The organism is Citrobacter sp. RHBSTW-00029 (assembly GCF_014104295.1).
Lineage (GTDB): Bacteria > Pseudomonadota > Gammaproteobacteria > Enterobacterales > Enterobacteriaceae > Citrobacter > Citrobacter youngae.
This window is the reverse complement of sequence record NZ_JABXRT010000001.1, coordinates 1,775,498-1,830,528: the sequence shown is the minus strand read 5'-3', so window position 1 is coordinate 1,830,528 and position 55,031 is coordinate 1,775,498. Positions and strand designations below refer to the sequence as shown.

The following is a 55,031-nucleotide window of genomic DNA, read 5'->3' as shown; positions in this document are numbered from 1 at the left end:
TGAATCAAGTTCGCCCGTCAGGAGTTTCCATTCCAGTGTTTGCGCTCCGACGCCGTTATTTGCACCATCAGACGGCTGACGGGCAAACATCGCATATCCCAGCCTGTGCACGGAAAGATTGCGTGTGTTGGTTACGGTTACAGGGATGACGGCCTTTGTTTTTTGCATCAGCGCCAGCGCGGTATTTACCGGGGAGTTACGCTGGGTGGTGAATGTTACTGAGCCTTCCTCGCTAGGATTCTCAATAAATGACCAGTCACCGCCGATACCGGACGAAATAGTAATCTGGTCGTCCGGCACTTCAACAATGATGTTGCTGTCTTTCGCCAGGCCAATTACCGGAACAACGCCTACGGTAATCAGCCAGTCTTTTGAGGACATATTGCCTAAATACATAATTAAATCCCGTAGGTCAGTGCTGAACCAACACCATCTACATGCTTGATGGCGTGGCGAAGATAGAATCTGAATTTAACGGTCAGGTCGCCTTTGATGCGCTGGGTCGCGCTGACTTCTGCCATTGTTGGACGTATAACTTCATATCCACGGACATAATCACCGTTTTCATCGGTAAAGTTTTCCAGAATACCGCCAGCAGTCTGACCTGCTTTAAGCGAGCTTTCCATTTTGTTACAAACGACTTCATACCCCGGCATGTCGTGACCAACTTTGTTACGGTTCACAAAGAGCGTTGCGAGGTCTTTTTGCATGCGGTCAGCCTGCCAGTAAGCAAAGCGCACAACCTCAATAGACTCACCGTCACCACATGTACCCGGATAAGTTACCGTGATGCCGGAACCGTAATCCTCAAACGTGTTACCGTTGAATGCCTTGATTTTCTGGTAATCAGTTTCGGTAAAGTCATCGGCTTGTACGGCATTAAGCGTCTTAAGCGCCCATGTTTCTGAGCCCGGTTGCATAACCAGACAGCGACCAGCCAGAGCTGCATCAAGGAAATTCTTTTCCCGTTTGGTGGATACAGCAAACGAACCTGCAATATTTTTTTCAAAGATATATTTAGTGATGTTGTCTGTCGCCCATGTTGGCGATGAATAGTCATCAATAAATACTGCCATTTTATCAATCTGCGATTCAGTCCAGTCAGCAATCACTTTCTGGATTGAAAGGTCGCGGGATGGGGTCATGAGCATGAAGAACTTATTGTACTGGTTCTTTATGGCTGCAATTGCCTGGCCAACTGCCGCCGACAGTACGACAGATGATTTGTGAACGACTTCCGCACCTTCCAGATAAACAATGCGCCCATCGACAAGGAACTGACCTGCTGCGCCAGAATCAGCAACGATATCATTCGCTACTCCTGTGCTTCCTGACCATACTGCGCCGTTAAATTTCGCATAACGGTATTCATCGCCCTTTACATATCCAATGGTCGCTTTTGTTCCCGATGGCGCACCAACAACCGGAACATCAGTCAATTTAATCATGGTCTTGCTGTAGGCTGCGGAAAAATCGCCTACAACGAGTGTGTCTGGTGATGGGGTCTGCGAAAAATAAGCCTGAACCGCCAGCAGGTTATCACCATTCATGCCGTCAGAAATTGCATCATCAGCACTGGTATAAACCCGGTACAGGTCTTTGAAATTTTCAACTTTTGCGCTTTCATAGGTCGAGTACTTCAATCCAAAAAACGCCGCGCCCGGTGCAAGGATAATCCCCACACCGAAAACGCCATATTGGGCGGCTGTTGTTTGCCGTCCAATTTTCACACTAAAAAGCCTGCTTAAATTCGCCATTTATGCACCCTTGATATGTAACGTAACCTCGTTCGCTTTCACTGTTGCGCTATCAATCCAGCGCTCTTTTTTGTAGTGCTGGAAAACAAATTGCAGGGTTAATGTCACCTGTGCCATTTGCTGATAAACGAGGTTATCAATTAGAGGTGAGCTATTCTCGAAATCGCCTGAGCGGTCAATAACGCAGTTGTTATCAAACTGCCAGAATTCCCCCTCAGTTGAATCAACCTCATAAAGAAAGTTTTCGAGATATGCCTGAGCGTCGTCAGATGAGCGAATCGCAATGATTTGAGCGGCACAGTTATAGTGATACACCCTGTATTCACCGTCCCAAGTTTTGGCGAACGGTTGCGGCTCACGCGCTGACGAAAGCAAATGAATGGCGGTAAACGGGTCTTTGGGTTCTGGTAGTTTTTGCTGGGCGTATAGTGGTTTATCGCCTGTTAGCTCAAGAAATGCCTGGCGAAGCCGAACCATAGCAAGATAAGGTGCGCCACTTAGTATTAATGGTGTTGCCTGAGCGTCAGTCTCTTTTAACGTCCCTTTGGGAAACTTAACGACATTCCCCACATCAAGACGGAAATTTGCCGGAAAGGTAATGCTGTTTCCGTCACCACCATCCAGAATAACCGAAGTTATGAACGATGGATCCCGCCCGTTATATGGTGTGAATAAAATATCTTTGCTGTTTCCGTTGTCGGTAAAAGTCGCCTTCTCAACATGGTAATCTGAATAATCGACTTCCCCCGAAACGGTCATTAATTTAACCGTATAGATACTCATTATTCCACCAGCGCTAGTGCGTCTTTTTCTTTCATACTAAATAATAAATACTCATAGTGGCTAATAACGCCGTTCTGCCATTCCTGACGTTGTACCACCTCATAATATTTGCCAGCACAATGCACGATAGCGCCGTTATGTTCGCCTTCCTCGGTTACTGCTAAATCTGCTTCCCCTATAGCCTCCATATGGTCTTGAGGCTTACGAGACGCAAGATATGTCTTAAATGAGCTACCGCCGTCTACTGGCTGCATACTGAGGAATGCTGTTTTCTGTTCTGAATATTCCTGGCGAACCATACCGCCCACAATTTCAATGGGGAGTGGTTGCCAGTATTGGATTAATCTTCTCATGAGTATTTAACCTTGAATGTCGCACCATACCGGAATAAAGAACCTGAATTCTCCAGCACTCTCCTGTTAGCCCCTTTTCTGGCTATTGTTTCTGGTGAGTTTGGCTTGTATAGACTTGAGGTGTGCATAATCTGATTCGTCATTAGCGCTGTTTTAGCCCCAATAATTCTGGCTACCTGCTGCGGCGTTCGATTTCCATCAATAACTGATGATATTAACTGGCGGTATTCTCTCCCTTTCATCCATCCGGCAATGCGATTTGCTGAGTACATCATGAATGGTCTGGCTGGTATCAACTCCCACCCCATAGCATTTTTGGTGCCGAAGTTATTCCAGGCGGCATAGGTCGCAACATCTATACCCTCATTCTGCGTGCCTCTGTGAATGCCAACTGTGATGGATATACCCGCCAGTGCTTGAATACGCTGGCGTAAAACCCGGTCAAAACCCTTTGTTTCCAATCTAGCTCCACCGCGCATAGATCAAACTCCGAATTCATTTTTTAAAATCTGGAATATTCATCTGCGAAAGTGCGCCTTAACCATTTTTTTATCGTGGGCGCCAAGGCTGGCCAATCGCATTTATCAGGATAATATTCTGCTAATCGGCATGACCGATGAGAATACAACCACCAGACAATGAGCCTATAGCGTCTGAGAATTCCTCACCCCACGTTGTACCCTGCCAGCCTGCCTTTTGTGCTGTCTCAGTAAAGGTCATTGCCACTTTCCCTTCACGGCGGCTTGCCACCCCGCGAACACTGGCGCTTATTCCCTCAACAGCTATTGGGGCGAGATTAGCGGCAACATACAGCGCTTTGAGGCGCTCGACGTCATAACCGTAATCTGCTGCGGCTCGAAGGTCGTAGAGCCGCTCACATTGAGAAGAAAGGGCGCTAATAGCGCCCTCATCAAGTGATAACCCCGGTAGCAGAATGGCAAGCCAGTCATTTACCGTCATGCTATCCCCCTACTCGTCGTCAGATTCAACTACGCCATCGTGCTCTTTATTGAGCTTTTTGGCTTCTGCGGCTGAAACCACTTTTAACCAGCCTTCATCAATAAACTGCTTAACACCGCCGATTTGCAGCGTTGCTACATCAACTTCTACAGCGGCAAGCGGAGCAATCGAAATGGTGATAACAGTCCCTTCACTGTTTTTTTCACCGATATGAATCGGCGCTTGCGTGGTGTTGTTCAGAAACGCTTTTTCTTTATCAGCCATGACTTAAATTACCTTAGAAGATTTAGCTGCAGCCAGCGGCGCACGGACAATTACGCCAGCGGAGCGCGACAGGCACGGAATAGACAGGTCAAGCCCACTACGCTGCACTGGCAACTGACGGAACAATACCGGAGTGGCCTGTGCGAAGTGTCGGCGATTGTTCGCCAGCGCGATACAAATGCCGTCATCATCCAGATCGGAGTTTTTGCGGAAAGTTACTTCCGGGTAAGAAGTTCGCAGGAATGACAGGACAGTGCCCAGCGTACCGCTAAGGCGTAACCCCTGAATTCGCGCCCATGCCTTAGACGGCATATGGAACTCATTCACTTCGTAGATTTTGGTGGTATTCACTGCGGCGATAATCGCTGAAACATCACCGCAAATTTTATCACCGTCAGCCGTCGCCCATGCACCGGCTACTGCTACCAGAGGAATATTCGGATGTTCGATAAAGCCGATAATCTGGTATTCCTTATTGCCACGCCACAACAGATTAGAAACTGTGCGCTCATGCGCTTCGCGGGTATTAAGCGCCAGAATATTATCAAGCGGGGTGCCTGACATTGCCGCCGCCATCACGTCACTGTAGGTGTAGCCATAGCCGAGGCCAATATCGTACATAAGCGCGAAGAATTCCCGGCCTTTAGCGCTCATCATGGGCATATCTGTACCGAATGCTGCCATAATTTTTGCCATACCAGCAGCGGAGTACATGCGATAACCTGCGTATTTTGCCCCTTCGTTAATCCCCGGCTCCTGCTGAAACATGGTTAACGCTACGGGGGCGGGCATTTCTTCCATGTACACATCTTTAGACATGGAAATCAGGTCACGGGCAAAAATTAGCCCTTGCTCGTCGGTGTTAACTCCCGGCATTGCGCCAGTTACCTGAGCTTCGGTAAAAAGCTGCGCCATCAACGCGGCTAAATATTTCTCATTCATATTTCGGAGGTTCCCTGTTAGCTAACAGTAATTACAGCGGTGTCAGTGAAACCACCGTCTTCAGTTCGTACCGTAATTGTCGCGGTCTGCCCGGTTGTAGCCCCTGCTTTAACAGTGACAAGGCCATTTGCGTCTACAGTTGCGACATTTGCATTACTGGTCTGATAAGTTACCGCTTTATTTGTTGCGCCCGATGGCGTAACGGTTGGTGTTAGCTGTTGAGTACCTCCAGCCGCCTTTGATGCGGTTTTAGGTGAAACGGTGACACCTGTCACAGGCGTTTCATGCGGAAACCCTACACTCAGCAATTCACCATCAACAACCATCACAATTGCTGTACCGCCGCGCTGAGTGTTTGATTCGAAGCGAAAGCGACTTTTATCGCCAGAATTGGCAACGCCCCATTCCATATAGCCGGTAGTGACGTTCCGGCCTTTCGGGACTGCCAAATCACCCACTTTCGGGGATTCACCCGATTTTACCGCTACGCGGATCGGACCATTTTCAACGATACCAATCGGGCAATTGATGGTTACAACGCCGATACGGGTGTTACTGCCAAATCCCGGCATGGCTGGCATGTTGGAATGTGCCGTAACAGCAATACCGATGGCATCAGTAACATCACCACCATCAGGTAATGCAACACAGGTAGAATCGTTACCTGACGTGAGTTTTACTGCATCACCGGGCGCGACTTCACCACCAGCGCGGCGGGAAGATACACGGGCAGAGGAACGAAAAGACGGCAGGACAGCTAAATCACCCGGCAATCCCGCGTCAAAATCACCTTTAATTGTGGTCTGCATTATTTTTCTGCCTCTTTTTTGCCAAACATGCGGGACTGATAATCACTGTGCGCATCATTGCTTTTGTCTGCACCTGATTCATCGTTGTTGATGCGTGGATTACGCGGCTTTTGCTCAAACTTTTTGCCGCAAGCCACCAGCGCCATTGATAACGCAACATCAACCTGTTCATCGCTCCAGCTATCCATGTTTACTTCTGGATTTGCCTTACGGATGATGGCCTGTTTAACGAGACTGATATCGCCCAGGCTGTCGGTATTGATGTTCAGTCGTTTAGCCGTTTCTTTAAGCTGATGTTCCTGACGACCGTCAGCAACTCCGCGCTCGTAGGCTTCGTTGCTGGCTGAATCCATATTTACCAGGCGGTTATTTGCTTTGAGCAAGTCACCACGCACAGTGCTAAGGTCACTGGTGAGCGTTTTTTTGTCCGTCTCCAGTTGTTCGATTTTGGCTAACGCTTCTTCTAATTCCATCGGTTCACCGTCCAGATTGAATGTTGCTGTCTTTACCCGTGGGTTGCGCACTATGCTCAGGTGGTTGTAGTTAATACCCTTCTGCACCGTGTCAAACTCTTGCCCGTCAGGGGCTCGTCCAGTTTGTTTGGGCTTTTCGTCACACTGGTAGCCAGCCGACGCCCCGCGTAATCTTTTGTCCTGCTGAATCAGGCGAATGGATTTCTCATCCTGAACCAGAGCGCGGGCTACCAACTCATCGCCCTGACGCATTACGGCAGTAACCACACCAGCACTGACAGCCCGGTAATTTTTTGACGTCACCAGACCATTACGAGGATGTGACACCGTAACAGGCTTGCCGATTAAGGTATTCATTGAGTCCTGGTTAAACAATTCATCGGCTGAGCGGTACTCTTTTGCCGTGAATGCATCACCGCGATTGCGGTCATAAACCAGTACGCCCGGACGGGCTATAGGGATATCAATCTGGAGATAACCTTCCGGGGTTATCTCCCATTGTTTTATTGCATCAACGTTAATCTGTGTTTCTTGCTGCAATTTCTTTCTCCGCTTCTTCCACATCCGACGCAGAGAACAACCATTCAGGAAAACAGCGGCAACCGTTAGGTTGACCCGGATTCCCGTCTCGTGGCGGTCTGGTCGGCGTGTATGCCTTACCTTCGCGCCCAACATGCTCTTTTCGCTCGCGTTCGTCTAACATGCCCCGCCAGCGGTATATGCTCATCCCGGCAATACGTGCATTGGCTTCCTCAAGATTCCATGCCTGATTGCCAATCTCATTACGGGCAACGTTACGGGCTCGCCGGAAAGGTATCTCCATCTCATCAGCCAGTTTATTAGCGATGTAATCAACGCCGCGCCCCTCGCGCAACCCCTGCTGTACTGTGTTAATCCCGCGTTGAAGTGCTTCATCAGAAACATTCTCCATACGCCCCATGCTTTCGGTTAACCAGTCGGCGGTTTGCTGCAATAGCTTCTTATCACCGTCATAAATATCGACCGCTATCAGGTCTGCCATGTTCTCATGCGGAATAGTTATACCCGGCGCAAGGTCAACATTTGCGGCGGCTTTAATGATGAGTCTGAAATCATCCAGAGCAGAATCGGCAAGTTGCGTGGCGGTGGTATTCATCGCTGGCAGTGACGGGATAACACTGGCTGTGCGTAGCGATTCAGATAACTTTGCCACCTGTTCGGAGACTGCCCCCGCCGTGTCTGGCGTAGCTGGCAAGCCTTTTTTCAGGTCAATCAGGCTTACACCATCAACGCGGAAGCGCTGGTAATAGCTTTGCCAGTATTCATCGGTAAAACCAAAGTTCCCGTTTGCGATAGCGGTCTGTATTTCATCGGCGGTGCGGTTAATGATGCGAATATAAGTATCAGGCTTAGTGTTTGTTACTCTGGCAAAATCTTTAGCCAGATTTATACCTGCCTGCCTTCTGACTTCACTGATGACATACGCCGGAACCGCGCCAAACTCCCCGTCTTTTAATAATGCGGGTATTGCTTTGAGAAAAATTGACGCATCTGGCAATAGCTCCTGAGTTACAGACTTTATAAGTATTTCTTGTTGTTCCCGCGTCATGCGGGAATAGTTTTTACCCGCTCGCTGCTTGATGTAAACGCGCACTTTTTTAACCGTTGCAGCGGCAATAAAATCTCCCAGCACATCATCAACGGATACATCTTTACCATCAGCCGCATCAGTATTGAGAAGTGCACCGGATTTACCGATTGCACGGTAAGTCTTTAAACAGGCTTCGCGAACCCATTTACAAAAAAGCCGGGTGTTATCACCCAGCTTTTGCGCGTAAACCAGTTCTATCGCCAGTGGATAACCAGCGTCATAACGTGGTTCACTTTTCGGCATTATTGGCCTCACTATTGCTGGTTTCGGTATCGTTCTGGTTCAAATCCTTGTCATTCTGGTCATCAATAGTGCCTGTTGCTGGCGCTGCTTCAGTCAGGAGTGTTACGGCTGCTGTTTCCTTCGCCGTTGCCCTGGCTTCTTCGCTGGTGATGGCTCTCATCTGGTAATAAATCTGCGCGGTTTCCGCTACCTTCTTGTCCCTTTCTACCTCGCGGTCAATTTGCCCCTGAGATTTGTTAGGAATAAAGTCAGCTTTTACGCCCAAATATCGCAACGTCAGCTTTTTAAGTGCCGGGATAATGTCATTGGTGGTGATGTGAGAAACAAGGTTTTGCCATTGCGCATCGGCGCTGGTATCGCTGTTAGATAGTCCTGACCGCCGTTCAGCCAGCATTGATACCGGAAACCCTGTTTCAGCGCACACCAGCTTGATAGCCATATCAACAAGGTCAGCGGTTCCCGTCATACTGGACTGTAAACGGGTAATATCTTCATCTTTATCAATTGCTACCATGTCATTCAAATGCCTGGTAGCAGCAATACCAGCCAGACGACGCGCCGCCATAGCTTCGCCTTTCGCTGACTTTAAATCTTCTGCAAGTTCATCTTTTTTATAAATATCCTGTACTGATAGCGACAAAATACTGATGATTAACTCATGAGACAGGCCAAGACGTTGTAACGAAGCATAAGGTTTACAGAGAACCGGCTCGCCAAATTCGACGCCAGCACTACCGTAAATAGGCTGGTATTCTGGATCGCCAAAAAGGAGTGAATCATCTTGCTCAATAAAGACCTCGCCACCAATCGGGCTTTTAAGCTGAATACGCCAGCCTTCCGGCAGACCGAAAAGCGGATCGTTATAATCAGAAAACCAGTCATTTGATGGTGTAATCCAGTTTGCACCGTGGCTTCTAACCCAATCATCACCCATGACCAGCACCGACCATCCCTGATGGCGTTTAAGCACAGTGGCGCGTTCGACGCTCTGCCAGATACGCATATCATCAAAAAGTTGTTTTATTTTTTTATCATCCTCCGGTTTATCGGTGATGATATCGAAGCCGTTAAGCATCGCTGCAGCAACCGGTTCGCTGATGATGCGCCAGCCTATCCCGGATGTTTCGCCAGCCAGTGCCGCCACCAGCGGAATTTTGCCCTCTGCGGCTCTGGCCTTCATTCGGTTTGCCGTTGGCGACCCCATCCCGGCAGCACCTTTAACACCATGCGACACGCTTTCCATCATGGTCACGTAGCTGTCAATGTTATAGCTGGCAGGCTGTAAGCCCTCTTTTGTTAAAATTCCCTCCGTGGGAATTAAGCTGGTTTTGTTCGTCATTCGATAATTCCTGATTTCATGCGTACCAGATGGGGGAATATGGCGTCGGCATAGTCTGTGGACACACCCAGCCGTTTTTTAACTTTCGGTTTTGCTTCAATTTTTATCTTGTCTTCTGGCGTGGTTTCCCACATGACACCAGTAGAATCAGAAAGGATGCGATCGAGATATCGGCGTGGTATCTGGTTTGAAATAGCAAATAAGCCATCTGGCGGCATAATTCCCGTTTCCATCCACCGCACAGAGTCATTAACCGCGTCACGATACGCCCACCACGCCTGAGCACGTAGGTTGTGAAAAGTATCTTCGTTGGCTCTCCCGCCGCGATAGCGTGATTTTTTGCGCAACACTTCGCCCTGTGCCACAAACTTACGAAATTCAATGTCTGAATCTTCGTATTTGTTAAGTTCGCCTTTAACACCTGAACCAACGCCTACAGAGTCATAAATCAGTACTGAACAACCTTCTTCTGTTGCCAGCTTTAACGCCTGCTGCGCTAACTGAACAGTGTCACGCGCCTGTAATCGCTCCATACGGTACAAAAAACGCCCGTCAAAGAATGACAACACCGAATCGTCATCACCTTCATCGGCAACATCTAGTACCGCTGTTTTAACGCCAGTTCGACAGGTTTTCGCCAGTTTCGAATCAGGCGACACCACCAGTTTTTCCAGATGACCACGATTGACAACAGCACCCGGTAAATCACTGACAGGAACACCATTCCAGATGTTGTCGTACTTATCCGGGTAATATTTCAGGGTGTAGCGACGTTCTTTATCCAGAGTCGAATTAAAGTACGGGTTGTGATACCAGTTCACCTCCTCAACAAACCAGTCGTCCTCCGCGTTGAGTACGAAACGAACGTATGTTTCATCCCATGCAAAAGCCGGGTTAAAGGTAATCCACAATTCAGCACCTTCACGGCGTAGTGTCGGTGCAAGCGTTTCCCATGCCTCAGCCGATATCGCGTGTGCTTCTTCCACCCAGCAAATGTCCACGCCTTCAATGGATTTAATGCTGTCGAGATTTGACTGAAAGCCCAAAAACCTGAATTCTGCTCCAGATTTAGCCTTTATGCTGTTCTGCGTTATCGTGAATTCAGACTCATAACCAAGACGGCGTATTGTGTCGCTAAGTAGCTTATGCGATGACGCGTCTATAGATTTCTGTACCCTACGCAAACAGAGAATTCGAAGGTCATAACGTACAGTCAACTCAATTAGCGCCTCAGCAATGCGCCATGATTTACTGGAACCACGCCCCCCACGCAGACACTTTACGCGGTGCGGCTTCGTGGTCAGCTCTCGCATTGTTCGCCGCCACTCTGACATTTTCTTTTTGTCAGAAAGCCAGTAATTACGGCGCTCTAGGTCGTTTTCTGGTGTTATTTCAATCGCCGTCATCGCCGCCAATATCCCTGTAGATTTCAGTCAGCGTGTCTCGCGCTATTCGTTTGCCCTCGTCCGTTATTGGTTTACTTACATCAACACCCGCCAGCGAAAGTATCCGCGCCGCAAGGTGTGATTTATCAAGCCCTTCAACCTGCCAGCCATGCTTTGTGCGTTTAATATTCTTCACAGCGCGGGTATCAATCGCTCTTACCATGCTTTTGTATACCTGTGGATCAAGCCCCTTTATCTGGTCAATTTCCCGTAGCTGTAGCATTACATCTGCTGCATCCGGCGCACGGAAACGGGCTGAAAGGTCAATCAATGCCTCCTGTCTGCCAACAATATCTTTAGCAATGATGTGTTTCCGATAAACACTAACGGCCTGTTGTATCTCGTTGTCTTTAAGCAACTTTTCAGCCTGATAATCATCATTGAAACCTTTGTATTCTCTGTTGCGAGATTTTGCATAGCTGAATCCAGGCGCTTCCCGCTCACTGGCTACCAGCTTTGCAAATACATCATCTCGTTTACTTATTTTTATGGTCACAACGCCCCCTTTGTGAGGCTTGCAGCGTAGCGAGGAAAAAGGAGGATCAAAAACAGCGTTACCGCTGGCGTGTAGTACAAATAAAAAAAAGCCACTCCGGGGGCGGAATGGCTCAACATCACAAAGAGTAAGGCAATGGCTAAAAGTCAGTTAAACAGGCAGTTCGCTACCTGTCCGTGGCAGATGCCATTATGGTTTTTTGATGAAATAAGACAAAAGGTAGTGCGAGAGGTAACAGCAGATAAAGAAAAGCCGCCCCCGAAGGAGCGGCGTTTAAAGGTGCTCAGGCTGTACATCGCAGTCAGAAAGGCGGGGTGTTACCCCCGCCCTGATTTAGCGACTCTCCTTAGCTTCGTAGGCAAACTTTGCCGCCACTTGCACACCTCCCTGTCCTATTGACGCTTCGCAAAGCGTCCGGTTTAGAGCGGTATATGCCAGTAACGCCGCGATATAAATCGCGATGAACAAAAAAACTCCTTTGTAAAACAAAGTTGCCTCCTTAGCTGTGGGGAGGCTATAATCTGATTGCGAGTCAAGATTAGGAGCCTCATTGGTTAATTGAAAAATTACCTTTGGGGCTTTTATCTATCTGCCGCACGGTAACATGAGACAGATAGCCTCAAGCACCGGGCGGGATTATACCCACATCCCATAGCTCACTGCAAAATTTCTATCCCTTCCCCTTTCGACTTATTTGTAGTTGTTATAAGGTGTTACGCCAATCATACGGGCTGAAAAATGTTGTTTATGGTTCTACGTGGATATACAATCGCCTGGCGAAGTCAAGATTAGGAGCCCCGTTGGTCATTACTGGCCTTCGGGGCTTTTCTCATTTATTTCCCCGGTCTTTTATAGCTTTCATCCAGTCTTCACCGCTATAGCCGCCGTTCTTTTTTACCTGCTCATCCCATTCGCGTAATTTAATTTCATCTTCACTATCGCTCACCTGTTCTACTGATTTTGTTTTTCTTTTGGTGATAATGAGATAACCGCACAGAACAATACCCACCGCTACAGCAAATGCAGTTGCCCCAACAACGGCACCCGCTATAGCCATCACAAACAACGATATACCCAGCACATCGTTATCCCGGTAAAAATTTCTCGTATGCTTTCTGTATGCGTTGGAGGATTTCGTTGATATGAGAGAACGTAAAGAGCGTTTTCTGAATAGCGGCCTTGATTTGATTAATTTACGCCGATAACGCTTACCTCTAACCCTTAACATAATTGCCATCCTGATTGGGTGTATTCCTCGCTTGATTCTAATTTGTAGTTGCTTTAAGATCTATATCAGGTGCTCAAAACACCCATCGAAAGCGGTATATCACCCCGTTAGTGTGATTTTTTTGTGCCCGTATTTTATGCTCTGTTGGCTTACTGCCGTGTGAGTGCTGAATTATGGGGTGGAGTGCGACGAATAGCAGGCCTCTCCGTCTGTGAATAAGTCCGCCGACTTTCGACGGTTTTGAGCTCCACCCCGCCCCATCTCAAAAGTGGGGATTCAGTCTCATCGAAAGGAGCAACAACTATGAGTACATTACTCACCATCCCCGATGCCGCCGAACTGCTGGCGCATACCCTCGCCGCCCTTAAAGCTGCTGGCTATGCCAGTGCCGCTATGATGCCCGTTCATCGTAACGACTCAAACGAAGTCGAAAAAACGGAAACGCACGCCACCACCGCGCCAGAAGTCTATGTAGCACCCGGCAAACAGTACGCGAACGCACAAGAAGCGCTGGCGCACATGGTGCGTGAACTGAAGAACCCGCAACGCGACAACTACAACGAAACGCTGGATTTTACGTTTGCTTCGCTGGCTCAACTGTTGGATTTATTACGCGAGCCGATTTATCAGCATGGACTGATGCTCAAACAGGAGTTTGAGAAAGGTGATGAACTGCCTTTAGATATGGTGACAACGTTTATCCATATCCCAACCGGTACAGAAGTTTCTTTCCGTCTCCCCGCCTACATCAAAGAAGATAAACGTCTGGACGAATGCCAGCGAGTGGGTGCGTCGTTTACCTATTTTCGGCGCTATGGCCTGCGTCAGGCGCTGGATATTACTGATGGTGATGACGATATCGACCAGGCTGACTCTAAACGCGAGCGCCGTAAAGCTCGCGCCCTGAACAGTAGCCGTAAGTGGAAGCCGACCACCAGCGCCCGGACAAAACCAGAATCCATCCTCAATGTGCTCGTTGCATCTGGTGAGTTTTCCGGTAGTGCTGCCATCGCCCAGGCTAAAGCCCGTAACCCGTTTCTGCGTACACCGTCTGAACTGGCAGAGGATTTTATTAGCGGCGCAGATCGCATTATGGACGATGAAGGCATAGCGCGTGATACCGTCGCGCGCTTTGGTCTGACTGATACATTCTGGCAGGATTTCTACAGCGGCTATCGTGTTGATGGTGATGAACTGGTAGATAATAAAACCGGAAACCATGTCACCGCTGATGTGGCTATGGCGATTGCTGAATCAATCACGTCATGGGCTGTTTCTGCCGCTGATGCTAACAGTGTTGTTGATACCCGCGATATGGTGAGCGCTGCTACATCACCGTCTTTCGTACCTGACAGACGACCAACCACCCCGGAAGAAGAAGCCTTTATTTCCACTGTCGGGGCTGGTCATGATGATGAGATAGCGGAAATCGCAGAGCGTCTTTTAGGCGCTGATATCGCTATGGGGCTGGATATCAAAGCCGAACGCAATGACATGCGCTACGCTCGCCGTAACTGGCTCAATGCCTGCAAGGTGTATTACTCCAATGCGCTGCTTGCCGGAAATGTGAATTTTGATGCACTTCCCTCTCTACTGGCACATCCTGAGCCGCAAATTGAAACGCCCGACGAAATGCAACAAAGAGCCGATATAGCACGTGCAATTGCAGCGGGTAACAGCGAAACAGATATCAAACTGCAACAACTCCATGAAATAGCGAAACGATGTGACGCGTACACAGCCAGCTATATTGATACTCTCATTCTGCATGTTGAATGCGACGGGCTAAACACAGAGTTGCCCGTATACATCCCCGAATCAGATTTACCGTACTGATTTGCGGGGTGTTCAACATGAAAACTATAGAAGAAAAGTTACAACGTAACTTTGAACGTCAGCGCACGTACCAACAACGAGCCATTGAGCGCCAGCGCGAAAAACAAGCCAATCCTGAATGGCGTTTAGCTCAGTATGAAAAACAGCGGGAACGGCAATCCCGCTATATTGAACGGGCAAAAAACAAGCCGTTTAATCGCGGCTTAAAGGGACGAACACCCTGCGTCGCTGAACGGTCATTGATGGAAAAAATCGGGGCGTTACCCTGCATTGCATGTTATGTGCATGGCGTTACGAATGATAATGCGACCATTCACCATATCAACGGCAGGACGGCTGACGGGGCGCACGCTTATGTTCTTTCTCTTTGCGACCATCATCACCAACACGCCGCGCCAGCAGCAATACGCGCTATTTATCCCTGGCTGGTTCCAGTGCATGCAGATGGAACCTGTGGCGGCAAGGCTGCATTTGAGGCTCTCAACGGCTCTCAGGAGCATTTATACAGTCTTAGTCTTGAAATGATATCTTGATGCCTGACAGCGCCGCCAGCACTCATCTGGTGGCGTTACCGCTCGTCCGTTTTGCTGTATCCCTACCTCATCATGTCTTTTAATCGCCCTGACACGATCAAAAGAGGTGTTTATGTCCGAAAATAACTATGGTGCTCTAATGCTCAAATCAGCACTTGATACCAGTGTTGATTTAACAAAATTTACTTTTCCCGGTGTCTATCCGGTAATCAGTGGCAATTCCAGTGTTCCCGACTCAAGCGCGGGTTTACTGATAGTATCTTTGACCCCTTCCGGTTCCAGAACTATTTTCCTGAAAGAAAGTACAAGTGTTATCTATTCCCTTGTGAGCGGCGAATGGATCAAACCAACTGCTTCAGACGTAAATGCGGTCGCAAAATCAGGCGACACAATGACCGGAAGCCTGACACTCAAGGGTGATTACCGGCTGGGTTTTATTATCCAGAATGAAGATGATTCTGTCCGTGCTTATATCTTTAAGGACAAAGGTGGCGACGGTGTTCGCATCAGTAATGGCGATGATGGCGGCGGTGATTTTGTTTTTGGTAAAAATGGACAGTTTTACTGCCCGGACATTATGCATGTTGGTAATACGGTTGTATGGGGTGACGGCAATATCGAGGGGGCGCGATGGAGCGGTTTGTTGAGCGACTATATTAACTTGCGAGCACCCTATGAATGGGTTAACCAAAACTTTGTCAACCGTGTACAGCGCGGCGCACAGGCCAGCATGACTATGGACGGCGTACTTGTAGAAGCTCCAGCTGGATGTTTTCTTACGGGGGGAAACGGTAACGAGAGCAATCAAATTGGTATAGCGCTATACCGTTCATTACTAATTTTCCGTAATGGTGGTTGGGTAATAATTGAGGGGTAAAAATGAAACTGATTAATTTACAGCGTTACACACCTGATGAATTGTTTTTAGGCGACGGCATTCTGTATTTTATCGATGCCACGGGAAAGGACTGGTATAAATCACTGCCAAAATTCACAAAGAAATACAGCCTGGCTATCGAAAATGATACGGGCGTTATTCGCAGCATTAGCGAAGATGCATCCCGGCTTTATCCCGGCGGTTTGACGGTTGTTGATGTTGACAGTATTCCTGATGGTTGTGACATTTTCGGCGGATGGGTATTTGACGGGGGAAAGGTTATTCCCCGGAAGTACACTGATGAAGAACTAAAACGGCAGGCAGAGGAAAAGAAAAAAACACTTAATGCCGAAGCAGAAGCCGCTATTGCACCACTTGAACGGGCAGTCAGGTTAGGCATGGCAACCGATAAAGAAATATCAATGCTCACTGAATGGGAAAGATATTCGGTACTTCTGAGCAGGATTGATACCAGTAAGCCGCTGGAAATTGTCTGGCCTGATAAACCAGAATAAAGCCAAAGGCCGCTACGCGGCCTGTTCTTTTTTGGCTGCCTTATGATGCACCTCCCAAAGCGTTATCCCTATCGAATCACAGAAATCACCGAGGTGATTTAGCCCTGACCATTCTCTGATACCTCCCCTAGCCGCTTCAACGAATACAGCCGCCTCTACCGAACGATGCAGCCCGAATAACCGCCATTTCCCTTTGTCCGTTTTGGTCGCCACTATACGTGTGAACATGCCATTTTCGTAATAGTCGCGGAATGCTGGTTTTTTGCGTGTTGTTACTTTCATAAACGACAAATCCCCGAAATGTTATTAACAAATCGGGGATATGTTGTCACAAACTGACGGAATGACTTTTTTTATTTCTCAGCGGTCACGATGCCTGAGCAATATCCCTCGCTGATGGTAATGGGTTGCTGTATACCATGCCGCTGATTAGCGGCGCTGTGTTCATCTGGCTTTCATTCTTCCGCTTAAGCGTAATTGACAGTGTGCGGTTTGCTTCCTGGCTTGTTAGCGGCTGTGTGGACAGCAAAATCATTGTTAACGGGATGACCACCAGCCCGGATTGCTCCAGAAACCTACGTTTGCCCCCTAGCTTGTACTTTGCAGCAATACCCGTCACGCCAAGATTGAGATAGTTAGCCGGGGCGGTATCCGTTGCCGTTTTTGCGGGGCAGAAGATAACCGCTTTATCGAATCCTGAAACCGTAAGCTGTAGTGCTGATAAATCTGGTGGTGCTGATAACGGGGCGTTTTCGCCGTGGTATATCTCCAAATCGCACACAACGCGCTGTAATGGATTCTGAAACTTTAACGACCACGAACCAGCAAGAAGCCCCCCAAACACATCTATGGTGTGTTGTGGGAACGGTATACAGCTTATTGGCGCACTACTGCCGCGTATCTCTGCTGGCATAAGCCAGTCAGGTACAACGCTGGAGTCGTCAATTGTCGCCCGTTCAAGGTCGGATATTGCTACCAGTTCTTCCGGTGTTAATGCCATTATGTCCCCTTAGCTGTAAGAAGCTGGTCTATGTGCGCGGCTTTGGCGTACAGGTCATTAAAGATGTAATTTAATTCTGCAAAATCAACGGTGTCGCCCTGAATCGGTTCCCCTGTCAGGCTGATGTAACACGGTCTGAAACCATCAGCCTGCTTTACAGGTGATGGTTGTTTGACGCTGGCATATTTCGAACCGCTAAAAGGATAGATGCGGCTTATAGTCGCAAAGCTATTCATCACGCATTTACCCTGGCTAATAAATCACGATATTTTTTGTACAAGTCATTGAGAATGAAATTCATTGTTTGTGCGGATACACCATCCCCAAACACCAGATTACCGTTTTCATCAAAATACGTTGGAGCAAAGCCGGTAGCCTGCAATTCTTGTGATGGCTCCTGCTTATTGGGGATATCTGTTCCCCCTTGCCCTTTATAGGTTTTATCAGTTTCCGCCCAGCTATCCATTTTTCACCTTCATTTGTTTGACTGTTACCAGCGTACTGAATGGCGTAATTAGCTCGCCGTGGTTTACCGTCGCAGTACCATCAATCCGGGTTAACAGTGATTTAAGTGCTCTGACTCTTATGCCCTGCGATTCAGTTGCCCGGATCGTTTTTTGTGTTTTCTCGTATCGAATGCCAGCCCATACGCAAGGGAAAGCATTTCCGGGGAACATTGGCGCATGATGGGTGAGATTCACATTTGGCGGTGTTGCAGCGCTGTAGATATCCCCGCCGAACGTGGCAGATACAAGAGAATCGAAGAGCTCAATATCAGGAGCCGTACCACCACACTGCACAAACACTGTACGCAGAGGCACACGATTAAAGGCCGCGCCTATTGCGCCAGTGCTTAGCCCTACCCGATTTAGCGGTAGCCAGACAAGTTTGTATACCTGCTGCATGTATGCGCCCACTGATGGCCTTGATTGCGTGGAAACGCTCTGTTCGCCTCTGGCTTGTTGCAGCGCATTACGATAATCATCATCGTCACGCCCTTCTCTCTGAATGCTGTATTGCTCCCCCCATGCGTCTAAAAGTGTTCCCGTTGAATCTGCCAGAGAGAAACCTTTTTTCATGTATTCAATAGCTGCAACCATGCTGCTGTTGCCGGATTTTAGCCCTGCGATGAGGTCAATATTTCTCTGATGGCGTACTTTTGACGTCAGTCGCTCTTTTGCTAGCTGCTCAGGACTTTTGATTACAGGTTCCATCAAACCACCGTTACCGATGTTGAGTCAGTGACCGCAATAATGCCGCTACCTACAGAAACATGATTATCTGTTGGCGGGGAAATAATGCCGATTTTTACTGTTACGTCCGTCAATGTTGAAAATGCTGTTAACAAACGGGCATATATTTGACCAGAAAATACATCTTTCCCCGGTGTAAGCTGTGAAAAATATGCCGTTACAGTGTTTTTAGCCACGCTGATATAATCCGCTGGTCTTCCCGTAGTTTCTTTATCCCATATATCACCTGACACGCTGACATAAACAAGCTGAAAGCTCTGGCGGCTGAAATAGACTGTTTCCGTTATCTCTCCATCGGTAGCCGTTGCCGATACATCACCATGAAACCCACATTCAGCGGCGGCGGCATCGTAAATAGCTTGGGCTATTTCATTATCATCACCGCCAGCTACAAAAACCTGAATTGATTTACCGGGTATTCCCTCTGCATTAGTGCTAATTCCCCGATTAACCTCAATGGAAGCATAAGAGACACCACTGACGGCTAATACAGCATTTTTAACGCCGGGTCGCGATGCGCTGATGTTCACTCTGGCTGCTGCCGCTGCCGCTTGTATACGTTCCCGATAGGACTCATCATCTTCAATGAGATAACCCTTAACACCGTTTGCCAGTACCAGAATGTCATTGTTTGCAACGTAGCCAAACAATACCGCTGGAAACTCGGTATTGCTTTGGTAGTAAGCGGTTACAGGTATACCAGCCCGGACAATATCAAACACATCATCAGCGAAGGAAAACGGAATGATTGTTCTGCCATCAGCGGCATAAAGCAGAGTTCCGTATGATGATTGATATGTTGTAAGGGCTGTTTCAGCCGCTGTGATTTGCGTGTACAGACGGCTGAGTATCGAGTCTGACGTGTCACCAGTCTGAAATTGTGTTGAGTGCGGTTTACCAGAGATATTAATGGTAAATGTGTTTCCGCTGGTGATGGCATCCTGACGAACTTTTAACACAAATCCAGTAGCTGATTTTCCATCTTCTTTTACTTCGTGTTTTATCGCCCACTCACCAGCGCTACCAGAGACAGTAAACGCATCACCAGCGCTGATGACCTGACCCGGCTGTAAGAGGTAAAGAACATAAGACAGCGAGCGAGTAAGGCCATAACGAGGAAGGTTGAAGCGCTCGCCAAGACCATCTAACTGTGCTCCCTCTGCCATTGAAATGAAAAAGCCGGAAAATACCCAGCCAATCGCCTCAATGATGTTTAAGTCATCTTCCGAAACTACCGCTATTGTTTGCCCGACCAGTGAGTCGCCATCGGGGTTAACATCACCCAATGCGCCCTTTAGCTTTTCGTATTTATCGCCTCTTAGCTCCGGCAATCTGGCACCATGCCAGCCACCATCATTCACTAATTCCACTTGTTACCTCTGTGCTTTCTGAGCCAATGTAGACCGCAAAGCGGATTGTGTAATTACCCTTCGCATCATTAATGGCTGTGGTTTTGGCGTCGCTAACTTCCGGGGTGCGTTTAGCCTCAGCATTAATCATATTGGAGACAATCGACGCTGGAAGGCGTGACGCCATAATGCCTGGCACCCACGGCAAACCCTGAGTTTCATCAAGCCACCATTCACCGCGATTTGTCCCGACTCTTATTTCTGCCTGCTGTGCCACACCATCAATGCCACCATCCAACACAAAATCACCGTTACGAAGAATCACCCCGTTTTCGTCCTGCATAATGTCCAGCATCAGTAATTCATCCCCTCAACGAATGCCAGTTTCGAAACCCACACAAGGCATCGGCTTGAACCTACTGATTCAACCCGTTGCACCTGACCAACGGGAATAATTCTTTTACCCCTGCACGTAGGCATAACCAGTGTTAATGATTCGCCTGGCTGCGGTCTGTGAGTGGAAAGGAAGCAACCTTTCATACCGTGTCGATATTGTGTTGTTGTGATGTTCATTCTGTGTGCATCCATTTTTCAACGTGAACCACCGTTACTGCCGCATCCAGTGACTCAATATCCAACAGGTCATCAAGGTCGAAACCTTCCCCGGCATCGTTCAGCATCTGTGCCATCGCTGCCTGATGTGGCAATTCAAACGGCAAATCGCTGTAAAAAGGCATGAACTGGTCTTTGCATTCGCGACAGGTCGCCATGACCATATAAAGGGGCGCATTAATCAGGGTGATACACTCGACGCGATCCACAACCAGCCCGGTACGTTCAGTAATGTTGATAATCTCGCCCTTGCTGATAGTTGTGCTGTAGTCACCAGCCATCAGAAAGCCTTTGTTTGAAAGCGCAATTTGCGCCGCACCATCATTCAATTTCATTATTAATTCCTTCGTGGTTTACTGGTTGGCTTACCGTCGCCCTGCTCAATGTGGTCGTGGTCTTTGCCGGAAATTCCGTCGCTGACATGGTCAGCCGCTTCGCTGGTTCCTTTCACTTTCATGTCACCACCAAATTCCGCTTTTGCGCCGCTGGCCTCGCCTTGTTTCAAGCCTTTATCCATAGTCACGTCATCACGAAAACGGGCTACGCCTGTGAAGTCATGACCACCCGGCGCGATGTGATAGATTTTGTCTCCATCCATGACAATCTCAGCTCCGCCGCCTGTAGCGGCTTTAATTTGGTTGTCATCCCATTCGATAAATGCGCTGCCACTGAACACGCGTATGCCGGGGCTATCTGGCATCTGATGAATTGATTTGTCGGAAAAGCCGCACAGGGCAACGGCATTTGAGAAGGTTTTATGGTCTGGTTCGTCACCGTCACCGTGGGATAGCGCTATCAATAAGCATTCATCACCGGGCAAAACTCGCCCGCTGATGCCAGACTTGCCGCCATCCCATACCAGAGAAATAAGGCGCACATTTTCTACTACTGAATAAGCAACAGGCTCTGGATTGTCGCCAAATGAGCGTTTTGGCGTTGGCCTGACGGATGCGCGGCCTTCACCTACAGAAACAATCACAGCCTCCAGAGCAAAAATTGCTGAGTTAAGCGCCTGCTCTACGATTGCGTTAACCTGACTTCCCGTCCTCATGCAATGATGCCCTCCCATGAGGATGACCATGCCTGACGGTCACGCGTACTGAATCTGTGGGAAATCTTTTTAACAATGATGTTCCAGCCTTCCCCCATAGAAGGCGACGAAAGCTCTATCAGTTCGCCAATCTCAACACCGCCACGTAAAAGCGACTCCCAGGTAATAGCCTCAATAACGCCCATCTGACGGCGAGCGCCTTTTGAGTAGTCAACCTGAGAACCTTTAGGAGGCCACTGGTATGTGGTTATGCTTTTGTCGTGTTTCTTCTGGATTTTGTCTTTTTCAGATGGGTTCTTTTTCTTGGTGCGCTTTGGTGAATGGATCTTCAAAAAAGGAGCGCCAAGTAATCCCGTTTCAGGTGAGAAAATGGCTGCACCAGTGAGAACAGAATCCCCGGCAGTGACAACTAAAGATTGATATTGAAGTGACCATGTGGCATTAACCGGTTTGCATAAGCTGGTCAGCACATCGCGGGATAATGCAACGCCGCTGACGTTCTTAGGCAACACTAATGTTGCTGCTGCTTTCGAAACCTGACACCCAAGCCCCATATCTGACGCAACCAGCGACACCGCCTCTTTGAGGTTTTGCCCCTTTTTAAAAGTGCGAGATGTGACGCTGGCGCGAAATGGAATAAGCGCCTCATAAATTTTCATTTTCAGACCGTAAACCTCGTTAGGCTTAATGGTTACGGCGCTGATTAGCTCCCCCTGAAACAGGGTGAACATGCCTTCATCTATATAGCCAGCGGCAACGCTGACGGTTGAACCTGCCTGAGCGATTGCATTTTGCGTCTGATGCATAAGCCCCCACACGGTCAAGTCAGCTTCGTTTGGCTCTTTTTCATCGTCACGCACAGACGAAAAATCCACATCTACATCCGTAATGTGGATCGTCTCGCCATCTGTGCAATTAACGGTTATCTCGAACTGACGCCCGTAAGCCATAAAAATCACCTCCTTATATAGAAGTGATTTAAAGGCAACGCCCAGGCTAATTACAGAAACGCCGCCAGCGGTAATGCGTCAATATTTGGTGCAAGGTTGAATCTGTGGATAAACACGACCAAAACCGCTAACTGCACGATTTATGTTAGTGGTCAATATCGTTTTGAAGTGGCGGAAATGCTGATTTTTATTGTGGATAACATTTATCGTGCCAGCTTTTATGTTGCTGTTTTGTTTTAAATGTTGTGGCTGATTTGTGAACATTTAATTTGTAACAGCCTCGCTATCCTTTAACGGTCAATTATTCACCCGTTATAGTTGTGAGTCAGAAAGTGATAGATAACGTCCGGTGCTGGTGGAAACAAGCCTGAGCGCGGTTTAATATATTTTCGCCCCCTGCCTCATACCAGCTTTCCGCTTTTGTGACTAACTCATTATCTCCATGTCAATATGTTAAAACATCTGGTCAGATGAGAATGTGGAAACATTCCCGAACTTTTTTATGGGAGTTTCTCTTTTAGTGGAGTTATCATTTTGATTTATAGGTGATTTAGGCGGCGCCCTCTTTTTCGGCTTTATTTCAGGCAGAAACATTTATTAATGATTATGTGGTTTTTGTCTGTTCTCCGCTCAATCTCATCATATTTTTCAGAATGTCCAACCTTATATATCCGTTTACCTCAAAACTGTACCTCATTGATAACTCTGCCCTTTTAACGCATGAAATATTTTTAATTTCCAACGGCGGAAAAATTCAAGGTTTTGACACTCCAAACCGACCAAATTTCGCTCGAAAAACAAGCGATTTAGTTAAGCTATTGAAATATATGCAGATGTTTATTTTTCCTGATTGTTTGCAATTTAGTGATCCCAATCACTCCTTTTATATTTAATCTATGATTCATGAAATCTTATCCACACAACAGCTTTTTAACTTTTTTTGTTACATTTGCAACATTTTATTGTTACTTTATTGTTGCCCTTGAATTAACATATTTTTAACCATGCTCACCCCCGTTTCGTGATTTTTAGGCATAAAAAAACCCGGCATAAGCCGGGCTGATTCATTGCCGCCAGAATATCAGGACATACTTGCAAATGCCGCCTCAACCTCCGAGGCGCTCAGCGTGGCGATATCAGTATAAAGAGCCAGCGCATCAGCCATAAACTGACGACCACCCATTAAAACCTTATCTCCTGACTTACTTATTAGTTCAACGCGATAGATAGATGGCGACGCTTTTAACTGCAATGACTTGAACGCACAACCGCGTGGATAATTAGTTTTGTACATAACATCATTATCTTTAATATCTTTGACTGTCATTTTTCAACCTTCACACTCAAATATTCATCAATTGAATTTTTTAATACTTTACGCATTGCTGAATAAGGCGGTGATTGCAAATAAGCAGCAGGTACATCTTTTACAGCATGGTTTAGTATTAATTCAGTTGCTAAATAATCCTCACCACGGACAGCGGCAGAGGTGCGGAATATTTTACGCAAATCATGACTACGCCATTTAATCCCAGCGCGGGATACCACCGTTGTAAGCGTGTTGTACTTGATTTCTGAATCCTCTATCACCCCCAACCACTCAGAAACTAAATGAACGTATTCCAGCGGAACAGGCAACAGCAGGTCTGAATGAGTTTTAGTGCATCTGTCAGGCACGAATAACCGCCCGGCAGTCATCATTGAGTTTCTTTTTAACGTGAGTGTTTCCGATGCTCTAAGCCCAAAGCACAGCATCACGCGCAGAGAGCATCGGTATGGCTCCCTTAGCGATTCAATGTCGCGCACCACTGACGCATATTCGTCAACGCTAACGCGCCCCGGTTTGCTTAATGCGCGGTGGCGCTTGATCCGTTTACCAATGGAACGCGCAGCAGTGCGCATTGCCTCCAGCATCCTCCCTAACGAACCCGGCGCGGCTGGCTTGAATTTAATATCTGCATGAATCACCCAAGCAACAACAGCAGCAACGCAATCAATGCGCTGGCGTATTGTAGATGCAGCCAGACCATCATCAATGCAGCGGTCAGCGTAGCGCATCCATGTATCAGGTACGCTCGCGGCTCTAACCCCAAGCACCAGAACCGGCTCAAGCATTCGCACTGCGTGACGCTCGTTGATTATGGTCTTTTCTCGCAAGCTGACAGCCCTTGCGCGACGGTCAACCATGATAAGGAGGTCATTTAACATGATTACCACCAGCAATCTCCTTATCCATGTGTTTTAGTAAATTCTCGCACCCTCCGAACTCTTCAATCATGAAGCCAAAGCGATTAAACATCGCATTTAGCAAACTAATTCCGCGTGGTTTTAGGCGAGGAGTTTCGCCAAAATGAGCGAGATATCCACTTTCGTTGGATTTATCAAGAATTAGAAGTTTTGCGTATAAATACTGTCGGTAAGCCAATGTCCGACGCTCTGCAAAGTATCCATCTACAAAACAAGCAATCGTCTGGCAACTAAGCATTATGTCGCCATTCTCATGGCGAAATACCGGACGACGATGTATAGACACCAAATGGACTAAATAGGATTCACTCAGCCACATTAAGACAGGCGATGGCTGACGTTCATTGTTATCAGCCTTACGGCGTTCCTGTAGCTCGTCTATCTCATCCAGCAAATTTAAAACGATGAGCACCCCATACTGTTTTATCAACTTTGCAATCTCACCCGCCGCCGCGTCCATATCCTGCTCGGCTGATGGGCTGTCCTGATTTTCTTCATACCAGGCGCGTGTGGATTGATAGTTTTCTACAGCCTCGTTTAGTGACTTGCGCCATTCAGGTAGTTTGTTAGTTGTCATGGGTTAGTCCTCGCTTTTTGACAGTAAAAGCGCCGCTATCGTTTCCGGCTGTGGGTGGCGGTAATTCAATAACTCTTCCGGCATTTGCATCATTGCGACACGCGGCATCACGAGAAACGCTGCATATGACAACCCAAACCAAAGGTGAAGGTCTTTTCTCTCATCGTATTTTTTAGTTTTCATCATCTCACTCCCCCTTCACGCCAATGCCAGTGCTATTCCCATTCAGCGCTTCTCTTAAGCACCGAACGTATGCCGGTATGTAACAGTCATTAGGATTTGCGATTGCCTCAAATAAAGCCTGCGCTTGTCGCTTGATGTTGATATCCCGCGCCTCCAGTTCTGCTATGCGCTTCTCTGCGGCTTCCAGCTCATCCAGCAGCGCCAGCATAGTGGTGGGGCTTGCCGCGGCTATGAATGCAGCATCACTCCGTCCGTTGTCACTGAACACCATGGCAATTTGCTCGCTGTCATCGCCATCAACGGCGTAAACCTCATCGCCGAGTTCAACAACCCATTGCCCTGCTGTCGCCTTCTCCGCCGCTTCACGCAACGCCTGTTTGTTGAGTGCTGTCATTGCTCTTTTTCTCCCGACATAATGGTGAAAGCAGAAAAAAGAGGATTACCGCGAATTACCGATGTGGCCTCTGCGAACTCTCTGATATGCCGCCCTTCAAATGTCAGCGTTGTAGTGCAGCAGCCGCGCCCCTTTTCCTCGCAATTCTCATAAGCGAATGACGCCACCATCGGCATGTTGTGCTCCTTGCAGATAGCGATTATTTGTGTCATTAACGGGCTAATTTTCTCGTCGTAGACGCTTTCAAGGTTGTAGTAAACCGGAGCTGTGTTGAGTGCTGTCATTTATCCCCCTTTACCGCCAATGCAGTACGTATCGCATTAGCGATAGCTGCGTAAAACGCTGCATTCTCATAATTTTGTTGCCCCGCCCATTCAAAAATTACGGCAGTAAATTTCATATTGCTGATGACCGTTGATGTTGAATCACTACGAGCATACAGAGCCACCCATACCCCCGGCTTGATAACCTTGCTCTTAACAACACCCAGCGCCGGAATTACTCCGCGAATGGCTGACGCATGACGTTTGGCCGTATCCTTGCTCACCCCTTCACGTTCACTGCGGTCAGCCACCAGCTTTAACGCTTCTTCAATAAGATCACGCGATAATCTTCGTTCGCTTCTTTTGGTCTTAATTTTGTCCATTCAAATCACCTTTATTAATCATCCAGGCTGTTGCATTCGGACTTAAACGAACCTCAGTTACCAATCCACGCGAAGCCATATTTTTTAGCTTCTGGCGAATGTCATACTGGAGAATTACCTTGTCAGGGTGTGCGCGGCACACAGCCTCACGAATTAAGCTGGTATGCATCTTCTGGTTTTTCAGGGCTGGGCTTGTCCAGCGCTGAAAAACATCAAAAATATCTTTATCCGTAATGATGTAACGGCGCATTGCTACCTCTTTGCCTTTTCTTCAATAATTGGAAAATCAATGCCAATACGCAGAGCGGCAGCAGTATTAAAAATCAATCCGATGCGTGGTGTAGCTTCCAGCCCTTCGATGCGGCGAATCGTCGAGCGCATGACGCTAACTAACCCTGCAAATTCCGTTTTATCCATACCTAATTCACGGCGTAAAGCACCGCTAACAAGCAGGTCTGTTAATTGACCAATGGTCATTCGGCGTTTTTCTGCCATGACCTTTTTTACTGTCTCATTGGACATAAAACCCCCTTAAGAAATGCTTACCACGTACTGGTTATCGCTTAATTTAAATGCATGGATAGCTGTTCTGGATGCAATCCAGCCATCCTCACCGCGTAGAAGTAATGGGATTGTTTTTTCACTGTTAATTAATTTTTCTATTACATTTTTGGTGTTTTCATCATTACTAGTGTCAAACATGAATGCACGTTGTTTAACTTTGATAACATTGATCTTCTCAGATCCATTCAAATATTTGACAAGAATTGTCTCTTTTTCATTAACAGGATTAATCATGAGGTTTTCAATTGAGTGTTTCATGTTCACCCTGTACGGGTTTTTATATTCAACATTCCCCGCAATACTCCCGTTTGCCATTAACCAAACAATATCTTTCAATGGGTAATGACTCCCCTGAATTAATACATGTTCATCTCCTTCACGAACCCTGATAAAAACAGGGTCTCCCTGTTCCCCCATCCCTTTACGTGACTTGCGGAACAACTGTCCGTCACGGTAATCAAAAAGCTCATGACATTTTTGGAAAAGCCATGCTTGATTAACATCCTCACTCCCTGATGTTGCTCCGTTGATTAAATCAGCGAGGCAGGAAACATCAGCATCGGCAACAGACTTAAGCGCAGCACGCATCACATCAGGCAGTTGTAAGCCACCATTTTTAACGCGCTCTTGAGCGCGACTATAGGTTTCTTCGTCTGCCCTAAACTGAATAATTTGTGTTCTTTTGCTCATGTTTTTCTCAAATTAAGTTAGGTGGAATGTATATCCCGGTTGAAAGCGCTTTATGAAAAGCATTAGCCATACGACAAGAGTTAATTTCGTCCTTTGACATTGCTGGACGCGGTTTTATAGCCTTCTTCTTTTCTTGTCGTGCTGATTTCAGGGCGCGAGTAATCGCCCCGCTTACAAAGAAGTTTTTTTTTGCATGTTTCAGGTGATAAAGATATTTTCCAGTAGATTCACATTTGATCTTCTCTATTTCCACATAGGGAGAGCGGAACATGTTCCAAATTCTACGGGCGATGTTCTTTGCAGTTTGCTTTTTAAATTTAGCGTTAACTTCTTCTCGGATTTGGCTCATTGACATGTAACGACCTGTCATAATTTTAACGAGGTCTTTCGCTGTTACATTTCGTTTTAACTGGTTGTAAGCCAACAAAAGTGACTCACGAAAGTAATCACGGGCAGAGCCGCCAAACGTCTCAGCCCCCTTTCTTGCCAGTTCCCACGCATGCCGGAAAATCAGAGCAAAATCACGCATGATGCGCCTCCTATGCGTTTCGGCTGAGATTCTTGGGATGTGTGGCAATGAAAATGCCGTGATTTTTTCCGTGCGGCGCTACGTGAAAAAGCAGGCCGCGACGTGATATTTCGGAGAGGATTTTTGCTGTGCGTTCAGGTAAAGACTGAACATTTTGGCGAGGTGATATATCAGACACTTCATCGCCGAAAAGATGAGCGGTGTTACCACCCTCACCCATTCGGCAACAAATCAAGAGTAAAGCATTAACAACATGCTGTGTGTTGCTGGTTTTGGTTAACTTCACACTCAATATAGCCATAACATTCACCCATAATATCTATGGACTACGTGTTATCGCTCTACCGAATGTATATTATGTTAAATCAAATCAATGCGTACCTGACTCATAACCCTCTACGGGTTCCCCCCATTACAAAATACGCATAGAAGGCCCGGGCCATTGTCATCAATGGCATGCTCCATGATGGCCTTGATACCCACTTGATCAGCTAAGTTAGAAATGCGCAATACAACATCATTAAGCAGCCATTTTCCAAAACTATGACCTTGCGTACAGACATCATTAGCCAGGTCGCTGGGAATAGTCACTTCGCCCTTCTCTTTCGCCTGTTTCAAGTACTGCGCGCACATTGCTGGCCTGGTACTCATTCACCGTGCTATGCCGGTTTATACCATTGCTGGTCGCCTTGCTTTCTTGTAACCTTGCGCTCGTGCAACTGACAAAATCTGGAACCACCGAACTGGACTTCATATGAATGCTCACATTTCTAAAGACCCCTTACATGGCGTGACGCTTGAAATGCAGGTCAATGCCCTGGTTAATCGTTATGGTTGGGCTGAACTTGGCCAACGGATAAACATCAACTGTTTTAAAAATGAACCGAGCGTTAAATCCAGTTTGAAGTTTCTGCGTCGTACGCCGTGGGCGCGAGCAGAAGTTGAAGCACTGTATCTTGATTCTTTGCATGACGTTGCACCAGAACCCACCGCTCCTGCTATTGATCCCTGGGCTAATAGCCGCAACAAGAAAAAATAAGAGCAAAATTCGATGTCAGCATCCGGTTTTTTTCAGGTCATTATCAGAAAAAACTGGCGACTCTGCTCGCCCGTTCCCGCAACTCGCTACCGTTAACCAACGTGAAATGGTTCGCTGCACTGGTTGGCAGTATGCTGTTACTTGGCAGTTGCTCTTCACAACCGCCAGGGCCGAAGGTTAACCCTCACCCCCCGGTCACAACGCCGCAACAGAGCAAAGAACCGGTTCGTGGTATCTGGCTGGCAACGGTTTCCCGTCTGGACTGGCCGCCAGTCTCATCCGTAAACATCAGTTCGCCCGCCATCCGCATCAGCCAGCAGCAAAAAGCGCTGACGGATAAGCTGGATAATCTGAAACGTCTTGGGATCAATACCGTTTTTTTCCAGGTGAAACCGGACGGCACTGCGCTGTGGCAATCCAAAATTCTCCCCTGGTCAGACACTCTGACCGGCACCATCGGCCAGGATCCTGGTTACGATCCGTTGCAATTTATGCTCGATGAGGCGCACAAACGCGGGATGAAAGTTCATGCCTGGTTTAACCCCTACCGTGTCTCCGTCAATACGAAGCCTTCAACGGTCGCAGAATTAAACCGCACGCTGTCGCAGAACCCGTCCAGCGTTTATGTTCTGCATCGGGACTGGATCCGTACATCGGGTGACCGTTTTGTACTGGACCCGGGTATTCCTGACGTGCGCGACTGGATAACCAGCATCGTGGCGGAAGTCGTTGAGAATTATCCGGTGGATGGCGTGCAGTTTGACGACTACTTCTATACCGAATCGCCGGGTTCGGCGCTTAACGACAGCCAGACTTTCAGACGGTATGGCCAGGGTTTTGATTCAAAAGCGGACTGGCGACGTCATAACACGCAACGGCTGATCGAACAGGTTTCACAGACCATCAAAAAGCTTAAGCCTGACGTGGAGTTTGGCGTCAGTCCTGCAGGCGTGTGGCGTAATCGCTCCCACGATCCGGCAGGCTCCGACACCCGTGGTGCGGCAGCGTATGATGAATCGTATGCCGATACCCGGCGCTGGGTGCAATTAGGTCTGTTGGATTACATCGCACCACAGCTGTACTGGCCTTTCGCCCGTGATGCGGCGCGTTATGATGTACTGGCAAAATGGTGGGCTGGCGTGGTGAAATCCACCAATACCCGCCTGTATATTGGCGTGGCGCTGTATAAAGTGGGTGAGCCGTCGCGAAAAGAACCAGACTGGACGATACAAGGCGGTGTGCCGGAGCTTAAAAAACAACTCGATCTGAACGAGTCCGAACCGAATATTAATGGCACTATCTTGTTTCGAGAGGACTATCTTAACCAACCGCAAACCCAGGAAGCCGTGACCTATATTCGTGACCGTTGGGGACGCTAAGTATTGCCGGGGGCTGGTGACCGGAGATAAACGCTGACGTAGCGGATAAATTTCCCGATAAACACCCCGGCGAGCACGCCACCGGTAATAATTGCCAACGCGCTCATTACCGGCTGGCGTAAAATATCGGGAGCGATAGCATTCAATACACCTTGTACATATTTGATGCCAAAGGCCAACATCATGAACGGTAATGCAGAGTAATCTGCCGGGCGATGAATGCTGCGTGGTGCGCTACTGCGTGTCAGACGACCGGGGTTTATCAACATATAGCCCACTATCGCGCCGCTAATAATACCAACCATCCACTGCAGATACGTACTGATGGACTGATCGCGGTAAGTGACTAAATCGTAAATATCCCAAAAAAGAAAGAGCGCCGGGATCAGTGCCAGCTTTTCCAACGTAACGGTAGCGGGTATCCTGGCTTTAATCCCCCGAAATAACAGGAAGACCAACAAGACATACACCCACACTGGTGTGTGCACCAGCATCGCTACGACAAACTCAGCCATACTCCGGCTCCCGACGTGTTAACTACGTTAAGTGTAGCCTGGAGTTATCCGGGTGCAGACGATGCCCCCGGATACTTTACGTGGGGGTCAGGCCGCTGAAGGCTCCGGCAATTTGAAGGAGGAAACCAGTAGCGCTAATTGTTCCGCCTCTTCTTTCAGTACCTGGGTTCGCGTGGCGGCATCATCAATCAACGATGCGTTTTGCTGCACGGTGCTGTCCATTTCGGTGACGGCGAGCGTGACTTCGGAAACGCCCTTACGTTGCTCGTCACCCGCGACACGGATTTCCCCCATCAGTTGGCTAACCTGACGCACGTTGTTGACCAGCTCTTCCAGGCGCTCACCTGCATTGTGGATTTGCTGGCTGCTGCTGCCAACATGCGAAACGGACTCATCAATCAACGCTTTGATTTCCTGGGCTGCAGTGGCACTGCGCTGTGCCAGGGTACGAACTTCAGAGGCAACAACCGCAAATCCTCTGCCTGCATCCCCTGCTCTGGCGGCTTCAACGGCGGCGTTCAGCGCCAGGATATTGGTCTGGAATGCAATACTGTCGATGACGGCTACAATTTCCACCATTCTACCGGACGAGGCACTGACGTTATCCATTGTCGAGATCACACCTTGCATCACGTCGCCACAGCGATTCGCCGTTTGCGCAGTGTTGTCGGAAAGTTCATCTGCCAGTTGCGTGTTGCTCGCATTTTGATGAACGGTCGCATTTAATTGTTCCATCGCGGCCGAGCTCTCTTCCAGCGCAGCCGCCTGCTGAGTTACCCGTGAAGAAAGCTCCATGTTACTGTCGGCCAGGCTGACGGCGTTATTGGCTACCACCACGCTACTGCTTCTGACGGTGATCAGAATGGCGGAAATTTTATCGACGAACAGGTTAAAGGCTTCCGCGATATCTGAAATCTCATCTTTACCTCTAACATCCAGACGTCGGGTAAGATCGCCTTCACCCTGTGCGATATCATCGAGTGCGCGACGTGTATCATCGAGACGAGAGATCAAGCGACGCACCACCAGCCATGATCCTACCAGCAACACGGTCATAATCGGGATCAGCACTTCCAGCACATCCTGCATCATGACTTTGGCGAGGCCAACGATGCGCGTTTCCGGTGTCACCAGCCCTACGACCCAGCCAGTATCAGCCATCGGGAACAACATTACGCGTGACGGAGCATTCAGTACGTTATCGCTTTCCAGCGTGATGGTTTTCACGCCATCAGTCGCGCGCAGCGATTTCAGCCCGGCTTCTACCGGAGCCAGCCAGTGTGCGCTTTGCGCCAGATCGCTAAAGGTTTTGTATTTTGTCTGATCGGCCTGGGGGAAATAGAGGATCTGCCCCTGTTTATCAACCACAAATGCGTAGCCGCCGGTGCTGTTGCCTTGCTGCTGCATAAAGGTCGCTACGTTATCCAGACGAATATCGGTGGTGGCCACACCGGCAAACTTGCCGGCTAATTGATACGGAATACTGCACGTCACCATGTTCACGCCGGAACTGGCATCCTGGTAAACATCAGACCACAGGCAACTGTTCTGTGAGTGACCTTTGGCATGCTGATACCAACTTTCATTGTGATAACCGGCAGATCCTTCGGCATTATAATCATTCGAAAAATCAAGCTTGCCCTCAGCATTGCGCGCCCAGAAAAAGCTACGTTTATCTACTCCCGGGGTAAACGCGTTTGGCTCTGGCCAGATCCCGCCGCCGGTAATAATTGAGTGGCTGTCTTCGCCAATCAGGTGTGGAACCACGCTTTGATACAAAGACTCATCATTAGGCAGTACTTCGGCCAGTCGTGACAGACTGACGGTTTCGCCCTCGATTCGGGATAGCACAGTACTCAGTTGACGGGTTAAACCTTGCCCTGTTTCTTCTATCAGAGCGGTATTGATTTCGACGACACGTGGCTGACCACGCCAGAGCATAATTGCAACAATAACAAGGGTGGTCACCGCAAGCAGCAGGATGCCGCCAATGGTTAACCGCGTTGAAATACGAGTAGGATACCAGGCCATACAAACTCCTTCTGCAAAAGGCTAACTTTTACCCAGTATCGGCACAGGAGTTTATATCTTTATAACGTTTTCTTAAGTATTACGAAATAAATAAGTGACGTTGTCACATATAGCAAAACCCAGCACTCAGGCTGGGTTTTAATACATCGCTAATCTTATTTAGATAATTCTTTTTTGATTTCTTCTTTTATTTTACTTAATTCACTTTGCGGATGTTTTTTGCAAAGTTCAACGGTCAGAGGCACAGCTGTAGTGATGGTTTCGTTATAGTCAACGAAGTCGCCGCCTTTGAAGTCTTCGTCTTCATTCAGTACCCAGAAAGCAACCGGAGCCATAGTTTGCGGGTTCAAATCAATAAACTCCTGGCAGCTCATGCCTTTCGGAGTGACTTCAGTTTTAGCGTTATCAGTTGCTGCATTGACGCTTACACTGGTTAACAGCGCTGCGACCAGGATGCCTGCTGTAGAAAGGGAGAATTTATTCATTGTAGTACTCCATTTATAATCCAGATAATATCTACACTTGCGCTTTAAACCGTTAATGTAGTTCGCAAAAAATAATACTCCCACCGTCATAGGAATAAAGATTACGGCCATCGATATGGCTGAAATTTATATTTCACATTACTGATTCTGATGTCTGATAAGAAATGTTGCACACAATGTGATCGTTACGACGAAATCAGCAGATTCATCCCTCACTTACCCTACCGTTGCACCAAAACTGAACTACGCTGCACAAATGTTGATCATTAGTTAATGAAAATTGATATTTTTTAACAAAGAACCCCGACGCAGCGCTGTCGCCGACCTGGCACGCGTCCTGCATTGTTAATCCGGTAACAGTGACGCGGTATCTGACAAACAACTAACAGCGAGATGGTAATGACATCAAAACCTGAGTTATTTGCCCGCATAGAAAGGACCTTTAGCCAGCTAACGCCCAGCGAAAAGCGCGTTGCCGGTTGGTTGTTAGCGCACGCTGCACAGATCCCTTTTGAAACGGCAGACGGCATCGCGAAAGCAGCAGGAACCAGTGGCATTACCGTCGGGCGCTACCTGCGTAAACTCGGGTTTCGTAACCTGGAAGATGCGAAAGCCAGCCTGCGTGAAATACCGGCTATTCCCTATCAGCCCTGGGGAATGAACGAGCGCCTGGACTCCTGGCACCAGCAGCAAAATCTACCTGACCGCGCACAACAGTCGCTGTTGCTGGAGATTGACGCTATCACCCACGTCTACCAACTGGCGCAAAGCGAGACATTTTTACGTATTGCGCAGCAATTGGCGCAGGCAGAAGCCGTTTATATCCTTGGGATCCAGTCCACCCGCGGGATCGCTAACGCCTTTTTTAGCCATCTGGAATATCTGCGCCCGAAAGTGAGTTACTCCGAAGGGCTTTCCGGTAGCTGGGTTGAGTCGCTGAACTCGGGATTTAATCAACCTTATGTCGTGATCACCGATACGCGCGCTTACTCGGCGACATCCCGACAATATTGCCGCGTTGCCAGTGAGCGCGGCATTCCTCTCGCGTTAATCACGGATGTATGGTGCCCCTGGGCCAGAGACTATGCCATTGATTTACTTCAGGTGAAAACGGATACCGGGCACTTCTGGGATTCACTTGCTCCGGTAAGTTGCCTGTTCAACTTATTACTCTCCGCGGTGGTGGCGCAACTGGGCGACTCCCTCGCGGGACGCCTGCAAACTAACCGCCAGTTACAACAACAATTTGGTCAATTCGAACAATAAACAGGAAACGTGCTATGTCAGATACCCCAGAACTGGTCGATTTGTCGGTGATTTTCCCGTCACTGCATATCGACCTGAAATACGCTACAGCCGATAACATTACCGGTGCGCCCATCTACCAGGAAGCGCGCTGCCTGCTGCATTCCGAGGCCGTCACTGCACTGGCTAAAAGCATCAGCATCGCGCAGTTGGCGGGTTTGTCATTGGTGGTGTATGACGCATACCGCCCACAGCAGGCGCAGGCGATACTGTGGAATGCCTGTCCGGATCCGCAGTATGTGGTGGATGTGGCGATCGGTTCGAATCACAGCCGGGGTACGGCCATTGACGTCACGCTGATGGATGCTCGCGGTAATGTGCTCGATATGGGGGCTGGTTTTGATGAAATGCATGACCGTTCCCATGCCTGGCACCCTTCAGTTCCTCCGGCTGCGCAGCGTAATCGACTGCTGCTCAATGCCATCATGTTCGGCGGCGGTTTTGTCGGCATCAACAGCGAGTGGTGGCATTTCGAACTGCCAAATGCCGCGCGTTACCCGCTGCTGGACGATCAAATATCTTGTTACACTGTCACGTCTATAACAACACAACATCCCCTTTAATTCTGGAGCCTGGTTATGAAGACTACACCTGCGTTAACCTCGTTTTTTCGCCCCGCTCTGTTAGCCGTTGCGCTGACGGTCGCTTTGCCTGCCGCACAGGCCGCCGTCCCTAAAGATATGCTGGTTATCGGTAAAGCCGCCGATCCACAAACGCTCGACCCCGCTGTAACAATCGATAACAACGACTGGACGGTGACCTATCCCTCATATCAGCGTTTGGTTCAGTACAAAACAGAGGGCGGCAAAGGTTCCACGGAAGTTGAAGGTGATTTGGCCAGCGGCTGGAAAGCGTCTGATGACCAAAAAGAATGGGTCTTTACCCTGAAAAGCGATGCAAAATTCGCCGACGGCACGCCAGTGACCGCTGATGCAGTAAAACAATCTTTTGAGCGCTTGCTCAAGATCGGTCAAGGGCCGGCTGAGGCATTTCCGAAAGATCTGAAAGTTGATGCCATCGACAACAACACGGTGAAATTTACCCTTAACCAACCATTCGCGCCGTTCTTATATACGCTGGCAAATGACGGCGCCTCAATTATCAACCCGGCGATTTTAAAAGAGCATGCCGCTGATGATGCCCGTGGATTTCTGGCACAAAATACGGCCGGGTCTGGTCCCTTCATGTTGAAGAGCTGGCAAAAAGGACAACAACTGGTACTGGTACCCAACCCACATTATTCCGGCCCTAAACCCACGTTTAAACGCGTATCGGTCAAGATCATCGGAGAAAGCGCTTCCCGTCGTTTGCAACTGTCCCGTGGCGATATCGACATTGCCGATGCGCTTCCTGTTGACCAGCTTGCTGCTCTCAAACAGGAAGGTAAAGTCAACGTGGCGGATTATCCCTCGTTGCGCGTGACCTATCTGTATCTGAATAACAGTAAAGCGCCGCTCAGTCAGGTGGATTTGCGCCGCGCCATCTCGTGGGCCACCGATTATAAAGGCATGGTAAATGGGATCCTCAGCGGTAACGGCAAGCAGATGCGTGGCCCCATTCCTGAGGGGATGTGGGGTTTTGATGACAAGGCCATGCAGTACAGCTTTGATGAAGCGAAAGCAAAAGAAGCATTAGGTAACGTTGCCAACAAACCCGAAACCCTGAGCTTCCTGTATTCCGATAACGATCCTAACTGGGAGCCAATTGCGCTCTCCACTCAGGCCAGCCTCGGCAAGTTAGGTATTAAGGTGAAACTGGAAAAACTGGCGAATGCCACCATGCGCGATCGCGTCGGTAAAGGTGACTATGACATTGCCATCGGTAACTGGAGCCCGGACTTTGCTGACCCGTACATGTTCATGAACTACTGGTTCGAGTCGGATAAGAAAGGCTTGCCGGGTAACCGTTCATTCTATGAAAACAGTGAGGTCGATAAGTTGCTGCGCAGCGCGCTGGCCACCACCGACCAGGTCGCCAGAACCAATGATTACCAGCAGGCGCAAACCATCGTCATTGATGAAGCGGCTTACGTCTATTTATTCCAGAAAAACTACCAGCTGGCGATGAATAAAGACGTCAAAGGTTTTGTCTTCAACCCCATGCTGGAACAGGTCTTCAATATCGCCACCATGAGTAAATAAACCACATTAATGCGGAGCCGATTTGGCTCCGCAAGGGGAAGCCAATGACCTTCTGGAGCATTTTACGCCAGCGATGCTGGGGACTTATCCTGGTGGTTGCCGGTGTCTGTGTAATCACTTTTATTATTTCACACCTGATCCCGGGCGACCCTGCACGGCTGCTGGCCGGCGATCGCGCCAGTGATGAAATTGTCGAAAATATTCGCCAACAGCTGGGACTGAATCAGCCGCTGTATATTCAGTTTTTCCGTTACGTCAGCGATATTTTTCAGGGTGATTTAGGCACATCCATTCGCACCGGCCGTCCGGTGCTGGATGAACTGCGCGTATTCTTCCCTGCCACTCTTGAATTGGCCTTCTGCTCTCTGCTGCTGGCGCTGATCATCGGTATCCCGCTGGGTATTCTGTCTGCTGTCTGGCGCAACCGTTGGCTCGACCACCTCGTCCGCCTGATGGCGATCACCGGTATTTCGACCCCGGCATTCTGGTTGGGCCTCGGCGTTATCGTGCTGTTTTATGGCCATTTGCAGATTTTACCCGGCGGCGGACGGCTTGATGACTGGCTCGATCCCCCCACGCACGTCACCGGTTTTTATCTGGTTGATGCGCTACTGGAAGGCAACGCCGAGGTCTTTTTCAATGCGCTGCAGCACCTGATCCTGCCGTCGCTGACGCTGGCCTTTGTGCACTTAGGGATCGTTGCCCGACAGATTCGCTCCGCCATGCTGGAACAACTGGGCGAAGATTATATCCGCACCGCGCGTGCCAGTGGTTTACCGGGTTGGTACATCATTTTGTGTTATGCACTGCCGAATGCGTTGATTCCGTCAATAACCGTGCTGGGTCTGGCCCTGGGCGATCTGCTCTATGGCGCGGTACTGACCGAAACGGTCTTTGCCTGGCCGGGCATGGGCGCCTGGGTTGTGACCTCTATTCAGGCGCTTGATTTCCCGGCCGTGATGGGATTTGCCGTGGTGGTCTCCTTCGCCTATGTGCTGGTTAACCTGGTGGTGGATTTGCTCTATCTGTGGGTAGATCCTCGAATTGGACGTGGAGGCGCACAATGATGCTCACACAAGAAACACCAGCGGTCCCGCAGACCGCCCGCCGTCGCACGGACTGGGCCAAATTGTTCTGGATGATGAAAAGCAGCCCGCTGACGCTGATTGGCGGCGTCATTATTGTACTGATGCTACTGTTAATGGTGCTCTCTCCGTGGATCACCCCTTACGATCCTAACGCCATCGATCTGACCGCTCGCCTGTTGCCACCGTCGGCCAGCCACTGGTTTGGCACCGATGAAGTGGGTCGTGATCTGTTCAGCCGCGTCCTGGTCGGAAGTCAGCAGTCAATTGTCGCCGGTCTGGTGGTGGTGGGTATCGCTGGCGGGCTGGGCTCGCTGTTGGGATGCCTGTCTGGCGTGATGGGCGGACGTGCCGATGCGATCATCATGCGTATGATGGATGTTATGCTGTCCATTCCTTCGCTGGTACTGACAATGGCACTGGCCGCTGCATTAGGGCCAAGCCTGTTCAACGCCATGCTGGCGATTGCGATTGTGCGTATTCCTTTCTATGTACGCCTCGCCCGCGGTCAAACGTTGGTCGTTCGTCAGTTTACTTATGTACAGGCCGCGCGAACCTATGGTGCATCACGCTGGCATCTGATCAGCTGGCATATTTTACGCAATTCACTTCCCCCGCTGATTGTGCAGGCATCACTGGATATTGGCAGTGCGATCCTGATGGCCGCCACGCTCGGATTTATTGGCCTCGGCGCCCAACAACCCAGCGCTGAATGGGGCGCAATGGTGGCAATTGGTAGAAACTACGTGCTTGACCAGTGGTGGTATTGCGCATTTCCTGGTGCCGCCATTCTGATTACCGCCGTGGGCTTTAATCTCTTTGGTGATGGTATTCGCGATCTGCTGGATCCGAAAGCCGGAGGAAAACAGTCATGACACAACCTGTCCTGGAGATCGAGAATTTACATCTGAGCTTCCCCGGTTATAAAGCGGATGTGCATGCGCTGAATCATGTGTCGCTGCATATCAACCGGGGTGAAATTGTCGGCGTGGTTGGTGAGTCTGGCTCAGGGAAATCCGTCACGGCCATGCTCGCCATGCGTCTGTTACCCGAAGGAAGCTATCGTATCCATCAGGGGCGCGTTACGCTGTTGGGTGAAGATGTTTTAACTGCCAGCGAAAAACAAATGCGCCAGTGGCGCGGCCAGCGCGTGGCGATGATTTTCCAGGAGCCGATGACGGCGTTGAATCCAACACGACGAATCGGCCAGCAAATGGTGGAGGTCATCCGTCACCATCAGGCATTGAGCCGCACGGATGCCCGGCAGAAAGCCATTGCGTTACTGGAAGAAATGCAAATCCCGGATGCCCCGGAAGTAATGTCCCGCTTCCCGTTTGAGCTTTCTGGGGGGATGCGTCAGCGCGTGATGATTGCGCTCGCGTTTTCCTGTGAGCCAGACCTGATCATTGCCGATGAACCCACCACCGCGCTGGATGTCACGGTACAGCTTCAGGTGCTGCGCTTACTGAAGCGTAAAGCGCGGGCCAGCGGTACCGCCGTGTTGTTTATCAGCCATGATATGGCCGTCGTCTCGCAATTGTGTGACCGGTTATACGTTATGTATGCCGGGAGCGTGATTGAAAGCGGCCCGACGCAAACCGTTATTCAGCACCCCACACATCCCTACTCTATTGGCCTCCTGAAGTGTGCGCCTGAGCACGGTGAACCGCGTGCTTTGCTCCCCGCGATTCCGGGTACCGTACCGAATTTAACCTGTTTACCCGTCGGATGTGCGTTCCGCGATCGCTGCTTTGCCGCGGGGCCTCGCTGTGAAGAAACACCTGATTTATGCAGCCAGGGCGGTGCGGATCAACAATCCGCCTGCTGGTACCCACAACTGGAGACGACACATGTCTGATATTTTACTGGACCTGCAGGATGTTCATATTAACTTCCCCGCGCGAAAAAACTGGCTCGGCAAAGTAACAGAGCGGGTGCATGCACTCAACGGTCTGGATTTACAAATCCGCCAGGGGGAAACGCTGGGGATTGTTGGCGAATCCGGCTGCGGTAAAAGTACGCTGGCACAACTGCTGATGGGGATGCTCAAACCGAGCCAGGGGCACTATTCTTGCGGCGGTGGCAAGCAACACAACGGTATGCAAATGGTCTTTCAGGACCCGCTTTCATCCCTGGATCCGCGCTTGCCGGTATGGCGAATAATCACTGAACCGGTATGGATCCAAAAGCGTAGCCCTGAACGCGAACGCCGCGCCCTGGCCGAGGATTTGGCTCGACAGGTAGGGATTCGTCCGGAATACCTCGATCGCCTGCCGCATGCCTTTTCCGGTGGACAGCGTCAGCGTATTGCCATCGCCCGCGCGCTGTCATCGGAGCCGGATGTGATCGTCCTTGATGAGCCGACGTCGGCACTGGATATTTCGGTACAGGCGCAAATCCTCAATCTGCTGGTTGCATTGCAGGCACGCCGGAATCTGACTTTTGTGCTGATATCGCATAACGTATCGGTCGTACGGCATATGAGCGACCGCGTGGCGGTGATGTACCTTGGGCAAATTGTTGAGCTGGGCGATGCGCAACAGGTTCTCTCGCATCCGGCGCATCCTTACACCCGTCTGTTGCTGGATTCGGTGCCTAAAACGGGTACGCCGCTGGCTGAAGACCTGGTCCTGCGTAAAACCGAACTCCCCGGCAACAGGACGCTACCGCAAGGCTGTTTTTTCCGCGACAGATGCCCGCTGGCAACCCACGGATGTGAAAAAAAACAGACATTACTGAAAAATGAAGCCGGACGCGAAGTTCGTTGTTGGCGGGCCATTGACATCTTCTGACTGCGCATTTTCAGGCGAGATACGCCTTTTTCAGCGCGTCCACCAGCATTCCCGACGCGGTTGATAATTTATGGTGTGCCGAACGCAGCACCCCGATCCGCCGCTGGATCACGGGACCGTCAAGCTCTATACAGGTTGCGCCAAGTTCCGTCATTTGTGTTCGACACAGTGCGGGAACTGCGCTGCCGCCTAATCCGTTTGCCACCATACGGCCAACGGTCACCAGTTGATGGCTTTCCAGCGCCACGTCCAGCGTATGTCCGCTTTGCACCAGTTGTTCTTCCAGCATCAGGCGCACGGCAGATGGGCGTTGCAGCGTAATAAAATCCAGCGTCAGCAGTTCGCGCCACGCAATACGCTCTCGCCCCGCCAGCCTGGATGTTGGCGGGACGATCGCCACAAAACGATCGACACCGAGCGGCGTGAAGTGCAGTTGCCCTGAATAATCAGGCTCGAAGGCGATCCCCATCTCCACCCGCCCTTCACTCACCATTTCAATGACCTGTTCGTTGATCACATCGTGAACCGTCACGTTAATACCGGAATAGCAATCCCGAAAGGTTTTCAGTACCTGTGGCAGGACGTTAGCCGCAAACGAAGGCATGGCAGCAATGGAGATTTTACCGCGTTGCAGTGTAAAGCGCTGGCGCATTGCTTCTTCCGTATTCTCCCAGTCCGCCAGCAGTTGTCGCCCCATATTCAGCAGCGTTTCTCCTTCCTGCGTCAGGGTCACTTTGCGGGTGGTTCTCAACAGTAACGCCCCGCCCAGCGAGTCCTCAAGCCCTTTAATCGCCAGGCTTAATGCGGGCTGCGACATATTCAGTCTTTCACTGGCATGAGCAAAATTCAGAGTGTGAGCTACCGCTAAAAACGCGCGTAACTGTTTGATGCTCATTCTCATTTCGCATTCCTTTAACCTATTGAATACCTTTAATTAACATTAAATTGATAAAAAAACCCAATGAGTTAGTCACAAATTTAAAATTAACAAATCATTTTTCACCCCCAATGATGTCGGCAAGGACAACTGGAGGGACAAGTGTATGGCTGGACTGGATAAACGTGTCGCCACGTATCAAGAGGCGCTGGCAGGGCTGACCGACAATATGACGCTGCTGGCGGGCGGTTTTGGCTTATGCGGCATTCCTGAAAACCTGATTGCCGAAGTACGCCGTCGGGAGGTTCAGGGACTGACCGTCGTTTCAAACAACTGCGGCGTGGATGGTTTTGGCCTCGGTGTGCTGCTGGAAACACGTCAGGTACGTAAAGTGGTAGCGTCCTATGTTGGCGAAAATGCGCTGTTTGAAAAGCAGGTACTGAGCGGTGAACTGGAAGCCATTCTGACCCCACAGGGCACGCTGGCTGAGCAGTTACGTGCCGGTGGCGCAGGGATCCCGGCGTTTTTCACCGCCACAGGATACGGTACACCCGTCGCCGAAGGCAAAGAGGTACGTGAATTTGACGGCCGTCCTTACATTATGGAACAGGCGATTACCGGTGATTTTGCGCTGGTCAAAGGCTGGAAAGCCGACTGGTACGGCAACGTTATTTATCGCCACACCGCACAGAATTTTAATCCACTGATGGCCGCCGCCGGGCGTATTACCGTCGTGGAAGTCGAAGAAATTGTCCCTCCCGGCGAGCTGGATCCCGCCGCAATTCATACCCCGGGAATTTTCGTAAACCGCATCATTCAGGGGCAGTTTGAAAAACGCATTGAACAACGCACCCTGCGCCAGAAAGGAGCCTGACCATGTTAACACGTGAACAAATGGCGATGCGTGTCGCCCGGGAACTGCGCGACGGTTATTACGTCAACCTTGGGATCGGTATTCCAACTTTAGTGGCCAATTATATTCCCGATGGTATGGACGTGATGCTCCAGTCGGAGAACGGTCTGCTGGGGATGGGCCCGTTTCCGACCGAAGACGAAATTGATGCTGACATGATCAACGCCGGTAAACAGACCGTGACGGCGCGCAAAGGCGCGGCGATCTTCGACTCGGCGCAATCTTTCGCCATGATCCGCGGCGGTCACGTTGACCTGACGGTGCTCGGCGCGTTTGAAGTGGATGTTAACGGCAATATCGCCTCATGGATGATCCCCGGAAAAATGGTGAAAGGCATGGGTGGCGCGATGGACCTGGTGGCCGGGGCTGAAAACATCATTGTGGTGATGACGCATGCGTCCAAAAACGGTGAGTCCAAGCTGCTCCCCGCCTGCACTCTGCCATTAACCGGCGTGGCCTGCATTAAACGCGTGCTTACCGACCTGGCGTTACTGGAGATCACCGATGGCGCGTTCATTCTGCGCGAACGTGCGCCGGGCATCAGTGTGGATGAGATTGTCGCCAGAACAGCCGGCAAGCTGATCGTTCCCGAAAACGTCCCCGAAATGCAATTTAGCTGAGGAACTGACCATGCAGGATGTTGTTATTGTCGCCGCAACGCGCACACCCATTGGCAGTTTCCACGGGGCGCTGGCACCGCTCAGTGCCGTGGAACTAGGGGCAGTGGTGATCCGCTCTCTGTTGGAAAAAACCGCCGTCGCGCCGGAGCAAATTGACGAGGTGATCCTGGGGCAGGTTCTGACGGCGGGCAGCGGCCAGAATCCGGCTAGACAGACAGCATTACGGGCTGGCTTGCCGGTGACGGTCCCTGCGCTAACCATCAATCTGGTATGTGGTTCAGGTCTGAAAGCGGTGCAACAGGCGGTGCAGGCTATCCGCTGCGGTGATGCGGACATCATCATTGCCGGAGGCCAGGAAAGCATGAGCAATGCGCCCTATTTTCTCGACGGCGCACGCTCGGGTCTGCGTCTGGGGCATGCCAGTCTGAAAGACAGCGTGGTACACGACGGGTTGTGGGATGCGTTTAACGACTACCACATGGGTATTACTGCAGAAAATCTGGCGGATAAATTCGTTATCAGTCGCGAGCAGCAGGATGCCTTTGCGCTGCAGTCTCAGCAGAAAGCCGCGGCGGCAATTGAAGCCGGTCGATTCAATGCAGAAATCACGCCGGTCAGTGTTCCACAAGGGAAAAAACCACCACGTTTGGTTGAGCGTGATGAACAATCGCGCCCGGATACTCAGGCGGAGAAACTGGCACAACTGAAACCGGCTTTTCGTCCTGGTAATGGCACAGTGACCGCAGGGAACGCCTCATCAATCAACGACGGCGCGGCGGCGGTGATGCTGATGAGCGCCGCCAAAGCAACAGAACTTAAGCTGCCGGTTCTTGCCCGGGTGGCGGGTTACGCCGTTTCCGGTGTCGACCCGGCCATTATGGGCATTGGGCCGGTAGAGGCGTCACTCCAGTGCCTGAAGCGAGCGGGCTGGACGTTGAATGATGTCGATCTCATTGAAGCCAACGAAGCCTTCGCCGCACAGGCGCTGGCGGTTGGCGAATCCCTGAACTGGGACAGCGACCGGGTGAACGTAAACGGCGGTGCGATTGCGCTGGGTCATCCGATTGGCGCCTCTGGCTGCCGCATTCTGGTGACCCTGTTACATGAAATGGCGCGCAGTAACGCGACCAAAGGGCTGGCTACGCTGTGCGTAGGCGGCGGTCAGGGCGTTGCGCTGGCGGTAGAGCGTTCAACAGGAGAACAGCATGCAAAATAATCACTTTAGCGTCCTGGGCGCGGGTTTAATGGGCGTCGGCATTGCCACTCACTTTGCCCGTTTTGGCCATAATATCTGGCTATTTGATACCGATAGCGACCGGATTGCTGAAATTAACGCCGTTGCCGGGAGCATTCTCGATGAGCTGATCGCGACTGAGCAGTTTCACGCAGAGGAAAAAGCGTCGGTTCTGAGTCGCTTGCACGGTACGACTTCGCTGCAGGATATCGCCACCGCGCAATTACTGATTGAAGCGATCCCGGAACGACTCGAGCTCAAACACGCACTGTATGCACAACTGGAAGCATTAATCGCCCCAGATGCGGTGATCGCCAGTAATACCAGTGGCCTGCCGCCGGATGCGCTGGCAGAAAAACTCACCCACCCCGAACGGTTGCTGATCGCCCATTTCTGGCATCCCCCCCACTTTATTCCGCTGGTTGAAATTGTGCCGGGTTCAGCAACGAAACCGGAATATCTCAGCGAGTTGCAACGTCTGTTGCTCTCGATGCAACTGGAAGCGGTGGTGCTCGATCGCGCCGCACCGGGGTTTGTCGGTAACCGTTTGCAATTCGCACTGCTGCGTGAAGCGCTACATATCGTCAAAAGTGGGATCGCCAGCGCGGAAGTGGTGGATCAGGTGATGCGCGCCTCCCTCGGGCGTCGCTATGCGATGGTCGGTCCGCTGGAGGCGGCTGATATGACAGGACTGTCCACCGTGCAGGATATTTGCCGCCATCTGCTCCCGGAGCTGGCCACCGGCAGCGACATGATGTCACTTGTTGCTGACAAGGTTGCCAACGGCGACACCGGCTTGCGCAGTGGTCAGGGGTTTTATCGCTGGGATGATTCGCGCAAGGAATACATCCAGCAACGCCGTGAACATCAACTGCGCTTTGCCCTGAAGCCATAACGTCTCTTTCTGTACCCCACTATAATAATAAGGAGTCATGATGAGTGTATTAATCGCCCTGGCAGCGCTGGGCTTGCTGATGCTGGCAGCCTATCGCGGATACAGCGTTATCCTGTTTGCCCCCATCGCGGCATTAGGTGCTGTTCTGCTTACGGAACCGAGCGCCGTCGGCCCCGCCTTCACCGGTCTGTTTATGGAAAAAATGGTCGGTTTTGTAAAGCTTTACTTCCCGGTGTTCCTGCTGGGAGCGGTGTTTGGCAAGTTAATCGAGTTATCCGGTTTTTCCCGTTCAATCGTTGCTGCTGCCATCAACATTCTCGGACGTCGTCACGCCATTCCGGTGATTGTGCTGGTATGTGCTCTCCTGACCTACGGCGGTGTGTCGCTGTTCGTAGTGGCCTTTGCGGTGTATCCGTTCGCGGCTGAACTGTTCCGTCAAAGTAATATTCCGAAGCGCCTGATCCCGGCAACCGTGGCGCTGGGGGCATTCTCTTTCACGATGGATGCCCTGCCAGGGACGCCGCAGATCCAGAACATCATTCCAACCAGCTTCTTTGGGACTAACGCCTGGGCCGCGCCGTGGCTGGGGCTGATTGGCTCGCTCTTTATTATCTTTGTTGGCCTGATGTACCTCGAGCGCCAGCGTCGGAAAGCGCAGGCTAAAAATGAAGGCTATGGCACTGAGCTGTTAAACGAGCCGGAGACGCCGGATAACATTAACCTGCCAAACCCGATTATTGCTATTTCTCCGCTGATCCTGGTGGGTGTGTTTAACCTGCTGTTTACCCGCTGGATCCCGCAGTGGTATGGCGCAACGCATCAATTGGAACTCCCGGGGCTTGCCAAACCTATTACCACTGAAGTGGGGAAAATTACGGCTATTTGGGCGGTAGAAGCGGCATTGATATCGGGGATCCTGCTGGTGGTGGTGTTCGGCTATCGCAATATAAAAGGTCGCCTGGCGGAAGGCAGCCGAACGGCGGTTGGCGGCGCTATCCTGGCCGCGATGAATACCGCATCAGAATACGGTTTTGGCGCGGTTATCGCCGCCCTGCCGGGATTTCTGGTGTTGTCAAAAGCGCTGGCTGCGATTCCCGATCCGTTGCTCAATGAAGCGATCAGCATTACCACGCTTGCCGGGATCACCGGCTCGGCATCCGGCGGGATGAGTATTGCGCTCGCGGCGATGTCTGATACGTTCATTGCTGCCGCCCATGCCGCCAATATTCCACTTGAAGTCTTCCACCGCGTCGCATCGATGGCAAGCGGCGGCATGGACACTCTGCCACATAACGGCGCGGTCATTACCCTGCTGGCGATTACCGGCCTCAGCCATCGTCAGGCGTACGGCGGGATTTTTGCCATCACCGTAATCAAAAGCCTGGCCGTGCTGTTTGTGATCGGCGTTTTCTACACCACCGGTATTGTTTAAGGAGAATCATCATGAACTTAACGGGAAAAGTTGCCCTGGTTACCGGCTCTACCAGCGGTATCGGATTAGGCATCGCGCAGGTACTGGCGCAGGCGGGCGCGACGCTGATCCTTAACGGATTTGGTGATGTCGATGCCGCCAAAGATGCCGTTGCGCAATATGGCAAAACGCCAGGCTATCATGGTGCGGACTTAAGCGATGAAGCGCAAATTGCCGACATGATGCGTTATGCCGAAAGCGAATTCGGTGGTGTGGATATTCTGGTCAACAATGCCGGGATCCAGCACGTTTCACCGGTAGAGACTTTTCCGGTTGATAAGTGGAACGCGATTATCGCCATTAACCTCTCTTCTGTTTTTCATACCACGCGCCTGGCGCTTCCCGGCATGCGTACGCGTAACTGGGGACGCATCATCAATATCGCCTCTGTTCATGGTCTGGTGGCCTCAAAAGACAAATCTGCTTATGTGGCAGCGAAGCATGGCGTGGTGGGTTTAACCAAAACCATTGCGCTTGAAACCGCGCAGACGGGAATCACCTGCAATGCACTGTGTCCCGGCTGGGTGTTGACCCCGTTGGTCCAACAGCAGATCGACAAACGTATTGCTGATGGTGCAGAGCCCGCTGCGGTGCGTGACGCTCTGCTGGCGGAAAAGCAGCCGTCACGCGAATTTGTCACGCCGGAACAGTTGGGTGAGCTGGCGCTATTTCTGTGCTCCGACGGCGCAGCGCAGGTGCGCGGCGTAGCGTGGAATATGGATGGCGGCTGGGTGGCGCAGTAATACCCTCGGGTGCCGGATAAGACGTGGTCACATCCGGCACGCCATTACTAAGATTTCAATTGATAATCCAGCGTAATTTCCGCTTTCAGAACCTGCGACACCGGGCATCCGGCTTTCGCTTTCTGAATAATGCCGTCAAACGTAGCGGCGTCTATCCCCGGAACGCTCACCTGGCTGTGTAACGCCACTTTGGTGATAGCAAAACCGGCATCCACCTTATCCAGAGAAACATCAGCAGTCGTATCAATGGCATCTGGCGTAAAACCTGCTTCGCCCAGCATCAACGACAGTGCCATCGAGAAGCAGGCAGCATGTGCTGCACCAATCAACTCTTCAGGGTTAGTGCCTTTGACGCCTTCAAAACGTGTATTAAATCCATACGGTTGCTGGTTAAGTACGCCACTTTCGGTCGACACGCTCCCTTTACCGCGTTTAATGTCGCCTTCCCAGTGGGCCTGACCTTTCTTATGGATAGTCATTACCGCTCTCCTGTGTTGTCATCGGAGTAACAAGTATAGGCCTCATGGGAAAATGCATGACCATAATGGAAAGTTCTGCATTTCCTGCTTAAGCATTGACCTTTCAGATAAAATGACCGACCATCCAGAGAGCCGTTAGTTTACTCATCGGCTTTTTGTCAGGTTGTATTTCGTCCGTTCTTACGCGGGCTCGCCCTTGAAACCAGTAACAGGATTAAGGAGTTAGAATGAAATCGAACCGTCAGGCCCGTCATATTCTTGGACTGGACCACAAAATCTCCAATCAACGTAAAGTCGTGACCGAAGGCGACAAATCCAGCGTGGTCAACAATCCTACCGGAAGAAAACGCCGCGCTGACAGCAAATAGTTTCCCGCACGACATACTGATTAAAGAGATAAACACCATTGCAACCGCAGTGGTGTTTTTGCTTATAAAACCCCTTAACCCATTCACAATGCTTTATACTTCGCCCGTTTCCCTGGCGGACAGGCCCTATACGATCATAAAGAGTGCCAGGGACGGTTATTCAAAAAAGAGTGAGTGACATGGAAAACGAAACTAAAAAACTGCGTTCCCTTTACATCCCTTACGCTGGCCCGGTACTGCTGGAATTCCCTTTACTGAATAAAGGGAGCGCTTTCAGTGTGGAAGAACGCCGTAACTTCAACCTGCTGGGGTTACTGCCGGAAGTGGTCGAGACGATTGAAGAACAGGCTGAACGTGCCTGGATCCAATATCAGGGATTCAAAACCGAAATCGATAAACATATTTACCTGCGCAACATCCAGGATACCAACGAAACCCTGTTCTATCGACTGGTGCATAATCATCTTGATGAGATGATGCCGGTTATCTACACCCCAACGGTAGGCGCGGCCTGTGAGCGTTTCTCTGAGATCTATCGTCGCGCCCGCGGCGTGTTTATCTCGTATCAGAACCGTCACAACATGGACGATATTCTGCAAAACGTCCCGAACCACAATATCAAAGTCATCGTTGTCACCGACGGTGAACGCATCCTTGGTCTTGGCGATCAGGGGATCGGCGGGATGGGTATTCCAATCGGTAAGCTGTCGCTGTATACCGCGTGTGGCGGGATTAGTCCGGCTTACACCCTGCCGGTGGTACTTGACGTCGGGACCAACAACCAGCAATTGCTGAACGATCCGCTGTACATGGGGTGGCGTAATCCGCGCATTACTGATGATGAATACTACGAATTTGTTGATGAATTCATCCAGGCCGTGAAGCATCGCTGGCCTGACGTGCTGTTGCAGTTTGAAGATTTCGCGCAGAAAAACGCCATGCCGCTCCTGACCCGTTATCGCGATGAAATTTGCTCATTCAACGACGATATTCAGGGCACCGCAGCGGTTACCGTCGGTACGCTGATTGCGGCCAGCCGTGCAGCCGGCAGCCAGTTGAGCGAGCAGAACATTGTTTTCCTTGGGGCGGGTTCCGCCGGTTGCGGGATTGCCGAGCAGATCATCGCGCAAATCCAGCGTGAAGGTTTAAGCGAAGAAGCCGCGCGTCAACGCGTGTTCATGGTCGATCGCTTCGGCCTGTTAACCGATAAAATGCCGAACCTGCTCTCCTTCCAGACCAAACTGGTGCAAAAACGCGAAAATCTTCAGCACTGGGATACACAAGAAGATGTGCTGTCGTTGCTTGACGTGGTCCGCAACGTTAAACCTGACATCCTGATCGGGGTTTCCGGACAGGTTGGCCTGTTTACTGAAGAGATCATTCGCGAAATGCACAAGCATTGTCCGCGTCCGATCGTTATGCCGCTGTCTAACCCGACCTCGCGCGTTGAAGCCACGCCACAGGATATTATCGCCTGGACCGAAGGTAACGCGCTGGTTGCCACCGGCAGCCCGTTCGCCCCGGTCGCCTGGAAAGATAAAATCTACCCGATTGCCCAGTGTAATAACGCGTACATCTTCCCGGGTATCGGCCTTGGCGTGATAGCCTCTGGCGCCAAACGCATCACCGATGAAATGCTGATGTCGGCCAGCGAAACGCTGGCGCAGTATTCACCGCTGGTGCTGAACGGTGAAGGACTGGTGTTACCGGAACTGAAAGATATTCAGACCGTTTCCCGCGCAATTGCCTTTGCCGTCGGTAAAATGGCCCAGCAGCAAGGCGTGGCGGTGAAAACCTCCGCTGAAGCGCTGCAACAGGCAATCGACGAGAATTTCTGGCAGGCGGAATATCGCGACTACCGTCGTACTTCTATTTGACGGTTTGCCCGGCGGTGCTCTGCCGCCGGGTGTTCAACACTTGCGCAATCCAGTAGCTTGCGTTTACACTTTCACCATCGATTAACATTCGGAAATATAAAAGGAGGATACTTATGCTGTACTGTGAACGTTTCATCGTTTCACATGCTTTTGGCGATCGCCAGTGCTCAAGCGTTATCGGTATCGTGCTGCGATAACTTCTGCTTGAGCGAAGCTAACATCTAAATCCCCTTCTCTCGGGCTTACCGGGTTATCGTCAGCGATGTTTGACGAGGCGTTTTTACGCCTGTAACTCTTGAGTAAGCAACAATGAGCACATTACTAACCGCGCAATCCTTACACGTTGATACGGCATTCGGCACCCTGTTCGACGATCTCTCATTTACCCTCAAAAAAGGCGACCGCATTGGGCTAATCGGCTACAACGGCTGCGGAAAAAGCACGCTGTTAAAACTGCTTGATGGCACCATCGCCCCCACCAGTGGAACCATTGCGCAGGCGAATCACTGCCACCTCGCCCGTGTGGAGCAGCACTTGCCGGACGATATACTGCCGCTTACGCTGCAGGAGGCCGTTCTCGTTCAACTTCCTGAGCATGAGCGTGCGGCTCAACAATGGCGGGTTGAAGCACTGCTTGCCGAAATGGGCTTTACGCCGGAAAATTTGCATCTCACAGCGCAAACTCTGAGCGGTGGACAGCACACACGCCTGCTGCTGGCGCGTGCGCTAATGCGAAACCCTGACCTGATGCTACTGGACGAACCTGGCAACCACCTGGATTTGCCGACATTGCTATGGCTGGAGCAGTTCTTACAGAACTGGTCTGGCAGCTTCGTGGTGGTGTCCCATGATCCACAACTGCTTGATGCCGTCACGCAGGGAACATGGATCCTGCGCGATCGCACACTGCACGCTTTTGATCTTGCCTGCAGCGCCGCTCGTCAGGCTCTGGTTGAGAGAGATGCCAGCGATGCACTGCGCTATAAGGCGGAACAAAAGGAGATTGATCGCGTTACCGCCAGTGCCAAACGACTGGCAACCTGGGGGCGTGTCTATGACAACGAAGATTTGTCCCGCAAAGCAAAGCAGATGGAAAAGCAGGTGCAGCGCCTGAAGGATGTTCAGACGGAAGTGACCGCAGGAAGTCAGTGGACACTAACATTGCAGGGTGATGCCCTGCGTGCAGATCGTTTGCTGGAGATGACCAATCTGTCTGTAGCCCCTGCTCCCGACGCAGATACACTGTTTTCCATTGCCGGTATCCGGTTAAAAAGCGGCGATCGCGTGGCGATTGTCGGGCGTAACGGTTGCGGGAAATCATCGCTGCTACGGCTTATCTGGCAGCAATATCAGTCGCAAATGGCATCGCGTTCACTGATGTTGCACTCTCGCGTCACACTGGGGTATTACGATCAGACGCTACACCAGCTCACAGATGACGACACGTTGTTTGATGCGCTCGAACCGTTTGCTCCGCAGCCTGATGTTCGCAAGATGGCGCTGATTAGCGCGGGCTTCCCGTGGGTCCGCCATCAGCAGCGGATCAATACCTTAAGCGGTGGAGAGCGTTCGAGGCTACTGTTTGTCGGGCTTACGCTTGCGCGCTACAGCCTGCTGATGCTCGATGAACCAACCAACCATCTGGATATGGAAGGTAAAGAAGCGCTGGCGCAGACGCTACAAAGTTTCAGCGGCGGCGTGCTGCTGGTCAGCCATGACCGTCAGCTTATCAGCCAAAGCTGTAATAGGTTCTGGTTTATCGATAATGGTGAACTTAGCGAATGGCACGATCTGGACGCGATCAACGATCGTATTCGGGAAACGTCTGAGGAGATGAGCGTTCCCAAAACGGTGGTCGAAGCGAGGGCCGAAATACGCGGTGACAGCGATGAATTGCTGGAACAACTCCTCGAGCTGGAGCAACGTCTGGCCGACGATCTCGCCCGCAAGCCGAAACATCAAAAGCCGCTGTTGCAAGCGCAATGGCGTAAAGAGATTGAGCGCCTGAACTCACAACTGGAGTAATCTCTATTGCCGGATGGCGCAAGCCTATCCGGCCTACATTAGCAAAATGCGCGTGTAGGCCTGCCATCCGTCATTTCATTTACTGTTTCGGCTGTTTTTCTTTCCAGGCATCCCATGCCTGCTTGATCTCTTGTTTCGCGGTGGCCGCATCGTTAAAGCCATTTAACTCTACTTTCTTACGCCCTTCCGGCAACTCTTTGTACACGCGGAAAAACGACTCCAGTCGTTGCACTTCGATCTTTGGCAAATCGCTCAACTCTTTGATGTCGTCATAGGTGGGGTCAATTTTGCTGGCCGGCACGGCGACAATTTTATCGTCCTTTTCCCCGCCATCAATCATCTTCAGCACGCCAATCGCGCGCAACTTGATCAGCGTTCCCGGGGCCAGCGGTGCCCGGGTATAGAAAATCACATCCAGCGGGTCACCGTCACCTGCCAGGGACTGGGTCAATGAGCCATAGTTTGCCGGATAGGCAACCGGCATCGACTGGAAACGATCGGCAACGATAAAGCCGGTTTTGGCGTCGGTTTCATATTTTATGATCCCGCCAGCCGGGATTTCAGTCACGGCATAAAACTCTTCCGGGTTATTCTCCGGTTGCGGAAATTCGAGGATATTCTGCGCCTGAGCGGACGCACAGAGAAATACGCTGACTGCGAGTAATTTTTTCACCAGATGCATTGTCTTTTAACTCTTCTCTTATTGGAAAGACAACACCTTACGTTTACCAGATGACAGAAACATGACGTTTTTTTGGCAAAAAAATGGCGCTACATTCGCAGCGCCATTGTTGTCAGAAAGCATCAGGTTTACTTAACCCCTTCTTCACTCTCTTTCTTTGCTTCCAGCTTTTCAACATCGCGATACCAGCGCGGATGATGCTTCTTCGCCCAGCGACGGCTCACTTTCCCTTCAACCATGCCTTTAATTGATCCTTTCACCCAAAATGCCATATACATATGGATGAGGATAGCGTGCATCAGAATAATGCCCGCCGCAGCGTGGATCAGCAGGCTATAGCGCACGACCTGCATCGGGAAGAACTGCGCAAAGTATGGACGCCAGATAATAACGCCCGTGACCAGCAGCACAAAAATCATGCTCATGATCGACCAGAACATCATTTTCTGTCCGGCGTTGTATTTGCCCACATCCGCCACTTTGTGTTCATTGCCCTTCAGCACTTCCACAATGTTTTTCAGCCACGGAATATCTTTCTTATCCGGGATATTGTGGTGCACAAAGCGCACAAACATGAACATCAGCGCAACGAAGATCAGTATGCCGAAGAACGGGTGCAGAATACGCCCCATCTGCGGCGTACCGAAGGTTTGCGTCAGCCATTGCAGAGTCGGGAAGAAGAACGAAATCCCCGACAGCGCCACCAGGAAGAAGCAGATCACCACCGTCCAGTGACAGGCGCGGTCGATAAACTTCGTGCGCACAATCATTTTCGACTTACTCATGATGATCCTCCTCGTCGTCGTCCACTTCCTTATTCGGGCCGATGCCAATGTAGTGGTAAATCAGCCCGGCGAAGGTAGCGATAAATCCGGCAGCAGCCAGCGGTTTCAGAGCCCCTTTCCACAGATTGATAGAGGTATCGATCTTAGGCTCTTTCGGCAGACCGTGATACAGCTCCGGCTGGTTGGCATGATGCAGAACGTACATGACGTGCGTGCCTCCCACACCTTCCGGGTTGTAGAGACCGGCATGTTCATAACCACGTGCTTTCAGTTTTGCCACACGCTGCTCGCCCATTTCCAGCATTTCCTGCTTAGTGCCGAAATGTATTGCCCCGGTTGGACAGGTCTTCACGCAGGCAGGTTCTTGCCCAACGCTGACGCGATCCACACACAGCGTACATTTATACACGCGGTTATCCTCTTTATTGAGGCGCGGAATATTAAATGGACACCCGGCAATACAGTACCCGCAACCAATGCAATGCTCTGACTGGAAATCAACAATCCCGTTGGCGTACTGGATGATTGCCCCGGCAGACGGACACGCCTTCAGGCAGCCCGGATCTTCACAGTGCATACAGCCATCTTTACGAATCAACCACTCCAGCTTGCCGTTCTGTTCGGTTTCGGTAAACCGCATCACCGTCCAGGACTTGGCGCTGAGATCGGCGGGGTTGTCATACACCCCGACGCAGTGGCCGACTTCATCGCGGATATCGTTCCACTCTGAGCATGCCACCTGACAGGCCTTACAGCCTATAC

At 50.3% G+C, this 55,031-nt stretch carries 67 protein-coding genes and 1 pseudogene (2 of these 68 running past the window's edge); 22 read left to right on the top strand and 46 right to left on the bottom strand.

The window, feature by feature from the left end; all coding sequences use genetic code 11:
- The 15 genes from HV041_RS09065 to HV041_RS08995 form a co-directional block, all read right to left on the bottom strand.
- Positions 1 to 396, bottom strand: partial view of a hypothetical protein gene (locus HV041_RS09065; protein ID WP_182294199.1) — the 5' portion only. 33 nt of this gene lie to the left of the window's left edge; 396 of the gene's 429 nt are visible here — the first part of the coding sequence; its start codon is at positions 394 to 396; the stop codon falls past the left edge of the window.
- A 2-nt stretch (positions 397 to 398) separates the two neighbouring features.
- Entirely contained in the window at positions 399 to 1,757 is a 1,359-nt protein-coding gene (locus HV041_RS09060) for a DUF3383 family protein (RefSeq protein ID WP_182294198.1), read from the bottom strand.
- Entirely contained in the window at positions 1,758 to 2,540 is a 783-nt protein-coding gene (locus HV041_RS09055; protein ID WP_182294197.1) for a hypothetical protein, read from the bottom strand.
- Positions 2,540 to 2,893, bottom strand: a complete 354-nt coding sequence (locus HV041_RS09050) for a hypothetical protein (protein ID WP_182294196.1) — start codon at positions 2,891 to 2,893, stop codon at positions 2,540 to 2,542. The genes HV041_RS09055 and HV041_RS09050 overlap by 1 nt, the downstream gene beginning before the upstream one ends.
- Complete coding sequence (locus tag HV041_RS09045) at positions 2,890 to 3,354, bottom strand: hypothetical protein (protein ID WP_233608911.1); 465 nt, start codon at positions 3,352 to 3,354, stop codon at positions 2,890 to 2,892. The genes HV041_RS09050 and HV041_RS09045 overlap by 4 nt, the downstream gene beginning before the upstream one ends.
- Positions 3,355 to 3,493: 139 nt before the next feature.
- A complete protein-coding gene (locus HV041_RS09040; protein ID WP_182294195.1) occupies positions 3,494 to 3,853 on the bottom strand; it encodes a hypothetical protein in 360 nt (119 codons plus the stop codon).
- 9 nt (positions 3,854 to 3,862) lie between these two features.
- Positions 3,863 to 4,117 carry a hypothetical protein gene (locus HV041_RS09035; RefSeq protein WP_182294194.1) on the bottom strand — a complete coding sequence of 85 codons (255 nt, stop codon included), beginning with the start codon at positions 4,115 to 4,117 and terminating at the stop codon, positions 3,863 to 3,865.
- A gap of 3 nt (positions 4,118 to 4,120) precedes the next feature.
- Positions 4,121 to 5,059 (bottom strand): major capsid family protein, encoded by a 939-nt coding sequence (locus tag HV041_RS09030; protein WP_182294193.1) that lies wholly within the window; start codon positions 5,057 to 5,059, stop codon positions 4,121 to 4,123.
- Positions 5,060 to 5,076: 17 nt separating this feature from the next.
- Positions 5,077 to 5,868 carry an Ig-like domain-containing protein gene (locus HV041_RS09025; RefSeq protein ID WP_182294192.1) on the bottom strand — a complete coding sequence of 264 codons (792 nt, stop codon included), beginning with the start codon at positions 5,866 to 5,868 and terminating at the stop codon, positions 5,077 to 5,079.
- A complete protein-coding gene (locus HV041_RS09020; protein ID WP_182294191.1) occupies positions 5,868 to 6,881 on the bottom strand; it encodes a DUF2213 domain-containing protein in 1,014 nt (337 codons plus the stop codon). Before HV041_RS09020 ends, HV041_RS09025 begins: the two co-directional genes overlap by 1 nt.
- On the bottom strand, positions 6,859 to 8,214 hold the full coding sequence (locus HV041_RS09015) for a phage minor head protein (protein WP_182294190.1): 1,356 nt from the start codon (positions 8,212 to 8,214) through the stop codon (positions 6,859 to 6,861). Before HV041_RS09015 ends, HV041_RS09020 begins: the two co-directional genes overlap by 23 nt.
- A complete protein-coding gene (locus HV041_RS09010) occupies positions 8,201 to 9,553 on the bottom strand; it encodes a phage portal protein (RefSeq protein ID WP_008324336.1) in 1,353 nt (450 codons plus the stop codon). The genes HV041_RS09015 and HV041_RS09010 overlap by 14 nt, the downstream gene beginning before the upstream one ends.
- Positions 9,550 to 10,959: a PBSX family phage terminase large subunit gene (locus HV041_RS09005; protein ID WP_182294189.1), complete on the bottom strand. Its 1,410-nt coding sequence runs from the start codon at positions 10,957 to 10,959 to the stop codon at positions 9,550 to 9,552. Before HV041_RS09005 ends, HV041_RS09010 begins: the two co-directional genes overlap by 4 nt.
- Positions 10,946 to 11,494 (bottom strand): hypothetical protein, encoded by a 549-nt coding sequence (locus HV041_RS09000; protein WP_182294188.1) that lies wholly within the window; start codon positions 11,492 to 11,494, stop codon positions 10,946 to 10,948. The genes HV041_RS09005 and HV041_RS09000 overlap by 14 nt, the downstream gene beginning before the upstream one ends.
- 829 nt (positions 11,495 to 12,323) lie before the next feature.
- A complete protein-coding gene (locus HV041_RS08995) occupies positions 12,324 to 12,731 on the bottom strand; it encodes a hypothetical protein (RefSeq protein ID WP_182294187.1) in 408 nt (135 codons plus the stop codon).
- 294 nt (positions 12,732 to 13,025) lie between these two features.
- Here HV041_RS08995 and HV041_RS08990 point away from each other — a divergent pair, with 294 nt between their 5' ends.
- The 4 genes from HV041_RS08990 (at position 13,026) to HV041_RS08975 (ending at position 16,483) form a co-directional block, all read left to right on the top strand.
- Positions 13,026 to 14,558, top strand: a complete 1,533-nt coding sequence (locus HV041_RS08990; RefSeq protein ID WP_182294186.1) for an ERF family protein — start codon at positions 13,026 to 13,028, stop codon at positions 14,556 to 14,558.
- Between the two features lie 17 nt (positions 14,559 to 14,575).
- The gene (locus HV041_RS08985; protein ID WP_182294185.1) at positions 14,576 to 15,091 is read left to right on the top strand and encodes a Ref family recombination enhancement nuclease; all 516 of its coding nucleotides are present in this window, start codon (positions 14,576 to 14,578) and stop codon (positions 15,089 to 15,091) included.
- 112 nt (positions 15,092 to 15,203) lie between these two features.
- Positions 15,204 to 15,968, top strand: coding sequence for a hypothetical protein (locus HV041_RS08980; RefSeq protein ID WP_182294184.1), 765 nt, complete (start codon positions 15,204 to 15,206; stop codon positions 15,966 to 15,968).
- A gap of 2 nt (positions 15,969 to 15,970) precedes the next feature.
- Positions 15,971 to 16,483, top strand: coding sequence for a tail fiber assembly protein (locus HV041_RS08975; protein ID WP_182294183.1), 513 nt, complete (start codon positions 15,971 to 15,973; stop codon positions 16,481 to 16,483).
- A 12-nt stretch (positions 16,484 to 16,495) separates the two neighbouring features.
- Here HV041_RS08975 and HV041_RS08970 read toward each other — a convergent pair whose 3' ends face one another.
- The 23 genes and pseudogenes from HV041_RS08970 to HV041_RS25050 form a co-directional block, all read right to left on the bottom strand.
- Complete coding sequence (locus HV041_RS08970; protein ID WP_182294182.1) at positions 16,496 to 16,765, bottom strand: hypothetical protein; 270 nt, start codon at positions 16,763 to 16,765, stop codon at positions 16,496 to 16,498.
- Positions 16,766 to 16,850: 85 nt separating this feature from the next.
- The gene (locus HV041_RS08965; protein ID WP_182294181.1) at positions 16,851 to 17,483 is read right to left on the bottom strand and encodes a hypothetical protein; all 633 of its coding nucleotides are present in this window, start codon (positions 17,481 to 17,483) and stop codon (positions 16,851 to 16,853) included.
- Entirely contained in the window at positions 17,483 to 17,719 is a 237-nt protein-coding gene (locus HV041_RS08960; RefSeq protein ID WP_182294281.1) for a hypothetical protein, read from the bottom strand. The genes HV041_RS08965 and HV041_RS08960 overlap by 1 nt, the downstream gene beginning before the upstream one ends.
- Entirely contained in the window at positions 17,719 to 17,949 is a 231-nt protein-coding gene (locus HV041_RS08955; RefSeq protein WP_008324324.1) for a hypothetical protein, read from the bottom strand. The genes HV041_RS08960 and HV041_RS08955 overlap by 1 nt, the downstream gene beginning before the upstream one ends.
- Positions 17,942 to 18,697, bottom strand: coding sequence for a hypothetical protein (locus HV041_RS08950; protein ID WP_182294180.1), 756 nt, complete (start codon positions 18,695 to 18,697; stop codon positions 17,942 to 17,944). The genes HV041_RS08955 and HV041_RS08950 overlap by 8 nt, the downstream gene beginning before the upstream one ends.
- A complete protein-coding gene (locus HV041_RS08945) occupies positions 18,697 to 20,106 on the bottom strand; it encodes a baseplate J/gp47 family protein (RefSeq protein WP_182294179.1) in 1,410 nt (469 codons plus the stop codon). Before HV041_RS08945 ends, HV041_RS08950 begins: the two co-directional genes overlap by 1 nt.
- On the bottom strand, positions 20,090 to 20,440 hold the full coding sequence (locus HV041_RS08940) for a hypothetical protein (protein WP_057064837.1): 351 nt from the start codon (positions 20,438 to 20,440) through the stop codon (positions 20,090 to 20,092). Before HV041_RS08940 ends, HV041_RS08945 begins: the two co-directional genes overlap by 17 nt.
- Positions 20,441 to 20,654: 214 nt before the next feature.
- The gene (locus tag HV041_RS08935) at positions 20,655 to 21,032 is read right to left on the bottom strand and encodes a hypothetical protein (protein ID WP_182294178.1); all 378 of its coding nucleotides are present in this window, start codon (positions 21,030 to 21,032) and stop codon (positions 20,655 to 20,657) included.
- A gap of 2 nt (positions 21,033 to 21,034) precedes the next feature.
- A complete protein-coding gene (locus HV041_RS08930; protein WP_182294177.1) occupies positions 21,035 to 21,748 on the bottom strand; it encodes a phage baseplate protein in 714 nt (237 codons plus the stop codon).
- Positions 21,745 to 22,698 (bottom strand): hypothetical protein, encoded by a 954-nt coding sequence (locus HV041_RS08925; RefSeq protein WP_182294176.1) that lies wholly within the window; start codon positions 22,696 to 22,698, stop codon positions 21,745 to 21,747. The genes HV041_RS08930 and HV041_RS08925 overlap by 4 nt, the downstream gene beginning before the upstream one ends.
- A gap of 1,081 nt (positions 22,699 to 23,779) precedes the next feature.
- The gene (locus HV041_RS08920) at positions 23,780 to 24,025 is read right to left on the bottom strand and encodes a hypothetical protein (RefSeq protein ID WP_182294175.1); all 246 of its coding nucleotides are present in this window, start codon (positions 24,023 to 24,025) and stop codon (positions 23,780 to 23,782) included.
- The gene (locus tag HV041_RS08915) at positions 24,022 to 24,906 is read right to left on the bottom strand and encodes a tyrosine-type recombinase/integrase (protein WP_182294174.1); all 885 of its coding nucleotides are present in this window, start codon (positions 24,904 to 24,906) and stop codon (positions 24,022 to 24,024) included. Before HV041_RS08915 ends, HV041_RS08920 begins: the two co-directional genes overlap by 4 nt.
- Positions 24,896 to 25,522 (bottom strand): hypothetical protein, encoded by a 627-nt coding sequence (locus tag HV041_RS25055; protein ID WP_242637992.1) that lies wholly within the window; start codon positions 25,520 to 25,522, stop codon positions 24,896 to 24,898. The genes HV041_RS08915 and HV041_RS25055 overlap by 11 nt, the downstream gene beginning before the upstream one ends.
- Before the next feature lie 3 nt (positions 25,523 to 25,525).
- Positions 25,526 to 25,705: a hypothetical protein gene (locus tag HV041_RS08905; RefSeq protein WP_182294280.1), complete on the bottom strand. Its 180-nt coding sequence runs from the start codon at positions 25,703 to 25,705 to the stop codon at positions 25,526 to 25,528.
- 4 nt (positions 25,706 to 25,709) lie between these two features.
- Positions 25,710 to 26,099 (bottom strand): ead/Ea22-like family protein, encoded by a 390-nt coding sequence (locus tag HV041_RS08900; RefSeq protein WP_182294173.1) that lies wholly within the window; start codon positions 26,097 to 26,099, stop codon positions 25,710 to 25,712.
- Entirely contained in the window at positions 26,096 to 26,383 is a 288-nt protein-coding gene (locus tag HV041_RS08895; RefSeq protein ID WP_182294172.1) for a hypothetical protein, read from the bottom strand. Before HV041_RS08895 ends, HV041_RS08900 begins: the two co-directional genes overlap by 4 nt.
- Complete coding sequence (locus HV041_RS08890) at positions 26,380 to 26,745, bottom strand: hypothetical protein (RefSeq protein ID WP_182294171.1); 366 nt, start codon at positions 26,743 to 26,745, stop codon at positions 26,380 to 26,382. Before HV041_RS08890 ends, HV041_RS08895 begins: the two co-directional genes overlap by 4 nt.
- Complete coding sequence (locus HV041_RS08885) at positions 26,732 to 26,995, bottom strand: hypothetical protein (protein ID WP_182294170.1); 264 nt, start codon at positions 26,993 to 26,995, stop codon at positions 26,732 to 26,734. The genes HV041_RS08890 and HV041_RS08885 overlap by 14 nt, the downstream gene beginning before the upstream one ends.
- A gap of 2 nt (positions 26,996 to 26,997) precedes the next feature.
- On the bottom strand, positions 26,998 to 27,267 hold the full coding sequence (locus tag HV041_RS08880; RefSeq protein ID WP_062958097.1) for a helix-turn-helix transcriptional regulator: 270 nt from the start codon (positions 27,265 to 27,267) through the stop codon (positions 26,998 to 27,000).
- A 9-nt stretch (positions 27,268 to 27,276) separates the two neighbouring features.
- Positions 27,277 to 27,999: a hypothetical protein gene (locus tag HV041_RS08875; protein ID WP_182294169.1), complete on the bottom strand. Its 723-nt coding sequence runs from the start codon at positions 27,997 to 27,999 to the stop codon at positions 27,277 to 27,279.
- Between the two features lie 7 nt (positions 28,000 to 28,006).
- The gene (locus HV041_RS08870; protein ID WP_182294168.1) at positions 28,007 to 28,528 is read right to left on the bottom strand and encodes a hypothetical protein; all 522 of its coding nucleotides are present in this window, start codon (positions 28,526 to 28,528) and stop codon (positions 28,007 to 28,009) included.
- A 10-nt stretch (positions 28,529 to 28,538) separates the two neighbouring features.
- Entirely contained in the window at positions 28,539 to 28,829 is a 291-nt protein-coding gene (locus tag HV041_RS08865) for a hypothetical protein (protein WP_182294167.1), read from the bottom strand.
- Positions 28,830 to 28,969: 140 nt separating this feature from the next.
- Positions 28,970 to 29,101, bottom strand: a pseudogene (locus HV041_RS25050) (GNAT family N-acetyltransferase); the annotation flags it as partial.
- A gap of 181 nt (positions 29,102 to 29,282) precedes the next feature.
- Here HV041_RS25050 and HV041_RS08860 point away from each other — a divergent pair.
- Both HV041_RS08860 and HV041_RS08855 read left to right on the top strand, forming a co-directional pair.
- Entirely contained in the window at positions 29,283 to 29,567 is a 285-nt protein-coding gene (locus tag HV041_RS08860; protein ID WP_101742196.1) for a VF530 family protein, read from the top strand.
- Positions 29,568 to 29,698: 131 nt separating this feature from the next.
- Entirely contained in the window at positions 29,699 to 30,946 is a 1,248-nt protein-coding gene (locus tag HV041_RS08855) for a glycoside hydrolase family 10 protein (RefSeq protein ID WP_249424107.1), read from the top strand.
- Here the strand turns inward: HV041_RS08855 and HV041_RS08850 are convergent.
- The 3 genes from HV041_RS08850 to hdeB all read right to left on the bottom strand — a co-directional run bounded on the left by HV041_RS08850 (position 30,943) and on the right by hdeB (position 33,977).
- Positions 30,943 to 31,461 (bottom strand): hypothetical protein, encoded by a 519-nt coding sequence (locus tag HV041_RS08850; protein ID WP_121584641.1) that lies wholly within the window; start codon positions 31,459 to 31,461, stop codon positions 30,943 to 30,945. The two genes, HV041_RS08855 and HV041_RS08850, sit on opposite strands and share 4 nt — an antisense overlap.
- Positions 31,462 to 31,548: 87 nt before the next feature.
- Positions 31,549 to 33,492, bottom strand: coding sequence for a methyl-accepting chemotaxis protein (locus HV041_RS08845; protein ID WP_061067896.1), 1,944 nt, complete (start codon positions 33,490 to 33,492; stop codon positions 31,549 to 31,551).
- A 155-nt stretch (positions 33,493 to 33,647) separates the two neighbouring features.
- Complete coding sequence (hdeB, locus tag HV041_RS08840; protein ID WP_005122660.1) at positions 33,648 to 33,977, bottom strand: acid-activated periplasmic chaperone HdeB; 330 nt, start codon at positions 33,975 to 33,977, stop codon at positions 33,648 to 33,650.
- 399 nt (positions 33,978 to 34,376) lie between these two features.
- Between hdeB and HV041_RS08835 the strand changes: the two genes are divergently transcribed.
- Genes HV041_RS08835 through HV041_RS08805 form a run of 7 tightly spaced genes read left to right on the top strand, consistent with a single transcriptional unit; the run spans position 34,377 to position 41,300 of the window.
- Positions 34,377 to 35,243 carry a MurR/RpiR family transcriptional regulator gene (locus tag HV041_RS08835; protein WP_048211666.1) on the top strand — a complete coding sequence of 289 codons (867 nt, stop codon included), beginning with the start codon at positions 34,377 to 34,379 and terminating at the stop codon, positions 35,241 to 35,243.
- A gap of 14 nt (positions 35,244 to 35,257) precedes the next feature.
- The gene (ddpX, locus tag HV041_RS08830; protein WP_048211665.1) at positions 35,258 to 35,845 is read left to right on the top strand and encodes a D-alanyl-D-alanine dipeptidase; all 588 of its coding nucleotides are present in this window, start codon (positions 35,258 to 35,260) and stop codon (positions 35,843 to 35,845) included.
- Between the two features lie 15 nt (positions 35,846 to 35,860).
- Positions 35,861 to 37,423, top strand: a complete 1,563-nt coding sequence (locus HV041_RS08825; RefSeq protein ID WP_121584642.1) for an ABC transporter substrate-binding protein — start codon at positions 35,861 to 35,863, stop codon at positions 37,421 to 37,423.
- 44 nt (positions 37,424 to 37,467) lie between these two features.
- A complete protein-coding gene (locus HV041_RS08820; RefSeq protein WP_061067898.1) occupies positions 37,468 to 38,490 on the top strand; it encodes an ABC transporter permease in 1,023 nt (340 codons plus the stop codon).
- Positions 38,487 to 39,383 carry a D,D-dipeptide ABC transporter permease gene (gene ddpC / locus HV041_RS08815; protein ID WP_115602049.1) on the top strand — a complete coding sequence of 299 codons (897 nt, stop codon included), beginning with the start codon at positions 38,487 to 38,489 and terminating at the stop codon, positions 39,381 to 39,383. The genes HV041_RS08820 and ddpC overlap by 4 nt, the downstream gene beginning before the upstream one ends.
- Positions 39,380 to 40,366 (top strand): ABC transporter ATP-binding protein, encoded by a 987-nt coding sequence (locus HV041_RS08810; RefSeq protein WP_048211661.1) that lies wholly within the window; start codon positions 39,380 to 39,382, stop codon positions 40,364 to 40,366. The genes ddpC and HV041_RS08810 overlap by 4 nt, the downstream gene beginning before the upstream one ends.
- Positions 40,359 to 41,300 carry an ABC transporter ATP-binding protein gene (locus HV041_RS08805; RefSeq protein ID WP_121584643.1) on the top strand — a complete coding sequence of 314 codons (942 nt, stop codon included), beginning with the start codon at positions 40,359 to 40,361 and terminating at the stop codon, positions 41,298 to 41,300. The genes HV041_RS08810 and HV041_RS08805 overlap by 8 nt, the downstream gene beginning before the upstream one ends.
- Positions 41,301 to 41,310: 10 nt before the next feature.
- Here the strand turns inward: HV041_RS08805 and HV041_RS08800 are convergent, their stop codons facing one another.
- Positions 41,311 to 42,201, bottom strand: coding sequence for a LysR family transcriptional regulator (locus HV041_RS08800; protein WP_165712935.1), 891 nt, complete (start codon positions 42,199 to 42,201; stop codon positions 41,311 to 41,313).
- 142 nt (positions 42,202 to 42,343) lie between these two features.
- Between HV041_RS08800 and HV041_RS08795 the strand changes: the two genes are divergently transcribed.
- The 6 genes from HV041_RS08795 to HV041_RS08770 are packed head-to-tail and all read left to right on the top strand — an operon-like array spanning position 42,344 to position 48,053.
- Positions 42,344 to 43,051: a CoA transferase subunit A gene (locus HV041_RS08795; protein ID WP_048211658.1), complete on the top strand. Its 708-nt coding sequence runs from the start codon at positions 42,344 to 42,346 to the stop codon at positions 43,049 to 43,051.
- 2 nt (positions 43,052 to 43,053) lie between these two features.
- Positions 43,054 to 43,710: a CoA transferase subunit B gene (locus HV041_RS08790; protein WP_121584644.1), complete on the top strand. Its 657-nt coding sequence runs from the start codon at positions 43,054 to 43,056 to the stop codon at positions 43,708 to 43,710.
- A gap of 10 nt (positions 43,711 to 43,720) precedes the next feature.
- Positions 43,721 to 44,926: an acetyl-CoA C-acetyltransferase gene (locus HV041_RS08785; RefSeq protein ID WP_048211656.1), complete on the top strand. Its 1,206-nt coding sequence runs from the start codon at positions 43,721 to 43,723 to the stop codon at positions 44,924 to 44,926.
- The gene (locus HV041_RS08780; protein ID WP_121584645.1) at positions 44,916 to 45,839 is read left to right on the top strand and encodes a 3-hydroxyacyl-CoA dehydrogenase family protein; all 924 of its coding nucleotides are present in this window, start codon (positions 44,916 to 44,918) and stop codon (positions 45,837 to 45,839) included. Before HV041_RS08785 ends, HV041_RS08780 begins: the two co-directional genes overlap by 11 nt.
- Before the next feature lie 37 nt (positions 45,840 to 45,876).
- Positions 45,877 to 47,271 (top strand): GntP family permease, encoded by a 1,395-nt coding sequence (locus HV041_RS08775; RefSeq protein ID WP_197081310.1) that lies wholly within the window; start codon positions 45,877 to 45,879, stop codon positions 47,269 to 47,271.
- A gap of 11 nt (positions 47,272 to 47,282) precedes the next feature.
- Entirely contained in the window at positions 47,283 to 48,053 is a 771-nt protein-coding gene (locus HV041_RS08770; RefSeq protein WP_121584646.1) for a 3-hydroxybutyrate dehydrogenase, read from the top strand.
- A gap of 47 nt (positions 48,054 to 48,100) precedes the next feature.
- Here the strand turns inward: HV041_RS08770 and HV041_RS08765 are convergent, their stop codons facing one another.
- A complete protein-coding gene (locus HV041_RS08765; protein ID WP_101742188.1) occupies positions 48,101 to 48,532 on the bottom strand; it encodes an OsmC family protein in 432 nt (143 codons plus the stop codon).
- Between the two features lie 227 nt (positions 48,533 to 48,759).
- Here HV041_RS08765 and sra point away from each other — a divergent pair, with 227 nt between their 5' ends.
- From sra to HV041_RS08750, 3 genes are all read left to right on the top strand, one after another.
- Complete coding sequence (sra, locus tag HV041_RS08760; RefSeq protein WP_005126806.1) at positions 48,760 to 48,900, top strand: stationary-phase-induced ribosome-associated protein; 141 nt, start codon at positions 48,760 to 48,762, stop codon at positions 48,898 to 48,900.
- Between the two features lie 179 nt (positions 48,901 to 49,079).
- The gene (gene maeA / locus HV041_RS08755; RefSeq protein ID WP_048211651.1) at positions 49,080 to 50,777 is read left to right on the top strand and encodes a malate dehydrogenase; all 1,698 of its coding nucleotides are present in this window, start codon (positions 49,080 to 49,082) and stop codon (positions 50,775 to 50,777) included.
- Positions 50,778 to 51,086: 309 nt separating this feature from the next.
- The gene (locus tag HV041_RS08750; protein ID WP_121584647.1) at positions 51,087 to 52,802 is read left to right on the top strand and encodes an ABC-F family ATP-binding cassette domain-containing protein; all 1,716 of its coding nucleotides are present in this window, start codon (positions 51,087 to 51,089) and stop codon (positions 52,800 to 52,802) included.
- Between the two features lie 79 nt (positions 52,803 to 52,881).
- On the opposite strand, the gene HV041_RS08745 is transcribed toward HV041_RS08750, so the two are convergent.
- From HV041_RS08745 to fdnH, 3 genes are all read right to left on the bottom strand, one after another.
- Positions 52,882 to 53,484 carry an inorganic diphosphatase gene (locus HV041_RS08745; RefSeq protein WP_061067907.1) on the bottom strand — a complete coding sequence of 201 codons (603 nt, stop codon included), beginning with the start codon at positions 53,482 to 53,484 and terminating at the stop codon, positions 52,882 to 52,884.
- A 128-nt stretch (positions 53,485 to 53,612) separates the two neighbouring features.
- Positions 53,613 to 54,269, bottom strand: coding sequence for a formate dehydrogenase-N subunit gamma (gene fdnI, locus HV041_RS08740; protein WP_101742185.1), 657 nt, complete (start codon positions 54,267 to 54,269; stop codon positions 53,613 to 53,615).
- On the bottom strand, positions 54,262 to 55,031 hold the 3' portion of the coding sequence (fdnH, locus tag HV041_RS08735) for a formate dehydrogenase N subunit beta (protein ID WP_048211646.1). The gene runs 115 nt beyond the window's last position; only the last 770 of its 885 coding nucleotides appear in the window; the start codon falls outside the window, past its right edge — the gene reads right to left on this strand; it ends in the stop codon at positions 54,262 to 54,264. Before fdnH ends, fdnI begins: the two co-directional genes overlap by 8 nt.

Coding starts and splice junctions, on each gene's coding strand:
- HV041_RS09060 (WP_182294198.1), bottom strand. CDS start 1,757: ATGGCGAATTTAAGCAGGCTTTTTAGTGTGAAAATTGGACGGCAAACA.
- HV041_RS09055 (WP_182294197.1), bottom strand. CDS start 2,540: ATGAGTATCTATACGGTTAAATTAATGACCGTTTCGGGGGAAGTCGAT.
- HV041_RS09050 (WP_182294196.1), bottom strand. CDS start 2,893: ATGAGAAGATTAATCCAATACTGGCAACCACTCCCCATTGAAATTGTG.
- HV041_RS09040 (WP_182294195.1), bottom strand. CDS start 3,853: ATGACGGTAAATGACTGGCTTGCCATTCTGCTACCGGGGTTATCACTT.
- HV041_RS09035 (WP_182294194.1), bottom strand. CDS start 4,117: ATGGCTGATAAAGAAAAAGCGTTTCTGAACAACACCACGCAAGCGCCG.
- HV041_RS09030 (WP_182294193.1), bottom strand. CDS start 5,059: ATGAATGAGAAATATTTAGCCGCGTTGATGGCGCAGCTTTTTACCGAA.
- HV041_RS09025 (WP_182294192.1), bottom strand. CDS start 5,868: ATGCAGACCACAATTAAAGGTGATTTTGACGCGGGATTGCCGGGTGAT.
- HV041_RS09015 (WP_182294190.1), bottom strand. CDS start 8,214: ATGCCGAAAAGTGAACCACGTTATGACGCTGGTTATCCACTGGCGATA.
- HV041_RS09010 (WP_008324336.1), bottom strand. CDS start 9,553: ATGACGAACAAAACCAGCTTAATTCCCACGGAGGGAATTTTAACAAAA.
- HV041_RS09005 (WP_182294189.1), bottom strand. CDS start 10,959: ATGACGGCGATTGAAATAACACCAGAAAACGACCTAGAGCGCCGTAAT.
- HV041_RS08995 (WP_182294187.1), bottom strand. CDS start 12,731: ATGGCAATTATGTTAAGGGTTAGAGGTAAGCGTTATCGGCGTAAATTA.
- HV041_RS08990 (WP_182294186.1), top strand. CDS start 13,026: ATGAGTACATTACTCACCATCCCCGATGCCGCCGAACTGCTGGCGCAT.
- HV041_RS08985 (WP_182294185.1), top strand. CDS start 14,576: ATGAAAACTATAGAAGAAAAGTTACAACGTAACTTTGAACGTCAGCGC.
- HV041_RS08980 (WP_182294184.1), top strand. CDS start 15,204: ATGTCCGAAAATAACTATGGTGCTCTAATGCTCAAATCAGCACTTGAT.
- HV041_RS08975 (WP_182294183.1), top strand. CDS start 15,971: ATGAAACTGATTAATTTACAGCGTTACACACCTGATGAATTGTTTTTA.
- HV041_RS08970 (WP_182294182.1), bottom strand. CDS start 16,765: ATGAAAGTAACAACACGCAAAAAACCAGCATTCCGCGACTATTACGAA.
- HV041_RS08965 (WP_182294181.1), bottom strand. CDS start 17,483: ATGGCATTAACACCGGAAGAACTGGTAGCAATATCCGACCTTGAACGG.
- HV041_RS08960 (WP_182294281.1), bottom strand. CDS start 17,719: ATGAATAGCTTTGCGACTATAAGCCGCATCTATCCTTTTAGCGGTTCG.
- HV041_RS08955 (WP_008324324.1), bottom strand. CDS start 17,949: ATGGATAGCTGGGCGGAAACTGATAAAACCTATAAAGGGCAAGGGGGA.
- HV041_RS08950 (WP_182294180.1), bottom strand. CDS start 18,697: ATGGAACCTGTAATCAAAAGTCCTGAGCAGCTAGCAAAAGAGCGACTG.
- HV041_RS08940 (WP_057064837.1), bottom strand. CDS start 20,440: ATGCTGGACATTATGCAGGACGAAAACGGGGTGATTCTTCGTAACGGT.
- HV041_RS08935 (WP_182294178.1), bottom strand. CDS start 21,032: ATGAAATTGAATGATGGTGCGGCGCAAATTGCGCTTTCAAACAAAGGC.
- HV041_RS08930 (WP_182294177.1), bottom strand. CDS start 21,748: ATGAGGACGGGAAGTCAGGTTAACGCAATCGTAGAGCAGGCGCTTAAC.
- HV041_RS08925 (WP_182294176.1), bottom strand. CDS start 22,698: ATGGCTTACGGGCGTCAGTTCGAGATAACCGTTAATTGCACAGATGGC.
- HV041_RS08920 (WP_182294175.1), bottom strand. CDS start 24,025: ATGACAGTCAAAGATATTAAAGATAATGATGTTATGTACAAAACTAAT.
- HV041_RS08915 (WP_182294174.1), bottom strand. CDS start 24,906: ATGTTAAATGACCTCCTTATCATGGTTGACCGTCGCGCAAGGGCTGTC.
- HV041_RS25055 (WP_242637992.1), bottom strand. CDS start 25,522: ATGACAACTAACAAACTACCTGAATGGCGCAAGTCACTAAACGAGGCT.
- HV041_RS08905 (WP_182294280.1), bottom strand. CDS start 25,705: ATGAAAACTAAAAAATACGATGAGAGAAAAGACCTTCACCTTTGGTTT.
- HV041_RS08900 (WP_182294173.1), bottom strand. CDS start 26,099: ATGACAGCACTCAACAAACAGGCGTTGCGTGAAGCGGCGGAGAAGGCG.
- HV041_RS08895 (WP_182294172.1), bottom strand. CDS start 26,383: ATGACAGCACTCAACACAGCTCCGGTTTACTACAACCTTGAAAGCGTC.
- HV041_RS08890 (WP_182294171.1), bottom strand. CDS start 26,745: ATGGACAAAATTAAGACCAAAAGAAGCGAACGAAGATTATCGCGTGAT.
- HV041_RS08885 (WP_182294170.1), bottom strand. CDS start 26,995: ATGCGCCGTTACATCATTACGGATAAAGATATTTTTGATGTTTTTCAG.
- HV041_RS08880 (WP_062958097.1), bottom strand. CDS start 27,267: ATGTCCAATGAGACAGTAAAAAAGGTCATGGCAGAAAAACGCCGAATG.
- HV041_RS08875 (WP_182294169.1), bottom strand. CDS start 27,999: ATGAGCAAAAGAACACAAATTATTCAGTTTAGGGCAGACGAAGAAACC.
- HV041_RS08870 (WP_182294168.1), bottom strand. CDS start 28,528: ATGCGTGATTTTGCTCTGATTTTCCGGCATGCGTGGGAACTGGCAAGA.
- HV041_RS08865 (WP_182294167.1), bottom strand. CDS start 28,829: ATGGCTATATTGAGTGTGAAGTTAACCAAAACCAGCAACACACAGCAT.
- HV041_RS08860 (WP_101742196.1), top strand. CDS start 29,283: ATGAATGCTCACATTTCTAAAGACCCCTTACATGGCGTGACGCTTGAA.
- HV041_RS08855 (WP_249424107.1), top strand. CDS start 29,699: ATGCTGTTACTTGGCAGTTGCTCTTCACAACCGCCAGGGCCGAAGGTT.
- HV041_RS08850 (WP_121584641.1), bottom strand. CDS start 31,461: ATGGCTGAGTTTGTCGTAGCGATGCTGGTGCACACACCAGTGTGGGTG.
- HV041_RS08845 (WP_061067896.1), bottom strand. CDS start 33,492: ATGGCCTGGTATCCTACTCGTATTTCAACGCGGTTAACCATTGGCGGC.
- hdeB (WP_005122660.1), bottom strand. CDS start 33,977: ATGAATAAATTCTCCCTTTCTACAGCAGGCATCCTGGTCGCAGCGCTG.
- HV041_RS08835 (WP_048211666.1), top strand. CDS start 34,377: ATGACATCAAAACCTGAGTTATTTGCCCGCATAGAAAGGACCTTTAGC.
- ddpX (WP_048211665.1), top strand. CDS start 35,258: ATGTCAGATACCCCAGAACTGGTCGATTTGTCGGTGATTTTCCCGTCA.
- HV041_RS08825 (WP_121584642.1), top strand. CDS start 35,861: ATGAAGACTACACCTGCGTTAACCTCGTTTTTTCGCCCCGCTCTGTTA.
- HV041_RS08820 (WP_061067898.1), top strand. CDS start 37,468: ATGACCTTCTGGAGCATTTTACGCCAGCGATGCTGGGGACTTATCCTG.
- ddpC (WP_115602049.1), top strand. CDS start 38,487: ATGATGCTCACACAAGAAACACCAGCGGTCCCGCAGACCGCCCGCCGT.
- HV041_RS08810 (WP_048211661.1), top strand. CDS start 39,380: ATGACACAACCTGTCCTGGAGATCGAGAATTTACATCTGAGCTTCCCC.
- HV041_RS08805 (WP_121584643.1), top strand. CDS start 40,359: ATGTCTGATATTTTACTGGACCTGCAGGATGTTCATATTAACTTCCCC.
- HV041_RS08800 (WP_165712935.1), bottom strand. CDS start 42,201: ATGAGAATGAGCATCAAACAGTTACGCGCGTTTTTAGCGGTAGCTCAC.
- HV041_RS08795 (WP_048211658.1), top strand. CDS start 42,344: ATGGCTGGACTGGATAAACGTGTCGCCACGTATCAAGAGGCGCTGGCA.
- HV041_RS08790 (WP_121584644.1), top strand. CDS start 43,054: ATGTTAACACGTGAACAAATGGCGATGCGTGTCGCCCGGGAACTGCGC.
- HV041_RS08785 (WP_048211656.1), top strand. CDS start 43,721: ATGCAGGATGTTGTTATTGTCGCCGCAACGCGCACACCCATTGGCAGT.
- HV041_RS08780 (WP_121584645.1), top strand. CDS start 44,916: ATGCAAAATAATCACTTTAGCGTCCTGGGCGCGGGTTTAATGGGCGTC.
- HV041_RS08775 (WP_197081310.1), top strand. CDS start 45,877: ATGATGAGTGTATTAATCGCCCTGGCAGCGCTGGGCTTGCTGATGCTG.
- HV041_RS08770 (WP_121584646.1), top strand. CDS start 47,283: ATGAACTTAACGGGAAAAGTTGCCCTGGTTACCGGCTCTACCAGCGGT.
- HV041_RS08765 (WP_101742188.1), bottom strand. CDS start 48,532: ATGACTATCCATAAGAAAGGTCAGGCCCACTGGGAAGGCGACATTAAA.
- sra (WP_005126806.1), top strand. CDS start 48,760: ATGAAATCGAACCGTCAGGCCCGTCATATTCTTGGACTGGACCACAAA.
- maeA (WP_048211651.1), top strand. CDS start 49,080: ATGGAAAACGAAACTAAAAAACTGCGTTCCCTTTACATCCCTTACGCT.
- HV041_RS08750 (WP_121584647.1), top strand. CDS start 51,087: ATGAGCACATTACTAACCGCGCAATCCTTACACGTTGATACGGCATTC.
- HV041_RS08745 (WP_061067907.1), bottom strand. CDS start 53,484: ATGCATCTGGTGAAAAAATTACTCGCAGTCAGCGTATTTCTCTGTGCG.
- fdnI (WP_101742185.1), bottom strand. CDS start 54,269: ATGAGTAAGTCGAAAATGATTGTGCGCACGAAGTTTATCGACCGCGCC.